This is a genomic window from Streptomyces sp. DSM 110735, from assembly GCF_016482685.1.
Taxonomy (GTDB): domain Bacteria; phylum Actinomycetota; class Actinomycetes; order Streptomycetales; family Streptomycetaceae; genus Streptomyces.
The window spans coordinates 505,807-560,920 of the sequence record NZ_JACYHF010000003.1; the positions used below are offsets into that span (position 1 = coordinate 505,807).

Annotated in this window: 56 protein-coding genes, 1 tRNA gene and 1 pseudogene (2 of these 58 running past the window's edge); 25 read left to right on the forward strand and 33 right to left on the reverse strand. The window is 72.2% G+C overall.

What is annotated here, in order from left to right:
• Both IF655_RS07735 and IF655_RS07740 read left to right on the forward strand, forming a co-directional pair.
• On the forward strand, positions 1–140 hold the 3' portion of the coding sequence (locus tag IF655_RS07735; RefSeq protein ID WP_199583240.1) for a cyclic nucleotide-binding domain-containing protein. 316 nt of this gene lie to the left of the window's left edge; only the last 140 of its 456 coding nucleotides appear in the window; its start codon lies beyond the left edge, outside the window; it ends in the stop codon at positions 138–140.
• A 74-nt stretch (positions 141–214) separates the two neighbouring features.
• Positions 215–832, forward strand: a complete 618-nt coding sequence (locus IF655_RS07740) for a CBS domain-containing protein (RefSeq protein WP_199583353.1) — start codon at positions 215–217, stop codon at positions 830–832.
• A 41-nt stretch (positions 833–873) separates the two neighbouring features.
• Here IF655_RS07740 and IF655_RS07745 read toward each other — a convergent pair whose 3' ends face one another.
• Positions 874–1,575 carry a response regulator transcription factor gene (locus IF655_RS07745; RefSeq protein ID WP_199583241.1) on the reverse strand — a complete coding sequence of 234 codons (702 nt, stop codon included), beginning with the start codon at positions 1,573–1,575 and terminating at the stop codon, positions 874–876.
• Positions 1,576–1,693: 118 nt separating this feature from the next.
• Entirely contained in the window at positions 1,694–2,362 is a 669-nt protein-coding gene (locus tag IF655_RS07750) for a CBS domain-containing protein (RefSeq protein ID WP_199583242.1), read from the reverse strand.
• A 222-nt stretch (positions 2,363–2,584) separates the two neighbouring features.
• On the opposite strand from IF655_RS07750, the gene IF655_RS07755 reads away from it, so the two are divergent.
• The 3 genes from IF655_RS07755 to IF655_RS07765 all read left to right on the forward strand — a co-directional run bounded on the left by IF655_RS07755 (position 2,585) and on the right by IF655_RS07765 (position 6,875).
• Complete coding sequence (locus tag IF655_RS07755) at positions 2,585–3,502, forward strand: universal stress protein (protein WP_199583243.1); 918 nt, start codon at positions 2,585–2,587, stop codon at positions 3,500–3,502.
• 81 nt (positions 3,503–3,583) lie between these two features.
• Positions 3,584–4,441: a universal stress protein gene (locus tag IF655_RS07760; protein WP_199583244.1), complete on the forward strand. Its 858-nt coding sequence runs from the start codon at positions 3,584–3,586 to the stop codon at positions 4,439–4,441.
• 58 nt (positions 4,442–4,499) lie between these two features.
• A complete protein-coding gene (locus IF655_RS07765; protein WP_199583245.1) occupies positions 4,500–6,875 on the forward strand; it encodes a phosphoketolase in 2,376 nt (791 codons plus the stop codon).
• A gap of 136 nt (positions 6,876–7,011) precedes the next feature.
• On the opposite strand, the gene IF655_RS07770 is transcribed toward IF655_RS07765, so the two are convergent.
• Positions 7,012–7,419, reverse strand: a complete 408-nt coding sequence (locus IF655_RS07770) for an STAS domain-containing protein (RefSeq protein WP_199583246.1) — start codon at positions 7,417–7,419, stop codon at positions 7,012–7,014.
• A 302-nt stretch (positions 7,420–7,721) separates the two neighbouring features.
• Between IF655_RS07770 and IF655_RS07775 the strand changes: the two genes are divergently transcribed.
• On the forward strand, positions 7,722–8,804 hold the full coding sequence (locus IF655_RS07775; RefSeq protein ID WP_199583247.1) for a zinc-dependent alcohol dehydrogenase family protein: 1,083 nt from the start codon (positions 7,722–7,724) through the stop codon (positions 8,802–8,804).
• Positions 8,805–8,880: 76 nt separating this feature from the next.
• A complete protein-coding gene (locus IF655_RS07780) occupies positions 8,881–9,576 on the forward strand; it encodes a pyridoxamine 5'-phosphate oxidase family protein (protein ID WP_199583248.1) in 696 nt (231 codons plus the stop codon).
• 30 nt (positions 9,577–9,606) lie between these two features.
• Here IF655_RS07780 and IF655_RS07785 read toward each other — a convergent pair whose 3' ends face one another.
• Positions 9,607–10,068: a pyridoxamine 5'-phosphate oxidase family protein gene (locus IF655_RS07785; protein WP_199583249.1), complete on the reverse strand. Its 462-nt coding sequence runs from the start codon at positions 10,066–10,068 to the stop codon at positions 9,607–9,609.
• Positions 10,069–10,413: 345 nt separating this feature from the next.
• Here IF655_RS07785 and IF655_RS07790 point away from each other — a divergent pair, with 345 nt between their 5' ends.
• Positions 10,414–12,132 carry a GAF domain-containing sensor histidine kinase gene (locus IF655_RS07790; protein WP_199583250.1) on the forward strand — a complete coding sequence of 573 codons (1,719 nt, stop codon included), beginning with the start codon at positions 10,414–10,416 and terminating at the stop codon, positions 12,130–12,132.
• Between the two features lie 39 nt (positions 12,133–12,171).
• Here IF655_RS07790 and IF655_RS07795 read toward each other — a convergent pair whose 3' ends face one another.
• Together IF655_RS07795 and IF655_RS07800 are read right to left on the reverse strand one after the other, a co-directional pair.
• On the reverse strand, positions 12,172–12,765 hold the full coding sequence (locus IF655_RS07795) for a rhodanese-like domain-containing protein (protein WP_199583251.1): 594 nt from the start codon (positions 12,763–12,765) through the stop codon (positions 12,172–12,174).
• 84 nt (positions 12,766–12,849) lie between these two features.
• The gene (locus tag IF655_RS07800; RefSeq protein ID WP_199583252.1) at positions 12,850–13,503 is read right to left on the reverse strand and encodes an NADPH-dependent F420 reductase; all 654 of its coding nucleotides are present in this window, start codon (positions 13,501–13,503) and stop codon (positions 12,850–12,852) included.
• Between the two features lie 67 nt (positions 13,504–13,570).
• Here IF655_RS07800 and IF655_RS07805 point away from each other — a divergent pair, with 67 nt between their 5' ends.
• Both IF655_RS07805 and IF655_RS07810 read left to right on the forward strand, forming a co-directional pair.
• Positions 13,571–13,930 carry a helix-turn-helix domain-containing protein gene (locus IF655_RS07805; RefSeq protein ID WP_199583253.1) on the forward strand — a complete coding sequence of 120 codons (360 nt, stop codon included), beginning with the start codon at positions 13,571–13,573 and terminating at the stop codon, positions 13,928–13,930.
• A gap of 99 nt (positions 13,931–14,029) precedes the next feature.
• Positions 14,030–15,322, forward strand: a complete 1,293-nt coding sequence (locus IF655_RS07810) for a PP2C family protein-serine/threonine phosphatase (protein WP_199583254.1) — start codon at positions 14,030–14,032, stop codon at positions 15,320–15,322.
• Positions 15,323–15,358: 36 nt separating this feature from the next.
• Here the strand turns inward: IF655_RS07810 and IF655_RS07815 are convergent, their stop codons facing one another.
• Both IF655_RS07815 and IF655_RS07820 read right to left on the reverse strand, forming a co-directional pair.
• Positions 15,359–15,847 carry a hypothetical protein gene (locus tag IF655_RS07815; protein ID WP_199583255.1) on the reverse strand — a complete coding sequence of 163 codons (489 nt, stop codon included), beginning with the start codon at positions 15,845–15,847 and terminating at the stop codon, positions 15,359–15,361.
• Positions 15,848–15,895: 48 nt separating this feature from the next.
• On the reverse strand, positions 15,896–16,480 hold the full coding sequence (locus IF655_RS07820; RefSeq protein WP_199583256.1) for a hypothetical protein: 585 nt from the start codon (positions 16,478–16,480) through the stop codon (positions 15,896–15,898).
• Positions 16,481–16,771: 291 nt separating this feature from the next.
• Between IF655_RS07820 and IF655_RS07825 the strand changes: the two genes are divergently transcribed.
• The 3 genes from IF655_RS07825 to IF655_RS07835 all read left to right on the forward strand — a co-directional run bounded on the left by IF655_RS07825 (position 16,772) and on the right by IF655_RS07835 (position 19,864).
• Positions 16,772–17,128 (forward strand): DUF6343 family protein, encoded by a 357-nt coding sequence (locus IF655_RS07825; protein WP_199583257.1) that lies wholly within the window; start codon positions 16,772–16,774, stop codon positions 17,126–17,128.
• Positions 17,129–17,144: 16 nt separating this feature from the next.
• Positions 17,145–17,831 (forward strand): UdgX family uracil-DNA binding protein, encoded by a 687-nt coding sequence (locus IF655_RS07830; protein ID WP_199583258.1) that lies wholly within the window; start codon positions 17,145–17,147, stop codon positions 17,829–17,831.
• Between the two features lie 491 nt (positions 17,832–18,322).
• Complete coding sequence (locus tag IF655_RS07835; RefSeq protein ID WP_199583259.1) at positions 18,323–19,864, forward strand: ubiquinol-cytochrome c reductase cytochrome b subunit; 1,542 nt, start codon at positions 18,323–18,325, stop codon at positions 19,862–19,864.
• Here IF655_RS07835 and IF655_RS07840 read toward each other — a convergent pair.
• The 4 genes and pseudogenes from IF655_RS07840 to IF655_RS07855 form a co-directional block, all read right to left on the reverse strand.
• The gene (locus IF655_RS07840; protein WP_199583260.1) at positions 19,797–20,183 is read right to left on the reverse strand and encodes a cytochrome c oxidase subunit 4; all 387 of its coding nucleotides are present in this window, start codon (positions 20,181–20,183) and stop codon (positions 19,797–19,799) included. The genes IF655_RS07835 and IF655_RS07840 overlap by 68 nt on opposite strands.
• The gene (ctaD, locus tag IF655_RS07845) at positions 20,180–21,856 is read right to left on the reverse strand and encodes a cytochrome c oxidase subunit I (RefSeq protein WP_199583261.1); all 1,677 of its coding nucleotides are present in this window, start codon (positions 21,854–21,856) and stop codon (positions 20,180–20,182) included. Before ctaD ends, IF655_RS07840 begins: the two co-directional genes overlap by 4 nt.
• A gap of 172 nt (positions 21,857–22,028) precedes the next feature.
• Positions 22,029–22,848 (reverse strand): annotated as a pseudogene (locus IF655_RS31445) (SAM-dependent methyltransferase).
• A gap of 108 nt (positions 22,849–22,956) precedes the next feature.
• Positions 22,957–23,397, reverse strand: a complete 441-nt coding sequence (locus IF655_RS07855) for an ATP-binding protein (protein ID WP_199583262.1) — start codon at positions 23,395–23,397, stop codon at positions 22,957–22,959.
• Between the two features lie 236 nt (positions 23,398–23,633).
• On the opposite strand from IF655_RS07855, the gene IF655_RS07860 reads away from it, so the two are divergent.
• The 3 genes from IF655_RS07860 to IF655_RS07870 are packed head-to-tail and all read left to right on the forward strand — an operon-like array spanning position 23,634 to position 25,621.
• Complete coding sequence (locus tag IF655_RS07860; protein WP_199583263.1) at positions 23,634–24,509, forward strand: helix-turn-helix transcriptional regulator; 876 nt, start codon at positions 23,634–23,636, stop codon at positions 24,507–24,509.
• On the forward strand, positions 24,506–24,757 hold the full coding sequence (locus tag IF655_RS07865; RefSeq protein WP_199583264.1) for a DUF397 domain-containing protein: 252 nt from the start codon (positions 24,506–24,508) through the stop codon (positions 24,755–24,757). The genes IF655_RS07860 and IF655_RS07865 overlap by 4 nt, the downstream gene beginning before the upstream one ends.
• A 57-nt stretch (positions 24,758–24,814) precedes the next feature.
• Positions 24,815–25,621, forward strand: coding sequence for an SAM-dependent methyltransferase (locus IF655_RS07870; protein ID WP_199583265.1), 807 nt, complete (start codon positions 24,815–24,817; stop codon positions 25,619–25,621).
• A gap of 35 nt (positions 25,622–25,656) precedes the next feature.
• Here the strand turns inward: IF655_RS07870 and IF655_RS07875 are convergent, their stop codons facing one another.
• The 4 genes from IF655_RS07875 to IF655_RS07890 all read right to left on the reverse strand — a co-directional run bounded on the left by IF655_RS07875 (position 25,657) and on the right by IF655_RS07890 (position 30,807).
• Entirely contained in the window at positions 25,657–27,057 is a 1,401-nt protein-coding gene (locus IF655_RS07875; protein WP_199583266.1) for an NAD(P)/FAD-dependent oxidoreductase, read from the reverse strand.
• Positions 27,058–27,173: 116 nt separating this feature from the next.
• Positions 27,174–28,661: a hypothetical protein gene (locus tag IF655_RS07880; protein WP_199583267.1), complete on the reverse strand. Its 1,488-nt coding sequence runs from the start codon at positions 28,659–28,661 to the stop codon at positions 27,174–27,176.
• Positions 28,662–28,704: 43 nt separating this feature from the next.
• Positions 28,705–29,994: a glycosyltransferase family 4 protein gene (locus tag IF655_RS07885; RefSeq protein WP_199583268.1), complete on the reverse strand. Its 1,290-nt coding sequence runs from the start codon at positions 29,992–29,994 to the stop codon at positions 28,705–28,707.
• Between the two features lie 207 nt (positions 29,995–30,201).
• A complete protein-coding gene (locus IF655_RS07890) occupies positions 30,202–30,807 on the reverse strand; it encodes a phosphatase PAP2 family protein (protein WP_199583269.1) in 606 nt (201 codons plus the stop codon).
• 170 nt (positions 30,808–30,977) lie between these two features.
• Here IF655_RS07890 and IF655_RS07895 point away from each other — a divergent pair, with 170 nt between their 5' ends.
• Together IF655_RS07895 and IF655_RS07900 are read left to right on the forward strand one after the other, a co-directional pair.
• Entirely contained in the window at positions 30,978–31,349 is a 372-nt protein-coding gene (locus IF655_RS07895; protein WP_199583270.1) for a BlaI/MecI/CopY family transcriptional regulator, read from the forward strand.
• A complete protein-coding gene (locus IF655_RS07900) occupies positions 31,346–32,278 on the forward strand; it encodes a M56 family metallopeptidase (protein WP_199583271.1) in 933 nt (310 codons plus the stop codon). The genes IF655_RS07895 and IF655_RS07900 overlap by 4 nt, the downstream gene beginning before the upstream one ends.
• Before the next feature lie 63 nt (positions 32,279–32,341).
• Here the strand turns inward: IF655_RS07900 and crcB (IF655_RS07905) are convergent, their stop codons facing one another.
• The 3 genes from crcB (IF655_RS07905) to IF655_RS07915 form a co-directional block, all read right to left on the reverse strand.
• The gene (gene crcB / locus IF655_RS07905; RefSeq protein WP_199583272.1) at positions 32,342–32,725 is read right to left on the reverse strand and encodes a fluoride efflux transporter CrcB; all 384 of its coding nucleotides are present in this window, start codon (positions 32,723–32,725) and stop codon (positions 32,342–32,344) included.
• A complete protein-coding gene (gene crcB, locus IF655_RS07910) occupies positions 32,722–33,234 on the reverse strand; it encodes a fluoride efflux transporter CrcB (RefSeq protein ID WP_307814882.1) in 513 nt (170 codons plus the stop codon). The genes crcB (IF655_RS07905) and crcB (IF655_RS07910) overlap by 4 nt, the downstream gene beginning before the upstream one ends.
• 155 nt (positions 33,235–33,389) lie before the next feature.
• On the reverse strand, positions 33,390–34,304 hold the full coding sequence (locus tag IF655_RS07915; RefSeq protein WP_307814883.1) for a LysR substrate-binding domain-containing protein: 915 nt from the start codon (positions 34,302–34,304) through the stop codon (positions 33,390–33,392).
• Between the two features lie 124 nt (positions 34,305–34,428).
• Between IF655_RS07915 and IF655_RS07920 the strand changes: the two genes are divergently transcribed.
• Genes IF655_RS07920 through IF655_RS07935 form a run of 4 tightly spaced genes read left to right on the forward strand, consistent with a single transcriptional unit; the run spans position 34,429 to position 39,811 of the window.
• Complete coding sequence (locus IF655_RS07920) at positions 34,429–35,913, forward strand: aldehyde dehydrogenase family protein (RefSeq protein ID WP_199583273.1); 1,485 nt, start codon at positions 34,429–34,431, stop codon at positions 35,911–35,913.
• Entirely contained in the window at positions 35,910–37,418 is a 1,509-nt protein-coding gene (locus IF655_RS07925; RefSeq protein ID WP_199583274.1) for an amino acid permease, read from the forward strand. Before IF655_RS07920 ends, IF655_RS07925 begins: the two co-directional genes overlap by 4 nt.
• Entirely contained in the window at positions 37,415–38,800 is a 1,386-nt protein-coding gene (locus IF655_RS07930; protein ID WP_199583275.1) for a D-arabinono-1,4-lactone oxidase, read from the forward strand. The genes IF655_RS07925 and IF655_RS07930 overlap by 4 nt, the downstream gene beginning before the upstream one ends.
• 3 nt (positions 38,801–38,803) lie before the next feature.
• Positions 38,804–39,811: an alanine racemase gene (locus IF655_RS07935; protein WP_199583276.1), complete on the forward strand. Its 1,008-nt coding sequence runs from the start codon at positions 38,804–38,806 to the stop codon at positions 39,809–39,811.
• A gap of 21 nt (positions 39,812–39,832) precedes the next feature.
• Here IF655_RS07935 and IF655_RS07940 read toward each other — a convergent pair whose 3' ends face one another.
• Positions 39,833–40,447, reverse strand: a complete 615-nt coding sequence (locus IF655_RS07940) for a TetR/AcrR family transcriptional regulator (protein ID WP_199583277.1) — start codon at positions 40,445–40,447, stop codon at positions 39,833–39,835.
• Between the two features lie 171 nt (positions 40,448–40,618).
• Between IF655_RS07940 and IF655_RS07945 the strand changes: the two genes are divergently transcribed.
• Positions 40,619–42,247, forward strand: a complete 1,629-nt coding sequence (locus IF655_RS07945; protein ID WP_199583278.1) for a class I adenylate-forming enzyme family protein — start codon at positions 40,619–40,621, stop codon at positions 42,245–42,247.
• A gap of 85 nt (positions 42,248–42,332) precedes the next feature.
• Here IF655_RS07945 and IF655_RS07950 read toward each other — a convergent pair.
• Positions 42,333–42,406, reverse strand: a tRNA-Pro gene (locus tag IF655_RS07950).
• 124 nt (positions 42,407–42,530) lie between these two features.
• On the opposite strand from IF655_RS07950, the gene IF655_RS07955 reads away from it, so the two are divergent.
• Both IF655_RS07955 and IF655_RS07960 read left to right on the forward strand, forming a co-directional pair.
• Complete coding sequence (locus IF655_RS07955; RefSeq protein WP_374100178.1) at positions 42,531–43,274, forward strand: transketolase; 744 nt, start codon at positions 42,531–42,533, stop codon at positions 43,272–43,274.
• Positions 43,275–43,315: 41 nt separating this feature from the next.
• Complete coding sequence (locus IF655_RS07960) at positions 43,316–44,224, forward strand: transketolase family protein (RefSeq protein WP_199583279.1); 909 nt, start codon at positions 43,316–43,318, stop codon at positions 44,222–44,224.
• A 22-nt stretch (positions 44,225–44,246) separates the two neighbouring features.
• On the opposite strand, the gene IF655_RS07965 is transcribed toward IF655_RS07960, so the two are convergent.
• The 12 genes from IF655_RS07965 to IF655_RS08020 form a co-directional block, all read right to left on the reverse strand.
• Entirely contained in the window at positions 44,247–44,606 is a 360-nt protein-coding gene (locus IF655_RS07965; RefSeq protein WP_199583280.1) for an MmcQ/YjbR family DNA-binding protein, read from the reverse strand.
• Between the two features lie 30 nt (positions 44,607–44,636).
• The gene (locus tag IF655_RS07970; protein WP_199583281.1) at positions 44,637–45,209 is read right to left on the reverse strand and encodes a GNAT family N-acetyltransferase; all 573 of its coding nucleotides are present in this window, start codon (positions 45,207–45,209) and stop codon (positions 44,637–44,639) included.
• A complete protein-coding gene (locus IF655_RS07975) occupies positions 45,206–45,775 on the reverse strand; it encodes a helix-turn-helix domain-containing protein (protein WP_199583282.1) in 570 nt (189 codons plus the stop codon). Before IF655_RS07975 ends, IF655_RS07970 begins: the two co-directional genes overlap by 4 nt.
• Before the next feature lie 76 nt (positions 45,776–45,851).
• Entirely contained in the window at positions 45,852–46,769 is a 918-nt protein-coding gene (locus IF655_RS07980; protein WP_199583283.1) for a LysR family transcriptional regulator, read from the reverse strand.
• A 211-nt stretch (positions 46,770–46,980) separates the two neighbouring features.
• On the reverse strand, positions 46,981–48,180 hold the full coding sequence (locus IF655_RS07985) for a glycine C-acetyltransferase (protein WP_199583284.1): 1,200 nt from the start codon (positions 48,178–48,180) through the stop codon (positions 46,981–46,983).
• 65 nt (positions 48,181–48,245) lie between these two features.
• A complete protein-coding gene (tdh, locus tag IF655_RS07990; RefSeq protein WP_199583285.1) occupies positions 48,246–49,274 on the reverse strand; it encodes an L-threonine 3-dehydrogenase in 1,029 nt (342 codons plus the stop codon).
• Between the two features lie 325 nt (positions 49,275–49,599).
• The gene (locus IF655_RS07995; protein ID WP_199583286.1) at positions 49,600–50,175 is read right to left on the reverse strand and encodes a GAF domain-containing protein; all 576 of its coding nucleotides are present in this window, start codon (positions 50,173–50,175) and stop codon (positions 49,600–49,602) included.
• A 128-nt stretch (positions 50,176–50,303) separates the two neighbouring features.
• Entirely contained in the window at positions 50,304–50,903 is a 600-nt protein-coding gene (locus IF655_RS08000) for an ATP/GTP-binding protein (RefSeq protein ID WP_199583287.1), read from the reverse strand.
• Entirely contained in the window at positions 50,881–51,252 is a 372-nt protein-coding gene (locus tag IF655_RS08005; RefSeq protein ID WP_199583288.1) for a DUF742 domain-containing protein, read from the reverse strand. Before IF655_RS08005 ends, IF655_RS08000 begins: the two co-directional genes overlap by 23 nt.
• A gap of 2 nt (positions 51,253–51,254) precedes the next feature.
• On the reverse strand, positions 51,255–51,689 hold the full coding sequence (locus IF655_RS08010) for a roadblock/LC7 domain-containing protein (RefSeq protein WP_199583289.1): 435 nt from the start codon (positions 51,687–51,689) through the stop codon (positions 51,255–51,257).
• Between the two features lie 95 nt (positions 51,690–51,784).
• Entirely contained in the window at positions 51,785–54,112 is a 2,328-nt protein-coding gene (locus IF655_RS08015) for a sensor histidine kinase KdpD (RefSeq protein ID WP_242488587.1), read from the reverse strand.
• Between the two features lie 336 nt (positions 54,113–54,448).
• Positions 54,449–55,114, reverse strand: the 3' portion of a protein-coding gene (locus tag IF655_RS08020; protein WP_199583290.1) for a dioxygenase. The gene runs 192 nt beyond the window's last position; only the last 666 of its 858 coding nucleotides appear in the window; its start codon lies off the right edge, out of view — the gene reads right to left on this strand; the stop codon is at positions 54,449–54,451.

Here is a 55,114-nt window from a genome sequence, read left to right on the forward strand (position 1 = left end):
GGACGCTGTGCGCGGCGGACCCCGAGTTCGGACGCGCGGTGGCCACCTGGGTCGGCCGTGTGGTGGCCCACCGGCTGCACGCGTCCCGGGTCAGACTGCTCGACCTGTACGCCCCGTACGGCAGCGGGGACCCGCTGTGACCTCGGCGGCGGCGCCCGGACCGCGCTCGGTGGAGCCGGTGCCGGGAGACGGGCCGTACCGGGTGGGCGACGTGATGACGCGGGCCGTGGTCGCGGTGGGCAGTGGCACGCTGTTCCGGGACCTGGTCGAGCGGATGGAGCAGTGGGGGGTGAGCGCGCTGCCGGTCCTTGAGGGCGACGGGCGGGTGATCGGCGTCGTGTCGGAGGCTGATCTGCTGCCCAAGGAGGAGTTCCGCGACAGTGAGCCGGACCGGCTGACCCAACTGCGCCGGATGGCCGACCTGGCGAAGGCGGGGGCGGTGACCGCCGGGGAGCTGATGAGCACCCCCGCCGTCACCGTGCACGCGGACGCGACGCTTCCCGAGGCGGCCCGGATCATGGCCGTCAAGGGGGTGAAGCGGCTGCCCGTCATCGACGCCCAGGGCGCGCTCGTGGGCGTCGTCAGCCGGGGCGACCTGCTGAAGGTGTTCCTGCGCCCGGACGCCGAACTGGCCGACGAGATACGGCGGTCCGTGGTCGACGTGCTCTTCCCCGCGCCGGTGGAGCCGGTGCACGTCATGGTCGCCGAGGGCGTCGTGACGCTCACCGGATGCGTGCGGGACGCGGAGCGGATCGAGCTGGCGTCCCGGATGACGCGGGGTGTGGAGGGCGTGGTGGACGTGGACTGCCGGCTCACGGCGGAAGCGGGCTGATCCGCCGCGTCACGCCCAACGGGGGCACACCGCACGGCGGTTCAGTGCGCCGGACGCTCCTCCGTGCCCTGGTCGAGCTGCGAGGCGATCACCGCCGCCTGGACCCGGCGCTGGACGCCGAGCTTGGCCAGCAGCCGGGAGATGTGGTTCTTGACCGTCTTCTCCGACAGAAACAGCCGCTGCCCGATCTCGCGATTGGTCAGTCCGTCCCCGATCAGCGCGAGGATGTCCCGCTCCCGGGGCGAGAGCGCCTCCAGTTCGGGAGGCAGCGCGGGCGCGGTCTCGGCGGGGTCGGCGCGCAGCGAGCGCATCAGCCGGGCGGTGGTGGCGGGGTCGAGCATGGACTGGCCCGAGGCGACGGTGCGGACCGCCGAGATCAGGTCGGAGCCCTTGATCTGCTTCAGGACGTACCCGGCGGCGCCCGCCATGATGGCGTCGAGGAGGGCGTCCTCGTCGTCGAACGAGGTCAGCATCAGGCACGCCAACTCGGGCATGCGGTCGCGCAGTTCGCGGCAGACGGTGATGCCGTCGCCGTCCGGGAGCCGTACGTCGAGCACGGCGACGTGGGGGCGCAGGGCGGGACCGCGGGCGAGTGCCTGCTGCGCGGAGTCGGCCTCGCCGACGACGGAGATGTCGGGTTCGGAGTCGAGCAGATCGGCCACGCCCCGGCGGACGACCTCGTGGTCGTCCAGCAGGAACACCCGGATCGGGTGCTGCTCGGTGAAGACGCGTGTCTCGGGCATGACGACCTCTCGTTTCCCGGGGCCGGACGGACAGGACCGGCCCACCAGCCGGATCATGACCCGCCGGTCCCGTACAGACTAGGGCCGAACGGTCCCACCTCGCCCCTCACCTGGGGAATCAGCTCCGCGCGCCCTCGGTGCGCCCTGACGCGGGGGCGAGGTCGAACTCCACGTCCACCACGCCCTCGACCGCGCGGACCAGCCGGGCGGCGACCGGCACCAGCGCCGTGTCGCGCAGCGCGCCCGTGAGGGTGACCACCCCGTCCCGCACCTCCACGTGGATCATGGAGTCGGGCGGCGGGAAGATCCAGGCGACGATGTCGCGGCGGACCTCCCGCTCGATGTCCCGGTCGTCGCGCAGGAAGACCTTCAGCAGGTCGGCGCGGCTGACGACGCCCTCCAGGGCGCCCCGTTCGTCCACGACCGGCAGCATCCGCACCCCGGAGCGCGCCATGCGCCGCGCCGCCTCCGCGAGGGGGGCGCCGGAGGGGACGGTGACGGCGGGCGCGGACATCAGCTCCGCCGCCGTGGCGCCCTCTGCCTTCGCGAGGTCGGCGGGGCTGCGACGCCCGGTGTACGCCTCGCCGGGCGCGTCGCGCAGTTCCTCCTTGGGCAGCAGGTCGGACTCGGAGACGACACCGGCCACCTTGCCGCCGACGAGCACGGGGAGGCTGCCGACCTGGCGGTCCCGCAGCAGCCGCGCGATCTCCTTGAAGGACGTCTCCGGTCCGACGACCGCCACGGTGCGGGTCATGACGTCGCCGACGCTGCGTGGGGTTGCGTACATGGTGACTCCGTAGGTTCACGGGGGTGGCGGGCGCGTGCGTCGCCTTCCTGTGCCGACGCGTGCCGTGTCTCTCCAGGGTGCGCCGCATCTCCGAGGTGCGCCGTGTCTCCAGGGTGCGCCGGGTCGGGGAGACCGCCTAGGGCCGGTCGGCCCCGCGCAGGGACCTGCGGCCCCTGATCCGGGGGGCGGGGCACCGGGAGGCTGGGGGCGGAGGTGGAGACCATGTCCCGAACCGTCACCGTGGGCTTCGACGGCTCGCCCGAGAGCCGGGCGGCCGCCGACTGGGCGGCCCGCGAGGCCGGGCTGCGCGCCCTGCCGCTGCGGGTCGTGCACGTCTGGGAGCCGGTGCCCGAACCGATGGCCCAGGCACCGCTGCTCGGCGCCGAGACCCAGCGGCACTGGACCGAGCGGATACCCCGCGAGAGCGCGGAACGCCTGCGCCTGCGCCACCCGGGCATCGAGGTGGTCGTCGAGCAGTACACCGGGAACCCGGTGGACATCCTGGGCGAGGCCGCCGCCTCCGCCGAGCCGCTGGTGCTCGGCTCGCGCGGGCTCGGCGGGATCGGCGGTTTCGTCGCCGGATCGGTCGGGCTGGCCGTGATCGCCCGCGCCGGGCGTCCCGTGGTGGTCGTCCGGGCGGACGAGCCGAGCGTGGGCAGACACGGACCCGGACCGGCGTCCGGGGACGCGCCCACCGCGCCCGTCGTGCTCGGCCTGGACACCGCCGAGCCGGACGAGACGCTGCTGCGCTTCGCCTTCGACGCGGCTGCCCGCTACGGCGTCCCGCTGCGCGTGGTGCACGCCTGGCGTCCCCCGCCCGCGTACGCCTACGAGCTGTCCGCCTATGCCTACGACCTGGCGGGACCCGGCGACGGTCCCGGTTCGGTCGGGGAGCTGGAGGCGGAGGGTCTGGCCAAGGTGCTCCAGCCCTGGCGGCAGTCGTTCCCCGGCGTCGAGGTGGTGGAGGAGAGCCGGTCGGGCAGCGCGGCGCGGGTCCTGGTCGAGGCGGCGCGGGAAGCCGGTCTGGTGGTGGTCGGCAAGCGGCTGCGCGCCGGACGGCTCGGCGCGCACCTCGGCCATGTGACGCACGCGGCGCTGCACCACGTCGCCGCTCCGGTTGCCGTCGTGCCGCACACCTGACCGGATGGTGACGAGGGACGCCCGGCCGGACGACCGGAGGGCGGCGAGGACGCCGGGTACGGAAGGGAGAGGGCGGACACCATGGACCAGCCGATCGTCGTCGGCGTGGACGGCTCGGAGCAGAGCCTGCGCGCCGTGGACTGGGGAGCCGACGAGGCCGCCCTGCGCGGGGCACCGCTCCGCCTGGTGTACGCCTCGCTGTGGGAGCGGTACGAGGGCGAGCTGATCGCGCAGGAGCTGAACCGCCCGGTCGAGGAGGTGATGGCGCGGGACGTGGTCGGCACCGCCGAGGAACGGGCGCGGCGCCGTCACCCGGACGTGCCGGTCACCACCGCCGTGCTGCCCGACGAGCCGGAGTACGGACTGGTGCGCGAGAGCCGTACGGCGCGTGCCGTGGTGCTCGGCTGCCGGGGGCGCAGCGGGCTCACCGAGGCGCTGCTCGGCTCGGTCAGCCTGACGGTCGCCGGGCACGCGCACTGTCCGGTGATCGTGCTGCGCGGCGGCCACGACGACCCCGAGCGCGCCGGGACCGGGCGGATCGTGCTGGCCGTCGGCGAGAAGGCGGCGGGCACGGCGGCCGTACGGTTCGCGGCCGAGGAGGCTGTCCTGCGCGGGCTGCCCCTGGAGGCGGTACGCGCCTGGCGGCACCCCTCGGGCCCGCTGCCGGGCCATGTCCCGCACGACGGCGATCCCGAGCGGGCCGCGCTGGAGACGGTGGAGGAGGCGCTGCGGGACCTGCCCTCCGGTGTCGCAGCGGTACGGCACGTCGTGGAGGGTCCCACCCGTGACGCGCTGCTGGACGCCTCCCGGGGCGCGGTCCTGCTCGTCGTGGGCGCCCGGCGCCGGCACGGCCGCTTCGGTCTCCAGCTCGGCCGGGTCGCGCACGGGGTGCTGCACCGGGCGGACTGCGCGGTGGCCGTCGTACCGGAACCGGACTGACCTGCGCGGAGCCACGCCGCCCCGAGACCCACGACCCCGTCGATCCCGCGGAGCTTCCATGACCGACATCACCGACCGACACACGCTCACCGACGAGGAGTTGAACACGCTCCTGACCCACTGGCGCGCCGCCAACTACCTCTCGGCGGGCCAGATCTACCTCATGGCCAACCCCCTGCTGACCGAGCCGCTGCGCGCGGAGCACATCAAGCCCCGGCTGCTCGGGCACTGGGGCACCACGCCCGGGCTGAACCTCGTGTACACGCATCTGAACCGGGTGATCCGCGAGCGCGGGCTCGACGCGCTGTGCGTGTGGGGGCCGGGACACGGCGGGCCTGCCGTCCTCGCCAACTCCTGGCTGGAGGGGAGTTACGCGGAGGTCTACCCGGACGTGAGCCGTGACGGGGAGGGCATGGAGCGGCTGTTCCGGCAGTTCTCCTTCCCCGGCGGGGTGCCCAGCCATGTGGCGCCGGAGACGCCGGGCTCGATCCACGAGGGCGGCGAGCTGGGGTACTCGCTCGCGCACGCCTACGGCGCCGCCTTCGACAACCCGGACCTGCTGGTCGCCTGTGTGATCGGGGACGGCGAGGCGGAGACCGGACCGCTCGCCACCTCCTGGCACTCCAACAAGTTCCTCGACCCGGTGCACGACGGCGCGGTCCTGCCGATCCTGCACCTCAACGGCTACAAGATCGCCAACCCGACGGTCCTCTCCCGCCTCCCGCAGTCCGAACTCGACGCACTCCTGCGGGGATACGGCCACGAGCCGCTGTACGTCTCGGGCGACGACCCCGCCGAGGTGCACCGCGCGATGGCGGCGGCCTTCGACGAGGCGCTGGACCGGATCAAGCTGATGCGGGACAGCGCGCGGGAGGACGGCGTCACCGAGCGGGCGCACTGGCCGATGATCGTGCTGCGCACGCCGAAGGGCTGGACGGGACCGGCCGAGGTGGACGGACTGCCCGTGGAGGGCACCTGGCGCGCGCACCAGGTGCCGCTGGCCGGGGTACGCGAAAACCCGGAGCATCTGGCGCAGTTGGAGGGCTGGCTGCGCTCGTACCGACCCGAGGAGCTGTTCGACGCGGACGGGCGTCCGGTCGCCGACGTGCTCGCCTGCGTCCCGGAGGGCACCCGGCGGCTCGGGGCGAACCCGCACGCCAACGGCGGTCTGCTCGCCCGCGAACTCCCGCTTCCGTCACTGGAGTTGTTCGGGGTGCCGGTGGACAAGCCGGGCGCCGCGCTGCACGAACCCACGCGTGTGCTGGGCGACTTGCTGGAGCAGGTCATGAAGGACACGCGTACCCGGCGGGACTTCCGGCTCGTCGGACCGGACGAGACCGCCTCCAACCGGCTCCAGGCGGTGTTCGACGCGAGCGGCAAGGCGTGGCAGGCGGAAGTCCTGCCCGTGGACGAGCACTTGGACCGGCACGGGCGGGTCCTGGAGGTGCTGTCCGAACACCTCTGCCAGGGCTGGCTGGAGGGGTATCTGCTCACCGGACGGCACGGGCTGTTCTCCTGCTACGAGGCGTTCGTGCACATCGTGGACTCGATGGTCAACCAGCACATCAAGTGGCTCAGGATCTCGCGGGAGTTGCCCTGGCGGGCGCCGATCCCCTCCCTCAACTACCTGCTCACCTCGCATGTGTGGCGCCAGGACCACAACGGCTTCTCCCACCAGGACCCCGGGTTCGTGGACCACGTCCTCAACAAGAGCCCCGAGGTGGTCCGCGTCTATCTGCCGCCGGACGCCAACACCCTGCTGTGCGTGGCCGATCACGTGCTGCGCAGCCGGGACTACGTGAACGTGGTCGTCGCGGGCAAGCAGCCCTGTTTCGACTGGCTCTCCCTTGAGGAGGCGCGGGTGCACTGCGCGCGCGGTGCCGGGATCTGGGAGTGGGCGGGGACGGAGAACGGGGGCGAACCCGATGTCGTCCTCGCCTGCGCCGGTGACGTACCGACCCAGGAGGTGCTGGCCGCCGCCCAGTTGCTGCGCCGCCATCTGCCGGAGCTGGCGGTGCGCGTGGTCAACGTGGTCGACATGACCCGGCTGCTGCCGCACGAGGAACACCCGCACGGGATGAGCGACTTCACCTACGACGGGCTCTTCACCACCGACAAGCCGGTGATCTTCGCCTACCACGGCTACCCCTGGCTGGTGCACCGGCTCGCCTACCGCCGGGCCGGGCACGCCAACCTGCATGTGCGCGGCTACAAGGAGTCCGGGACCACGACCACGCCGTTCGACATGGTCGTCCGCAACGACCTGGACCGCTACCGGCTCGTCATGGACGTCATCGACCGGGTGCCGGGGCTCGCGGTGCGCGCGGCCGACGTACGCCAGAGGATGGCGGACGCCCGCACCCGCCACCACGACTGGATCCGCGTCCACGGGACGGACCTGCCGGAGGTCGCGGAGTGGAGCTGGGAGAGCTGAGCAGAGCGTGAAAAGGGGGGCCGGACTCACCCGGCCCCCCTCGGAGGAACTGTTCAGTCGACGTCGGCCCGCCGCAGCAGCCGGTAACCCCGTCCCCGCCACCGGCACAGCCAGTGCCGCAGCCGTCGTCCGGCGCTCATCGGGCGACTCCCTCGCGCGACGCACCCCCGGTGACCAGCGCCTCCGCGTCGGGCGCGGGCAGCCCCGGCTGCACCTCGAAGGCGCCGCCGAGCCCGGTGGTGCGCAGCAGCCGCAGGAACTCCTCGCTGTCCGCGACCAGCCGCAGCCTGCCCCGGCGGTCCCGGGTCCGGTTGCGGGTCCGGCACAGCACGCCGAGCCCGGTGCAGTCGATGAACTCCACGGGCCGCAGATCCAGCACCAGATCCGGATGCTCGCGCGCGGTGAGCGTGTCGAGCCGTGCCGCCCACTCCGGCGCCGTGAGCAGGTCGATCTCCCCGCGCAGGGCCACGACGGTCGCCGCGTCGGTCGCCGTCCCCGGTCCGCCGGACCGGGTCTCGTCACGCATCGTGTGGTTCTCGGACATACGACGAGCGAACCGGAAACCCCCACCGGTCCGGAAGGGCTGTTCGGCCCCACCTGCCCACCCACCCGGCACAGCGTGAAACCGCTCCCGAGCGCCGCACGCCCCGCCGCGGGCGCGGGCGGTTCCCGGGCGCCCGCCTCCCGCGCCGCCGTACAGCCCGCGCCTCTACCCGGCTCCGCCCCACCCAGCCACCCCCGTGGGCCACCCGGCCCAAGCGCGTCGGCCCATCTCGCGCGAAGGTGGAAGTGCGGAGCCGTATCCGGCACCCGCGCACCGGGCGACGACGGTGAGGAGCGAGTGGCATGAAGGGCTATGTCTTCGAGGGGCCGGGCCAGGCGTCCTGGCAGGACGTGCCGGACCCCGCGATCAAGGAGCCGACCGACGCGATCGTGAAGGTCGGCGTGGTCACCATCTGCGGCACCGACCTGCACATCCTCAAGGGCGACGTGCCCGAGGTGCGCCCCGGGACGGTGCTGGGGCACGAGGCGGTCGGGGAGGTCGTCGACATCGGCGGCGACGTGCGCAGCGTACGGCCGGGCGACCGCGTGCTGATGTCCTGCATCACCTCCTGCGGTCGCTGCCGGTTCTGCCGCGAGAGCCGCTACGGCCAGTGCCAGGGCGGGGGCGGCTGGATCCTCGGGCACCTCGTCGACGGCACGCAGGCCGAGTACGTCCGCGTCCCGTACGCCGACCTCTCCGTCCACCCGCTGCCCGCGACCGTGCGCGGCGAGGACGCCGTGCTGCTCGCGGACATCTTCCCCACCTCCTACGAGGTCGGCGTCCTCAACGGGCAGGTGCGCCCCGGCGACACCGTGGTGATCGTCGGCGCCGGTCCCATCGGGCTCACGGCGATCATCACCGCGAAGCTCTTCAGCCCCGAGCGGATCATCGTGGTGGACCTGGCCCAGTCCCGCCTGGACGCTGCCCGGCGGCTCGGCGCTGACGCGGTCGTCCTGGCCGACGAGGACCCCGGCCAGCTCGTGGACGACCTCACCGGCGGGCTCGGCGCGGACGTGGTCCTGGAGGCGGTCGGCGTGCCGGAGACCTTCGAGCTGTGCACCCGGCTGGTACGGCCCGGCGGCCGTGTCGCCAACATCGGCGTCCACGGCGCCCCCGCCACCTTGCACCTGGAGGACCTGTGGAGCAGGGACGTCACGATCACGACCGGTCTGGTGGACACCTACTCCACCCCGACCCTGCTGCGGATGACGGCGTCCGGCGCTCTGCCGACCGGCGAGCTGGTCACCCACACCTTCCCGCTGGACGACATGGAGGAGGCGTACGACGTCTTCGCGCACGCCGCCGAGACGGCCGCGCTGAAGGTGGTACTCGGCGCGGAGCGCTACGAGGTGGTCCCCACGGACTCCACGGACTCCACGGGCTGAACCGGGGACCGGGCGGACCGAGCGGACCGGGAACGGCCACCGCACACACGACCAGGCGAGAGCAGAGGTGACGGACGTGACCGAGCCGACCGGACGGACGACCACACCCCCGGACGCGGCGGACGCGTCCGGGACGCCCCGGGGCGATCTGGGCCGCCGCCTCGCGGCCCGGCGCGCGCAGCTCGGGCTGACGCGGGAGGAGGCGGCGGAGCGCGCGGGCATGGCGCCCGGCTATCTCCGCTATCTGGAGGGCCATCCCGAGGCGGCGCCGGGCGCCGAGGTGCTGCTCAGGCTGGCCGACGCGCTGGAGACGACGGTGCCCGACCTGACCGGCGGCACCGTCGACCAGCCGCCGGGACCCGGGCAGGCGGCGCGCGGCGCCCGGTTCGAGTCGATCGGCACCGAGGAGTGCCGGGCGCTGCTCGGCGACCACGGGGTGGGGCGCCTCGCGGTCGTCCCGGAGGACGGTCCGGTGGTCGTGCCGGTGAACTACACCGTGGTGGACAACACGATCGTCTTCCGGACCGCCGCGAATGCCACGCCCGCCCTCGCGGACGGCGAGCGGGTGGCGTTCGAGGTGGACCGGATCGACGACGCCTTCAGCCGGGGCTGGAGCGTGCTGGTGCGCGGCGACGCCCACATCGTGACCGACCCCGGCGAACGCGAGGAGCTGGCCGAGCGCGCCTACTCCGGTCCCTGGGCGGGCGGCACCCGGGACGTGTGGGTACGGCTCGCCCCGGACGCGGTGACGGGCCGGCGCATCACCGCGTGACCACGGCGTGCACGGTCCCGCCCGCCTTTCTCAGGGCTCCAGGTCCAGGTCGTCCAGCAGTACGCCGGTGACGAGCCCCGGTCTGATCCGTACCGCGTAGTCCATCCCGTGCTGGGGCGCCCAGGGCACCAACAGGGCGCGGATGCGCGCGAGTTCGTCCGGGTCGGTGACCAGCCGGGCGTACCCGGTGACCACCACGCTCCAGCCGAGGTGGGTCTCCGGGTCGATGGCGTCCGCCTCGTAGGCGACGACCACCCCGCCCCCGCCGTCCCGCAGCGCCTGCGAGGTGAGCGCCGCGCCCTCGTGGGTGCGGATGACGATGTCGCCGCCGTCCAGCACATGGTTGACGGGGCGGACGGTGGGCAGCGCGTCCTGTGTAAAAACGATTCTGCCGAGGGACACACTGCCCAGCAGCCGCAGTGCCTCGGCCCGGTCGAGGTCGACACGTTGGCGCGCCGGGCGCGGGTCGCAGGGCACGGGTTGCTTCTTCATGGGCACGGCTCTCCGGTCGGCCGTCGGCGCCCGGGCAAGGGTGGGGCGGCGCCTCGTGGGCGGAGCGGCACCGCGGGGGACCGGTGCCGCTCCTCGGTCCACTGTGGTCCACCGCCCGCCGCCCTTCCAGTGCCGTTCGGCCCTAGGTTGACGGGCCGGACGATCCTCCCCCTCCCCCACCTGGCGGAGGCCGGACGCCCTGTCGCACGCGTGCGACCGCGCGGGACCGGCGGGCGGTCACCGGGTGGCCCGTTCCGCGTACCGGGGCACACCGGGGACCGATACGGTGGAGACGACGACCTGGACGGTGCCGGGTTCGCGCGCCGAGGGACGTGGAGGAACGTGGTGGCAAGCTCCAAGGAGCCCCGCGTGCTGCTGCCGCAACTGAAGCTCGACGAGCTGCTGGAGGAGTTGCAGGCCCGGATCGACGCGGCCAGGGGCACCCGGGACCGCGTGCACAGCCTGCTGGAGGCGGTGCTCAGCGTCGGGCGCGAACTCGACCTGGAGCAGGCGCTGCACTCCATCGTGGAGGCGGCGGCGGTGCTGGTCGACGCCGAGTACGCGGCGCTGGGCGTCATCGGACCCGACGGCCGGACGCTCTCCGCCTTCCACACCGTCGGCGTCTCGGACGAGAAGATCACCGAGATCGGTCCCTACCCGCAGGGCCACGGCATCCTCGGCGAGCTGATCCGCCACCCCGAGCCGCTGCGCCTGTCGAAGATCTCCGAGCACGCGGCGTCGTACGGCTTCCCGCCCAACCACCCGCCGATGCAGAGCTTCCTCGGGGTGCCGATCCGGGTCCGCGACCAGGTGTTCGGCAATCTGTACCTCACCGAGAAGCGCGGCGGCGTGGAGTTCGACGAGGAGGACGAGTCGGTGCTGTCCACGCTGGCCGTCGCGGCCGGGGTGGCCATCGACAACGCCCGGCTCTACGAGGACTCGCGGCTGCGCGAGCGCTGGCTGCTGGCGAACGCGGAGATCACCCACCGGCTGATGCTCGGCAGCGAGCGCGCCGAGGCTCTCGACCTGATCGCGGAGCGCGCCCGGGACATCACCGGCTCCGCGCTGGCCGCCGTCGCGATGCCGGTGGAGGACACCGTCTCGCTGACCGTGGAGATCGCCGTGGGCGCGGGCGCGGAGGCACACCGGGGGCTCGTCCAGCCGCTCGACGAGGGGCTGATGGGGCTCGCGTACTCCTCCGCCGAGCCGGTGACCAGCGACGACATCACGCGGGACGACCGGATAGACGCCGACCCGACGCTCTTCAAGGGGCTCGGTCCCGCCGTGGCGGTGCCCATCGGCACCGGTGAGGGCGGGATGCGCGGTGTGGTGCTGCTTGCGCGCGAGGCGGGGGCGTCGCCGTTCTCGGAGAAGGAGACCGAGCTGCTCCAGGGCTTCGCCGGGCAGGCCGCGCTCGCGATGGAGCTGGCCGAACGCCGTCAGGACGCGCAGCAGCTCGCCGTCCTCGAGGACCGCGACCGGATCGCGCGCGACCTGCACGACCTGGCCATCCAGCGGCTGTTCGCCACCGGGATGACCCTGCAGAGCGCGGGCCGCTTCATCGAGCACCCCAAGGCGGCCGAGCGGGTGCTGCGCGCGGTGGACGACCTGGACGAGACCATCAAGATCATCCGGTCGACCATCTTCGGTCTGCGCACCCGCGACGGCGCGAGTGGCAGCGGGCTGCGGTCGCGGGTCGTGCGGGTGGCCGGGGAGGCGGCGCCGGTGCTCGGTCTCGCGCCCGGGGTGCGCATGGAGGGGCTGATCGACACCGAGGTGCCGCCGGGGATCGCCGACGACGTGATCGCCGTCCTCTCCGAGGCACTCACCAACATCGCCCGGCACGCCCACGCCGACCGCGCCGACGTGCTGCTCACCACCGACGGCCGCGAGGTCCGGCTGCGGGTCTCGGACAACGGCGTCGGCATCCCCTCCGGCGGTCGTCGCAGCGGGCTGCGCAACATGGCCGAGCGGGCGGAGCAGTCGGGCGGACGGCTGGAGACGACGACGCCGGAGGGCGGCGGGACCGTGGTGGACTGGCGGGTACCGCTCCCCGCCAACTGAGCCCCGGGGAACCGCGCCTCACGCCCGGGAAACCGCCGCTCACGCGTGGGCGCGCAGCGCCGCCAGAGCGGTGTCGAGGTGGTCGGCGGTGCGGGGGCGGTTGTACGGCAGCTTGCCCAGGACGACGGCCATGCCGCAGGTGTTGGTGAGCGCGGAGAAGACGAGCCCGCCCGCGATCGCGGCCGACAGCACCTGGAAGGCGGGGTGCACGAGCCACCCGAGCACCAGTCCGAGCAGCACCAGCGTGCCCGCCGTGAAGCGGACCTGGCGCTCCATCGCCCACACCGCCCTCGCCTCGGTGGCGGGCGGCACGGTCAGCTCGTACCCCCGCGCCGCCCAGGCGCCGGTGCCGCCCTCCAGGGTCGCGGTCACGATCCCCTGCTCCGCCAGCAAGCGGCTCGCGCTCTCCGCCCGCGCCCCCGAGGCGCACACCACGAGCACCTCCCCGTGCCGCGCCGCCTGCTCGATCTCGGGCAGCGCCCGCCGCACCTGGTCCAGCGGGACGTTGAGGGCTCCGGGCAGATGCCCCGAGCCGTACTCGCCCGCCGTACGCACGTCGATCACGATGAACTCGTCCAGCCGCGCGCGAACCTGCTCGGTGCCGAGGACGACCGGGGTGGGGAAATTGGCCATGGCCGGAATGTACGGTACCGGCGGCGGGAAAGCCCCCTGTGGCGGGTACGGCTTCATGGAGCGTTCATGGTCCGGACCCCGCCCTCACCCCGCCGCCCCCGCCGCGTACGCCAGCGGCGGCGCGATCGCCTGGACGTCCGCCCCCTCCCCCACCCACAGCCCGATGAACAGCGCGGCGGTCGCCTCCAGCAAACCCGCCCGGTCGAGACCCCCGGCGGCCACCGGCGTACACCCGGCATCCCGGACGAGCGTGCCGACGAGGGCGAGCGCCGCCGGATCGTCCCCGCAGACCGGGACGGCGAGCGGACGCCCGTCGAAGACCGGCGGCGCCATGCGCCACACGCCCTCGTGGCAGAGGTTGAACGCCTTGACCACCCGGGCACCGGGCGCCGCGAGCACCAGCCGCCGCGCGGCCGACGGACCGTCCCCCGTCAGCAGCCGGAACCCGGGCGCCCCGACGGGGTTGGAGCAGTCGAGCAGCACCTTGCCGTCGAGGGCGGCGCTCAACTCCCGCACCACCACCTCCCCCACGCCGTAGGGCAGCGCGACCAGCACCACCTCCCCCGCCCCGGCCGCCGCCGCCAGGTCTCCGTGCCGTACGCCGTCCCCCAGCCGCTCCGCGAGCCGCCGCGCGCGGTCCGTGTCCCGTCCGCCGACGGTCACCTCGTGCCCCGCCCGCACCCAGTGCGCGGCGAGCGCGTCCGCCATGTTCCCCGTGCCCAGCACACCGATCCGCATCGAACTGCCCCTTCCCTCAAGCGATTTCACGGCCACGCTAGAGGTCCCGCCGGGCACCATTCGGTACGTGACGACCGACGCCTTCCTCGCGGACTGCCGCGCCCGCCTCGCCTTCGACCTGCTGTCCCACACCTGGAACGCCGTGGTCCTCTGGGCCCTGCGCGAGGGTCCCGTACGCCCCCGGGAACTGCGCGGCAGGATCGGCGGGATCAGCCCCAAGGTGCTCACCGAGACGCTGCGGCGGCTGCAGTTCAACGGCCTGGTGGAACGGCACGCGTACGCCGAGGCGCCGCCCCGGGTGGAGTACCGGCTCACCGACCTGGGCCGTACGCTCCTCGCACCCGTCGACGCCATCGGCGCGTGGGCGTTCGCGCACGGGGACGAGGTGATGGAGGCACAGGCACGGGCTGTCGGTGACACCCCCTAGGCGTGAGCGGCACGAGCGACTCCGCCGCGTCACCCCCGATGAGGCGTTTCCTCCCGGTTCGGGCGGAGCGAACCCACCCGAACCGGGTAGGGGAAGCCCATGGACAGCTTCGAGGTGGACGCAGCACTGCAGGAGGCGCTCGACCGCCTCACCCTGTTGAACCAGACCGGCGCCGTCCTGGCGAGCACCCTGGACGCGGTCAAGGGGCTGCGCCGGGTGTGCCGGGTCCTCGTGCCCGCGCTGGCCGACTGGAGCGTCGCCGACGTCATGGACGAGGCGGGGCGGCTGGAGCGCGTCTGCGTCACCCATCACGACCCGCACACCCCGGTCACGGGGCTCACCGGCGTCCTGCCCGCCGTGCGCGAGGACTCCGGCGGTCCCTGGGCGCGGGTGCTGCGCGGCTCGGGCGCGCTGCTGCTGAGCCCCGAGGAGTTCGCCCCGGAGAGCACGCCGAGCGATCCGCTGCACGCGCTCAACTCCGCCCTGTTCCGGCGCATGGGCGGCGCGTCAGGGGTCGTGGCGCCGCTGCGCGCCCGGCGCCGTATCCTCGGCGCGCTGGCGCTCGGCCGCGGACCGGACCGTCCGCCCCTGACGGAGGACGACCTGGACCTCGTGGAGGGGCTCGCCCACCGCGCCGCGCTGTACGTCGACAACGCGCGTCTGCACGCCGAGGTGCAGACCATCGCGGAACGGCTGCAGCGCTCGCTGCTGCCCGCCCTGCCCGAGGTGGGCGGTCTGCGGATCGCCGCGCGCTACTCTCCCGCCACCGCCACCGCGCAGATCGGCGGCGACTGGTACGACAGTTTCGTGCTGCCCGGCGGCGACACCGCGCTGATCATCGGCGATGTGACGGGTCATGACCTGCAGGCCGCGGTGACGATGAGCCAGATCCGCAACATGCTCCGGGGCATCGCCTGCGACCGCCAGGAACCGCCCGGACACATCCTGCGCCGCCTGGACCTCGCCATCGCCGCCCTCAACCCGCACCAGACGGCCACCTGTGTGTACGCCCTGCTCAAGGGTCCCGGCGACGACGGGCGCTACACCCTGCACTGGAGCCGGGCCGGGCATCTGCCGCCGCTGCTGGTGAGCGCGGGCGGCGACACGAGGTATCTGGAGGACGCGCACGGCATGGTGCTCGGGGTCGACCCGGCTGCCATCCGGTCGAGCGCGTCGACCCCGCTGCCGCCCGGCGGCACCCTCCTGCTCTACACCGACGGACTGGTGGAGCGGCGCAGCGAGCCCCTCGACCACAGCCTCACCCGGCTGCGCCAGCACGCGGCTGCCCTGGTCGACCAGAGCCTGGACACGATGTGCGACGAGCTGATGGCGGGGATGCTGCCCAACGGCAGCGACGACGTCGCGCTGATCGCCCTCCGCCTGCCGATGTGAGGCGGAGGGCGACCGGCGGACCGCGTGGACGGGTCGTCAGGCGTGGAGCAGCTTGTTGAAGAAGGTGCGGTACTGCTGGAGCGCCACGCGCAGCCCCTCCGTCTCCACCTCCTGGCCCCGGCTCCACTGGGACTCGAGTTCCTTCTTGTGGTCGGCGAAGGTCTCGGCGAGGGACTGGATGACCTCGGCCACCAGCGCGTCGGCCGAGTGGACCGCGTCCTTCGGGTCGTCCACGAAGGTGCCCTGGATGCGCGTCCAGCGCTCGCGGTAGTCCTCCGCCTCCTTCGGCTCGATCAGCGGCTCGGCGTCCGGCTCGGGCGTCCGCTCGCCCCGCCCGCCGGACTGCTGACCCCCGGCGCCCTCGGCGCCCTCCGCGCCCTCCGCCGTAGCCCGCTCGTTCGGCAGGGCGGTGCCCTCGCCCGGATAGGCGGGCGGCGTCTCGGGCGCGGCGCGGCGCTCGGGGTGCGCCAGGTCCTCGGTGGTCAGTCCGGTGTCGGTGGCGTCGGAGTGGGTGTGGTGCGACATGGCGAGTTCCCTTCCTTGTCCTCGGGCGTACGGTCCTGGGGCGTACGGTCAGGCCGCGTGCGGCGAGTCCCCGCGCCGGTGCGTGCCGCCGGTGCCACCGGTGCCGCCCAGCAGTTCCTGGAACAGGGCGCGGTAGTGCACCATGGCGCCGCGCAGCTCCTCGGTGGTCGCCTCGCCCTGCTCGTTGCGTCGGCTGATGTCGTGGGCGGCGCGGTACTGCTCCAGGGTGTTCGCGTGCTCCACGGAGAGGTCCTTGAGCCGCTGCTCGAAGCCTTCCGTCGGGTAGCCGCGGTCCCGCATGAGCTGGGTGACCAGCCGGTCGGCGTCCGTGACGCTGCGGTCCGGGTGGTCCACGAACTCCTGCTGCGCCTTGTTCCAGTCCTCGGCGTACCGCTCACGGGCGCCCGGGGGCAGTTCGCGGATGTCGAGATCGCGGTGCCGCTTCTCCCGGGAGTGCAGCTCGCGCTCGGCAGCCAGCCTGCCGTCGCCGGACTGTACGGCCCTGTCGTACTCGGGTCCGAAGCGCTCGCGCAGCCTGCGGCGCCGTACCACGAAGAAGACGACCAAGGTGATCAGCGCCAGGATGACCACGATGGGGACGATGATGGCGATCAGCGTTTCGGTGGTGGACATGGGACCTCCCCATGGGTCCGTCGACGAGTGCGGTCCGGTGACGAGTGCGGTCCGGTGACGGGGTTCCGTCGCTTTACGGGGTTTCGTCGTTCCCCCTCCGACTGCCCCCGGCCCCCTCGGACACACCTGCGCGTGTGCCGGTGGACAGCGAGGGCGGCGGGGCGGCGGGGGCGTGATTGCGCCGGGCCCGTCCGGGTACGCGGGGCGCGGCGGGACCCTCGCGGACCGTTCACGGGCCCTGTCCGCGGACCGGTCGCGGGCACCGTCCCTCGGCGACAGCGGGAGGCTCTCATGCGGCAACGGCGTTCCCCGGCGGACCCGGCAGGCGTTCCGCGCTCGCGTTCCGGCCTGGTCGGGCGCCGCTGGGAGCGCACCGGCACCGAGCCGGTCCGGGCGCGCAGCGCGCTGAAGCTTCGCCTGGTGCTCAGCGCGATCGGCGTGCTGGCGTTCCTGTTCGGCACGGTCGTCTTCGGGGTGTGGGCGAGCAAGTCCACGCCGGTCAGCAATCCGAGCGCGATGGAGCTGAGCGTGCTTGCCGCCATCTGCGCCTTCTTCGCGCTGCTCGGAATCGTGGACCTCGTGGTCGTCCTCAGGCGCCGCGCGCGGGAGCGGGACGACTGGCCCCCGGAGGAGGAAGAGACGCTGTGACCGGGACGGACCCGCCGTGAGCGGCGCCGACGGCACGTCGTACGACGCGACGCCCTACCTTCCGGGACCGCGCGCCGGACTGCCCGGGCTGCGCCGGGCGGCGGCCGAGTGCCAGGGCTGTCCGCTGTACCGGGACGCCACGCGGACCGTCTTCGGGGAGGGCGACGCGGGCGCGCGGGTGATGCTCGTCGGTGAGCAGCCCGGGGACCAGGAGGACCGGCAGGGCCGGCCGTTCGTCGGACCGGCGGGCGGGGTCCTGGAGCGGGCGCTCGCGGACGCGGGCATCGACCCCGGGGGCGCCTATGTCACCAACGCGGTCAAGCACTTCAAGTTCACCGTCCAGCCGGGTCGCAAGCGCCGTATCCACAAGGCGCCGAGCCTGCGCGAGATGACCGCCTGCCGTCCGTGGCTGGTTGCCGAACTCCGGGTGGTCGCACCGGAGATCGTGGTCGCGCTCGGCGCGACGGCGGGCAAGGCGCTGCTCGGACCCGACTTCCGGGTCACCCGGGACCGCGGCACGCTGCTGCCCTGGCCCGGTCCCGACGGGGACGACGCGTCCGGCGCGAAGGCGTCCGAGGCGGGCGTCCGCGGTCTGGTCGCGACGATCCACCCCTCGGCGGTGCTGCGCGCGGACGACCGGGAGGCGGTGTACGGCGGACTGGTCTCGGACCTCGAACTGGTCGCGAGGCTCATCGGATCCTGAGGGTGGTGGTGAGAGCCGCGGCGAAGGTGACCAGGGACGCGAAGGGCACCATCACCAGCCGCGCCAGGTCCGTGGCGCGCGTCAGACGGCACCGGGGGCAGTCGGGGCGAGGGACGGGCGACGACGGTTCGTCGTCGCCCGTGTGCTCCGGGAGCAGAAGCACACGGCACCACGGGCAGTCGTCGTCGCGACAGTCGAGCCGGAACCAGTGCACCTCACCGGGTGCTCGGCGGTCGCTTCCCTGTCCGTGCGCGCCGTCCCTCATACCTCACGTAACGGCAACGCCCTGGGGAGAGGTTGCGGTCGATGTCGGCCGCACGGTCGTTCTGCATATGCCTGAGCGACGCCCGAACGACCCTGCGGCGGTCCCGGGGAGTCTCCGCCGATCGGGTGCGGTGCGTGTGCCGCCCGGGGTGCACCGCGCCGTCCGGGCGCTGGACCCGCGTACGCCGGGCTAGGTATGGCCAGAAGCGGCGAGGGAGCGGTGCGCGATGGGCTCGAACGGCTCGGCAGGCTCGGCGGGCGTGAGGCAGGGCGAGAGGCAGGGCGTGAAGCGGGGCGAGCGGATCGCCGACGCGCTGGACACCCGGCTGCCGGTGTACGAGGGCGCGGGCGGGCTGCTGCGCAAGGCGTTCCCCGACCACTGGTCCTTCCTCCTTGGCGAGCTGGCGCTGTACAGCCTGATCGTGCTGCTGCTGACCGGCACCTGGCTGACCTTCTTCTTCGAGCCGGACATGGGCGAGGTGGTCTACGCGGGCTCGTACGCGCCGCTGCGCGGCACCCTGGTGTCCGCCGCCTTCGACTCCACCCTGCGGATCAGCTTCGACGTGCGCGGCGGACTGCTGGTCCGGCAGGCGCACCACTGGGCCGCGCTGGTCTTCGTCGCCGCGATCGGGGCGCACATGCTGCGGGTGTTCCTGACCGGCGCCTTCCGCAGACCCCGGGAGGCGAACTGGATGGTCGGCGTGACGCTGCTCGTGCTCGCGCTGGCCGAGGGCTTCGCCGGTTACTCGCTCCCCGACGACCTGCTCTCCGGCACCGGGCTGCGCATCGCGCAGGGCATCATGCAGTCGATTCCGGTGGTGGGCACCTATGTGGCGATGTTCGCCTTCGGCGGCCAGTTCCCGGGGCACGACATCATCTCCCGGCTGTATCCGGTGCACATCCTGCTGGTGCCGGGCGTGCTGATCGCGCTGGTGACGGTCCATCTGATCCTGGTCTTCCACCTCAAGCACACCCAGTGGCGCGGCCCGGGGCGCAACAACCGCAACGCCGTCGGCAAACCGCTCTTCCCGCAGTTCGCCGCCTCCTCGATCGGGCTGTCCCTGATCACGGCGGGGGTGCTGTTCACGCTGGCGGGCGTGGCGCAGATCAACCCGGTGTGGCTGTTCGGACCGTACCGCCCGGACCAGGTGTCGACCGGCTCGCAGCCGGACTGGTACGTCGGTTTCCTGGAGGGCGCGCTGCGGCTGATGCCGCCGTGGGAGACGAACGTCGCCGGGCACACCTTCATGGGCAACGTGCTGATCCCGGCCGTCGTACTGCCCGGTCTGATCTTCATGCTGCTGTACGCCTACCCGTTCGTGGAGCAGCGGCTGACCGGCGAGGGGCGGCGGGAGCGGCATCTGGCCGACCGCCCGCGCGAGCGCCCGGTGCGCACCGGCATCGGCGTGGCCGCCGTGGTCTTCTACGGCGTCCTGCTGCTCGCGGGTGCCAACGACATCATCGCGCAGAGCTTCCGGGTCTCGGTGAACGCGCTGACCTGGATCCTGCGCGTCGCCCTGGTGGTGGGACCGGTGCTCGCGTTCCTGGTGACCCGCAGCGTGTGCCGCGCGCTGCTGGACGCGGAGCGCGAGGAGCTGGCGCAGGGCATGGAGAGCGGGGAGGTGCGGCAGGGGCTGACCGGCGGCTACGAGAGCGACCACCGGCCGGTGGAGCGGTTCCGCCCGGGAGCGCCGCGGCGGCTCAGCGGTCCGCCGCGTACTGGAACACCAGACCAAGGACCCCGCGAGCCAGAACACCACAGCCGATGAGGAACAGCCACAGCCCGAAGACGACACCGGTCGCGGTCAGCGCGAATCCGAACCCGGTGACAATGGGCCAGAGGCTCGCGGGTGGGAAGAACGCCACCGGTCCGACGGTGTCGGCCACCTCCGCCTTCGTACGGTCCTGGGCGCGCGGTCCCCGGCGGTGGTACTGCACCGCGCAGAAGAACCCGATCAGCCCGGCCATGAGGCAGGCGACGACCAGTGCGGCCGTGCCGGTGGGGTCGGCGGACCAGACGCCGTAGAGCGCGGCGGCGCCCGCGAAGAACAGCGCGACCCCGCCGAACAGCACGGCTTCGGCCTTCATCGCCGGACCTCCTCTCCGGCGCGCCGGGGGACCTCCGGGTGGTGCAGGTCGAAGGCGGGCGACTCCGAGCGCACCCGGGGCAGCGCCACGAAGTTGTGCCGGGGCGGCGGACAGGAGGTCGTCCACTCCAGACCCCGGCCGTATCCCCAGGGGTCGTCCAGGGGGACGGTGGTGCCCCTGGTGGTGGTGCGCCACACGTTGTAGAGGAAGGGGAGGGTGGAGACGCCGAGCAGGAAGGCGCCTGCCGTGGAGAGGGTGTTGAGCAGGGTGAAGCCGTCGGAGGGCAGATAGTCCGCGTACCGGCGGGGCATCCCCTCCTCGCCCAGCCAGTGCTGGACGAGGAAGGTGAGTTGGAAGCCGGGGAACAGCAGCCAGAAGTGGATCTTCCCGAGCCGTTCGTCGAGCATCTTGCCGGTGAACTTCGGCCACCAGAAGTAGAAGCCCGCGAACATCGCGAACACCACGGTGCCGAAGAGCACGTAGTGCAGGTGCGCCACGATGAAGTACGAGTCGGTGAGGTGGAAGTCCAGCGGCGGCGAGGCGATGAGCACTCCGCTGAGACCGCCGAGGAGGAAGGACACCAGGAAGCCCAGCGACCACAGCATGGGCGTCTCGAACGAAATGGAGCCGTGCCACATGGTGCCGATCCACGCGAAGAACTTGATACCTGTGGGGACCGCGATGAGGAACGACATGATCGAGAAGAACGGCAGCAACACCGCTCCGGTCGCGAACATATGGTGCGCCCACACCACCGCGGACAACATGGTGATGCCGGTGGTGGCGCCGATCATCGGGAGGTACCCGAAGAGCGGCTTGCGGGAGAAGACCGGCAGGATCTCGGAGACGATCCCGAAGAACGGCAGCGCCACGATGTAGACCTCGGGGTGCCCGAAGAACCAGAACAGGTGCTGCCACAGCAGGGCGCCGCCGTTCGCCGCGTCGAAGACGTGCGAGCCGAACTTGCGGTCCGACTCCAGCGCGAGCAGCGCGGCCGTGAGCACCGGGAACGAGGGCAGCACCAGGATCGAGGTGAACAGCACGTTCCAGGTGAAGATGGGCATCCGGAACATGGTCATCCCGGGGGCGCGCAGACACATGACGGTGGCGATGAAGTTGACCGCCCCGAGCGTGGTCGACACGCCGGTCACCACCAGCCCCATCACCCACAGATCACCGCCCGCGCCGGGCGAGTAGTACGCGCTGTTCAGCGGCGCGTAGGCGAACCACCCGAACGCGGCGGCGCCGCCGGGCACCAGGAACCCCGACACCACCATCAGTCCGCCGAACAGATACATCCAGTACGACAGCGCGTTGAGCCGGGGAAAGGCCACGTCGGGCGCGCCGATCTGGAGCGGCATCACGGCGTTCGCGAAACCGGCGAACATCGGCGTCGCGAACAGCAGCATCATGATCGTGCCGTGGATGGTGACGAACTCGTTGTACGACTGCTCGGACAGGAACTGCAGCCCCGGGCGGGCGAGTTCGGACCGCATCCCGAGCGCGAGGAGCCCGGCGAGCAGGAAGAAGCAGAACGACGTGACCATGTAGAGCCGCCCGATCACCTTGTGGTCGGTGGTCGAGACCCATCGCAGCAGCGCGGCCCCCACCCGCGGCGGCGAGCCGCTCTCCGCCGGGCGACGCGTACCGAGCTGCGGCGACACTCCGGTCATGACCCTCCTCGTCCGCTGCGACGCTACGACGCACCGGAACGAATCGGTCATACGCCACGCCGTGGGCGGACAGGTTCCCTGGGTTCAGGCGCAAGTGGCGCTGGGCGGCGCGGACTTGAAGAAGCTCTCGTACGCTCCGAAGGAAGCGCGTACGAGACCGGAAGCGCTGCCCCTACGCGCCCTTGCGCCCCACCCCCGCGTACACCCAGTACTCCTCCGGCTTCTCCGGCAGGCTCTCCCCCGCATCCGGGCGCCAGAGCGGGACGTGGACCAGGCCCGGTTCGACGAGGTCGAAGCCCGTGAAGAGGGTGCGGATCTCGTCGTGGGAGCGGGGGGTCACCGGGGAGGTGGCGCGGGAGCGGTAGAGGCGGCCCACGGCGGCGGCGGGTGTCGGGGCGGTCCTGGTCGGTCGCGTGGGAGAGGGCGAGCCAGCTTCCGGCGGGCAGGGCGTCGCGGTAGGCGGCGACGATACCGGCCGGGTCGTCCTCGGCGGGGACGAAGTGCAGGATGGTGATCATCAGTACGGCGACGGGCTGCTCGAAGTCGATCAGCTTGCGTACCTGGGGAGAGTCCAGGACCTCGGCCGGGCGCCGGATGTCGGCGTCCACGATGTCCGCGTCCGGGTTGTCGGCCAGCAGGTCCGCGCTCTGCGCCACCGCCGCGGGGTCGTGGTCGACGTACACCACCCGCGCCCCCGGGCTCACCGCCTGCGCGACCTCGTGCACGTTGCCCTGCGTGGGGATCCCGGAGCCGAGGTCGACGAACTGCCGTACCCCCTGACCCGCGAGGAACCGCACCGCCCGCCCCAGGAAGTCCCGGTTGGCCCGTGCCAGCGTCCGCACCTGGGGGTCGATCGCGGTGAACGCGGCCACCGCCTCCCGGTCCACGGCGAAGTGGTGCCGTCCGCCCAGCATCGCGTCGTACATCCGCGCGACACTGGCTCTCTCGGGCTCCGGGCCGCCACCCGGTGCCGGTCCCGCGGTGTCGGTCATGGCGACTCCCCTTGTCTCCCCTTGTCGGTGTGGTTCCTGGACGCGCTTGCCGGACCCGCGGACCGACGCCCGTGACATCCCCCGTCACGCGGTCACGGACCGTCCCCGTCAGGCCCGCAGCGTCGCCCACACCGCGTTCCCCCCGGTCAGCCGGGAGCGGTCCACCCCCCAGGCGTCCGCCAGTTCGCCGACCAGCAGCAGCCCCCGCCCGCTCTCGTCGTCAAGTCCCGGCTCGCAGCGCTTCAGACCCTGGCCGGAGTAGTCGTGGTCGTGCACCTCGACGCGGAGACAGCCCGCGGAGACCAGTCCCAGACCACACAGGATGCGCACGCTCGGTGTGTGCCGCACCGCGTTGGTCGTCAGTTCGGAGACGAGCAGCACGGCGTCCGCGCACAGCTCGTCGGACAGCCCCCAGTCGTCGATCCGCGTCCGCACACAGCGACGGGCGACCCGGACGCTGGAGCGGTGCGAGGGTAACTCGATCCAGTGCGCCTGGTCCGGGTCGGCGACGTCCAACAGGTCGGGAGAGGAAGTCGTGTGGGGGGACACGGTGGTTGCCTTCCGTCGGACGGACTCGGTCGGCAGAGGGCAAGGTGATCAACTTGCCTTCGGGGACGCGACGTTGACCGTGATCGAGACTGCGATTCACTCAAATAACTATGCTCGCATCGGAGTTCACCCTGCAACCGGCTCCCTGATAATTTCAGAAAGCCGGGTATCCCTCTGGTTGCTTCATCAAGTGCCTGTCACACTCGTGTCGGTGACAGAGCGTCAGGAGGTTGGGCGTGAGTGAAGGGCGTGCGAACGCGGGCGGCAGCAGTGCGCCCACCGTCCTGCGCATGATCCTGGGCCGGCAGCTCCAGGAGCGGCGCCAGGAGGCGGGCGTGTCCCTGGAGGACGCCGCGCGGGCGCTCAGGGTCACGCCCCTGACCATCCGCCGCTTGGAGAAGGCGGACGTGGCGCTCAAGCCGCTCTACGTCGAGAAACTGCTGGAGACCTACGGCGCCGACGCGACCGAGATCGCCGAGTTCGTCGCCTTCGCCGACCGCGCCAACGAGCCCGGCTGGTGGCACACCTACCGCGACGTGCTGCCGAGCTGGTTCAGCGCGTACGTGAGCCTGGAGACCGGTGCGAGAACCCTGCGCACCTACGAACCCCACTACGTCACGGGCCTGTTGCAGACCCACCGCTACGCACGCGCCGTACTCGCAGGCGGCTTCCCCAACGACAACGACGAGGACCTGGAGCGCCGCGTAGGACTGCGGCTGCGCCGCCAGGCCCTGCTGGAGAAGGCCGACGCGCCCACTCTCTGGGTCGTGATGGAGGAGGCGGTACTGCACCGGGTGGTCGGCGGCGCCGAGGTGATGCGCGAGCAGATAGACCGGCTCCTGGAGGTCTCGGAGCTGGAGCACGTCAGCGTCGACATCGTGCCGTTCACCGCCGGAGCCCATGTGGGCGCGTGCGCCCCCTTCACCTACTTCCGCTTCGAGGAACCCGAGCTTCCGGACGTCGTCTACAGCGAGATCCTCTCCGGCGCGATGTACCTCGACCAGCGTGCCGAGGTCGTCGCCCATCTGGAGGCGCACAACCGCATGTCCCTGCTGACCTCCGACACGCAGAGCAGGGCGCTCCTGAACCGCATGCGCAAGGAGTACTCATGACCACCATCGACGGCAGTTTCTACAACGGAATGCCCGCGTCGGACCTCGGTGAGCAGGGCTGGGAGTCTCCCTGGAGCGGCCCCAACGGAGGTCAGTGCGTGCAGACGAAGCAGCTCGCGGACGGCAGGGTCGCGCTGCGGCAGTCCACCGACCCGGCGGGACCCGCCCTCATCTACACCCCCGAGGAGATCACCGCGTTCGTCGCGGGGGTCAAGCGGGGTTTGGCCGACCACCTGACCAGCGGCTGACTTCTCCCCCCACGCACACGCACGCACGCAACCGGCGACTCAGCGAAAAGGAAGAGGATGACCAACTCACACGCGGCGCGGGACATCGACACCAGCAGGCCCCACTCTGCCCGAATGTACGACTACTACCTCGGCGGCAAGGACCACTTCGAGGTCGACAAGCAGGCCGCCGAGAACGTGGCGTCCGCCTACCCGGGCATCTTCACCTGCGCCCGCGAGAACCGCGCCTTCATGCACCGCGCCACCCGTGTCCTCGCCCGCGAGCACGGCATCCGGCAGTGGCTCGACATCGGCACCGGCATCCCCACCGAGCCCAACCTGCACCAGGTGGCCCAGTCCGTGGTCCCGGACGCGCGGGTGGCGTACGCCGACAACGACCCGCTCGTCCTGAAGTACGCCGAGCGGCTGATGCGCAGCACGGCGGAGGGGCGTACCACCTACGTCGAGGCGGACGTCAACGACCCGCAGTCGCTCCTGGACGCCCCCGAACTGGCCGAGGTCCTGGACTTCGGCCAGCCGATCGCGCTGTCCCTCAACGCCCTGATGCACTTCGTCCCGGACGCCCAGGACCCGTACGGCATCGTCAGCCGCCTCCTGGACGTCCTGCCCGTGGGCAGCGCGCTCGCCCTGAGCCACTGCACCCCCGACTTCGACCCCGAGACCTGGCAGAAGGTCACGGACATCTACAACAACGCCGGAACCCCGGTCCAGTTCCGCTCCCGCGAAGCCGTCGCCCGCTTCTTCGACGGCCTCGACCTCCTCGACCCCGGCATCGCGGTCGGCCACCGCTGGCGCCCCGACACGGAGCCGACGGACACCGACGCGGAGGTCAGCCTGTGGACCGGGGTGGGGATCAAGCGGTAGCGCGGGGTACGGGCCGTACGGCGGAGCGGAAGGGGTCAGGGCGCCCCGGGTCCCTTCCCCTCGACCTTCCCGGCCGACTCCGCCTGCCCCACCTCGGCGCGCACCTGGTCCGGGGTGAGATAGGTGTGGTCGTGCGCGAAGTCCCGCAGCCGGGGCGGGCGTCCGCGCTGGAAGCCGGTGCGGACGAAATCGTCGCCCGCGAGGGCGTTGAGGAGCCAGTTGACCAGGACGCGGACCTTGGCGACGTTGGTGCGCAGCGCGGACCAGTGGTAGCCACGGGCGACGATCTGGGCGAGGATGCCGCGCAGTTCGATGCCGAGGGGGCGGGAGACGGCGTCCTTGCCGCCGAGGTCGACCACGAGCCCGAGGTCGTGGTGGACGTACGGTTTGAGCGGCTCGCCGCGCAGTGAGGCGATGACGTTCTCCGCGACCACCTTGCCCTGCCGCATGGCGTGCTGGGCGGTGGGCGGGCAGATCGCGTCGTCGCCCTTCGCGAGGTCGGGGACGGCGGCGGCGTCACCGAGGGCGAACATGCCGTCGACGCCGGGCACGGTCATCTCGGCGGTGGTCCTGAGCCGCCCCCGGATCTTCTCCGCGTCGAAGGTGTCGATCAGCGGGCTGCCGACCACACCGGCCGTCCAGATCAGCGTGTAGGTCGGGATGACCCGCCCGTCGGTGAAGGTGACCTCGTCCTCCGTGACCTTCGCGACCGACACGCCCAGCGAGACGTCGACGCCCCGGCGGCGCAGGATCTTCATCGCCTGTTTCCCGAGCCGGTCGCCGAGTTCGGGCATGAGCTTGGGGGCGATGTCGATCAGATGCCAGCGGATCAGGCTCGGATCGAGGCGGGGGTAGCGCTCCACGGCGGCGTGGGTGAGGCGTTGCAGACAGGCTGCCGTCTCGGTTCCGGCGTAGCCGCCGCCCACGACCACGAACTGGAGCCGCGCGGCGCGTTCCTCGGGGTCGTCGCTGGCGTCCGCGAGGTCGAGCTGGGAGATGACGTGGTCGCGGATGTACGCGGCTTCGGCGAGGGTCTTCATCCCGACGGCGTACTCGGTGAGGCCGGGGATGTCGAAGGTGCGGGTCACACTGCCGGGTGTGAGCACGATGTAGTCGTAGGACTCGTTGAGGATCCGACCGGTGAGGGTCCGCACCACGCACACCTTCGCCTCGGGGTCCACGCCGATGGCCCGGCCCGGCACGATCCGGGTGCGGTACTTCCTGCTCCGCCGCAGCGAGATCGCGATCGACTGCGGGGTGAGGACACCGGAGGCGACCTGGGGCAGCAGCGGGAGGTAGAGCTGGTACGAGTACGGCGTCACCAGGGTGAGGTCCGCCTCCCCGCGCTCCAGTTCGCGCTCCAGATGGCGGACACAGCCGACTCCGGCGAAACCCGCCCCCACCACCAGGATTCTCGGTCGCGACACGGAGATCACCCCTTTCCACGGATCAGGCGGCCCACGCCGTACGCGGCGGGAAGAGCGCAGCCGACCCCTTGATCCCAGCACGTGGGGCAGGGGTGCGCGACCGGTGAAGGAGCCCTCGGCGGGGCTCACGGGGTCGTACGGGGTGCCAAGAAGGCGGTGAGTCCGGTGCCGGGCAGGGTGAGGGGGCGCCAGTGGCGGGCGTAGGACGGGGCGGGGCTGCCCTCCGTGACCAGGACCGCGACGGGCTCGCGCCGTGTCCGTTCCCTGAGGGCGGTCAGGGTGATGGAGCGGTTGTTGCCGCCGAGGTTCGCGGAGGCGCAGCGGGCGGCGTAGCCGATGGGGGGCGCCTGGGTTCCGGTGACGAGACACGGCTCGTGGAGACCGCCCTTCCTGAGCTGGGCGGCGGCCAGGAGGTAACGGCGCGTGGTGCGCTCGGACCCGCGCAGGTTGTGCGCGAAGACCGCGAACTGCTGCCCCACGTGCGCGCCGAGCAGCAGGCAGAGCACGGTGAGCGTGAGGCAGCGCCGCCCGCGCCCGGGGCGCCCGCGGGCGCGGACCGCGATGTCGGTCAGCAGTCCGGCGACGGGCAGCGCGGCGAGCGCGTACGCGGGGAGCAGGAAGCGGGGTGCCGCGTAGGGCAGCGTGAAGAGGTAGGGCACGCTCAGACCCACGGCGCAGAGCACCGGGAGCCAGGTGGCGGTGCGCCGGTACGCCGGAGCGGTGAGGCACGCCGCGATCAGGAGCGGGGGCAGCGCGAGCCACCACAGGGTCGCCGCGAGAGGGGGCGGAGTGACCGTGCAGGGACGGCACAGCAGCGGTCCGTCGAGGCTGCGCCAGAGGGCATCCCCTGCCCAGCGCAGTCCCATCCCGCCCTCGGTGGCGCTGGACACGTCGAGCCGGTGGAGCACCCCGCCCCACCGTACGTACGCCTCGACGACCCACTGGAGGGCACCGGCGGCGAGTCCGCCGACGACCGCGGCGACGAGCGGCGGACGACGGAAGGGGCGGTGCCACAAGCACGCGGCGAGCAGGGGCAGGGCGAGCCAGACGCCGTCGGACAGTCTCATCAGCGTGGCGACGGCCACCGCCAGGAAGACCCCGGCGGGCGCGCGCCGTTCCCCGAGCGCCGCGCGCTGGAGGCAGGCGACCGCCGCCACGGCGGCGATGCCCACCCAGAGGTTGGGCATCGCCTGGGAGCCGTAGAGCTGGGTCGTCCACAGCCCGGCGAACAGCGCGGCGGCGAGGGCACACCGCACGGGTCCGATCAGCGGACGCCAGAGGGCGAAGGCGCCGTACAGGGCAGCCGCCGACAGCAGCGCGAGCCAGGCGCGCAGGACGGGTACGGAGCCGGTGGCGGCGAGGACGGGCGCGGTCAGGAATCCGATGCCCCGGGAGCGCGGGGCGCTGAAGTAGGCGGCCGGGATGCGCGGGTCCACCTGCGAAACGTAGACCGACTCGTCCCAGCCGAGGTGCAACCGGGGCAGCACCAGGGCGAGTTGGACGAGCAGATAAGCCGCGGCGACCAGCAGGAGCCAGGGGAACCCGCGGGGCTCGCGCCCGGGTGCGGCGCGCACGCCGTGGACGGTCCCGGCAGTCCGGACGCGCACGGTCATCCGGACCTCCATTCCTGACGGGTCGTCGGCACGCACGGTCGCCTCAGGACGACCGGACCGGTCCGCTGCGCGCACCGGTGCCATCGTCTGCCGGAACGGGCTTCGCCGCGCGTCGGCGTACTCCCAGTCGGCGCAGCACTCCGGCGGCACGAGCGCGCCACAGCGCCCGTCGGCGCTCGCGGGCGCGGGCGCGGCGTGTGGCGTCCAGTTCGTCGAAGAGGGCTTCGTAGGCATCGGCGACGACCGCGGGCTCGTACTGTTCGGCGGAGCGCACGGCGGCGTCACCCATACGGCGCCGGAGACCGGGGTTCTCCACCAGTTCGAGGAGTGCGGCGGCCAGGGCGTCGCGGTCGCCGACGGGGACGAGACGGCCGTCGACGCCGTCCGTGATGATCTCGCCGGGTCCCAGGGGGCAGTCCGTGCTGACGACCGGGACGCCGCAGCGCATGGCCTCGACGATCGTCATGCCGAACGACTCCGCCTCGGAGGCGACCGCGACGACGGAGGCTGCCGCGAACTCGTTCTCGATGGGGGCGCGGAATCCCATCAGCCGGGCCCGTCCGCCGAGGTCGCGCTCCTCGATGAGCTGCCGAAGGTGCTCCTCCTCCGCGCCGTGGCCGTAGATGCGCAGACTCCAGTCGGGGTGCTTCGCGGCGACGACGGCGAACGCCTCGACCAGCAGGTCGAATCGTTTCGCCCGGACCAGGCGCCCGGCCGTGGCGATGACCTTCCCCTGGCCGTCCGACGGTTCCACGGACGGTCGCGGGACGCTGTTGGGGACGGCGGCGACGCGGACGCCGGGAAGGCGCATCCGCTGCTCGTAGACGCGCGCGTCGGCCTGCGTGGTGGTGACCACGGCGTCGAGCGCGCGGTAGTCGCGCCCCAGAACGGCCCGCAGTTTCCTGCTGTGGGCGTCGTGGGTGAGGTGTTCCTGGGCGATGCGCAGCGCCTTTGGTGAGCCGAATTCCCGCAGATAGACATTGATGCCGGGACGCGTCCCGATGATCACGTCCGCGTCGCAGTCCCGCAGAAACCGCTCCACGCGCAGATCGGTCAGTCGGCTGTATTGCCCGTAGCGCTTCTCCTCCTTCGGGAACACCTCCGCCGCCTGGTCGATCAGCGGGTCGCCCAGGTCGCCGGAGCCCGTCCGCCGGTCCACCAGCGGGGTCACCGTGATGCGGCGATCGATGGCGAAGCGCGGCTTCGTGCGGTGGCGCAGCATGGAGACGATCTCCACGTCGTGGCGGTCGGCCAGTGCGGTGGCGAGGTTCAGGGTGGTGCGGATGGTGCCGCCCACGCCGTAGATGTTGTGTATGAGAAAGGTGATCTTCACGGTACGTCCTGCGTTTCGGTGCCGGCATGTTTGTCTACACGTCGGTAGACGGAGCTGTGTCGCACCGCGTTGCCCGTCGTAGTGAATTCTCAACTTCTCTTTACGTGGCACCCCGGAACCGAATATCCCGGAGACCCGCAATTGCTTAACTCGCCTTTACGGCTCTCTCGTCCCGCAATTCACCGTGGCGCCCGACGGAACGGCGATTCACGGCGTCAGCAGGAAAGCGCCCAGGCGGCTCGTCGTGAGCCGTCCCGCCACCGCGGCGGAGCGGCGCCGCAGCGCGCGCATCGCGAGCGCCGCGACCAGGGCGCCGACGAGCAGCCCGGCCAGGACGTCGTGCGGGTAGTGCACGCCGACCCAGACCCGCGAGGCGCCCATCGCGAGCGCGGCGACGACCGCGACCACCCCCAGCCGCCGGGAGACGAACAGCAGGGCGACGGCCGCCGAAGCCGCGATCACCGCGTGGTTGCTGGGGAACGACCAGTCGCCCGGCGCGGGACACGCCTCCAGCGTCCGCACGTGCAGGGTCCGGCAGGGGCGGTCCTCCCGTACGACCGACTTCAGGACCAGGTCGAGGCAGTACGCCACCACCGTGACGACCGGCACCGCCAGCGCCAGACCCGCGGCACCGGCGTCGGCGCGCCGGGCCCGCCACCAGGCGACGGTCATGAGCAGGGCGAACACCGCGAGCCCGTAGGAGGACCAGACCGAGATGATGTCGTCGAGGCGTCCGGGCGCGTGCCGCGCCAGGCGCACGACGTGTTCGTATGCGGCGCCGTCGAGGGGCGAGCCGTCGTAGGTCGGGGTCACGGGTTCCTTCTCGGTGCCGGGCGATTCCTGTCTACAATGTTGTAGACATTACGGCACTGTAGACGACCGATCGCCGGGGAAGGTTCCGCGACGGCCGGGACCCGTGGAATGTCGCCCTAACCTTGTCCCCAGCGGGTACGGCGGGTGGTCTAGCGGAAGAGGTCGACACCATGGCCGACATGGAGGGCGAGCGCAGAGCCGCCGGTGAGCTGGAGGCGAGCGTGCTGGGGGCGCTGTGGGCGGCGGGCCGGCCCCTCTCGGCGGCGGAAGTGCGCGCCGCGATGCCCCAGGAGCTGGCGCGCACCACGGTGGCGACCCTGCTGGCGCGGCTGCACGAGAAGGGCGCCGTGGGTCGCAGCCCGGGCAAGCGCGGGTTCGTCTACTTCGCCACCGAGGACGCGCACGGTCTCACCGCCCGCCGTATGCACCACGAGCTGGACCAGGGCGCCGACCGCAGCGTGGTGCTGGCCCGCTTCGTCGAGGGACTCAGCCCCGACGACGAGGCGGAACTGCGACGCCTGCTGGAGGGCGGCGCCCCGTGATCGTCCTGCTCCTTCTCCCGCTGGCGGTGCCCTGGTGCCTGCCGTTCCTGGCGCGGCGCACGGTCCAGCGGGTACGGCCCGAGCGGGCGCTGTGGACGATCACCGCCGCGACCGTCGCGCTGGCGGTCGGCAGCGTGGCGTGCCTGGGCGTCCTGCTGCTGCCCCTCGCGCTCACACTGGCGCCGCTCGCCTCGCTCGCCCACCTCGTCCACCCGCTCCAGGCGGGTCCCAGGGCGCTGGTGCTCGGCGTCTCCGCCCTGTCCGCCGGTGCGCTGACCTGGTCCGCGTGCACGATCTTGCGGCGTACGGTCGCGGAGGCGGCGCGGCTGCGCACCGTACGGCGCAGTGTCGCGGGACTTCCGGACGCCGGGGGTCTGTGCGTGCTGGACGATCCTCGGCCGGACGCGTTCGCGCTGCCCGGCGGCGCCCGGCGAACGGACCGGATCGTGGTGACCACCGGGATGCTGCGGGCCCTCGGTCCGCTCGAACGCGAGGCGCTGCTCGCGCACGAACGCGCCCACCTCGCCGCTCGGCACCATCGCTTCCTGGCCGTCGCCCATCTCGCGGGCTGGTGCCACCCCGCGCTGGCCGCGGTCACGCCGTACGTCACCCTCGCCGCCGAGCGGGCAGCCGACGAGACCGCCGCGCGCCACTGCGGCAACCGCAGGCTGACCGCGCAGGCCGTGGGTCGCGCGGCACTGGCCACGAGCCGCGCCCGCACGCACACCGGTCTGACCGCGGGTGCCACGGACGGTCCCGTCCCCCTGCGCGTCAAGGCGCTCCTCACCCGCGCCCCCGCCCGCACCATGGTCCCCGCCGTCCTGGCGATGGCCCTCCTGTGCTCCACCGCCGGGCTCTCCTCGCTGGCGGGGGCGGTGTGGCTGCATCACGGGGTGGAGGTGGCCCAGGGCGAGGAACCGCGGGGCTGAGGGGGGCGCCGCACTCGGCAGAACGACTCGCCCGCCACGAGACTCCGTCCGCTCACCGGCACGCTACGACCCCGGGCTCCACAGGGACTGGGCGACCGTGATCCCCACGAACACGGCGCCGAGGGCGGCAAGCGCGGTGGCACAGGCGTTGCCCACGGCCCGTACCGTCTCGCCGGTGGACGCCAGATGTGTGGTGCCCCAGGCGAACGTCGAGAACGTGGTGAGCGCCCCGCACACGCCCGTACCGAGGAACAGGGCGGCGGACGCACCGGCGGCGCCCGCCGTGACGGCACCGGTGAGGAAGCCGATGACCAGGCAGCCCAGCGCGTTGACGGCGAAGGTCCCCCAGGGGAACCGGGTGGTCTGATGCCGCTGCACGGCCCGGTCCAGCAGGAAACGCGCCGAGGCGCCGACCGCTCCGCCGAGGAGGACCAGGACGATGTTCACGCGGGCGTCCGCCGGTGCCGGGCCATGGCGGTCCGCCAGGTCAGCCGGGAGGCGAGCGCGGTACCGGCGATCCCGGCGAGCAGGGTGCCCGCGTAGTAGGCGAGGGCGGCACCCGGAGCGCCGAGCCGGGCGAGCCGCTCGGTGTCGGCGGCGTACGTCGACAGGGTGGTGAACCCGCCGAGGAACCCGGTCGCGAGGAAGGGACGCACCAGGGGCGGCGCGGGACGGATCTCCATGAAGAACATGACCACGACGCCCATCACCACGCACCCGGCGACGTTGACACCGAACGTCGCCCACGGAAACCCGTCCGGCCGGGACGGCCAGGCCCGCTGCACGCCGTACCGTGCTGCCGCGCCGAGCGCGCCGCCGACCGCCACCGCCGCCACGGACGGGAGCAGCTTCCGCAAGGACGCGAGCCGGTCCGGCTCCGCGACGTCCATGTCCATCGGCAGGCGGTGGTAGGGGACCTGTGCGGCATCCCGGGGGGTCCGGGGAGTCTGGGACACGCCGCCCCTCTCCACTCGGCACGTGCGGCGTCGGGTCGGCACGTGCGGCGTCCGGTCGGCCGAGCGCTCCGTCGTCGGCCCGGAGGGAGCCTTACCACCGAGCCGCCGAGGTCAACCGGCACGTACCCGGGTGGCGGAGACCTCCCCCACCGCCGCTACACCGCCCCGGCAGCGCCCTCGATCGTGCGCAGGATCCCCGGCTCACGGTCGCGCACCGCTCTCGCGGCGTCCACGAAGGAGGCGACGAGCGGGTTCGACCGGGGCGAGCGATGGGCCACGGCGACGGTCGAGCCCCGGTGGTCCTCGATCGTGATGAACCGGACTCCGGGGTGGGGCGAGTAGCGCCGTGCCGCCGCCGGGGTGACGCAGCAGGCCATCCCGGCGGCGACGACCTCCGCCTCCTCGCTCTGGGAGTGCGTCTCGACGAGGCGGGGCGGGCGCGTGCCGCCGCGATGACCGGCCAGGGTCCAGAAGTCGCGCCAGACGCCGTCGTCGGTGCGGCCGACGGCGATCGATTCGTCGAGGAGGTCCGCCACACGCACGCGGTGCGCCGCGCTCACCCCGACGACGCAGGGCTCGGTGAACAGCGGTGTGACCACGAGTCCGTGGGTGGAACTCGGCAGCCGGATGAACGCGACGTCGGTGGTGGCACCGGCCAGACCCGCCAAGGGGTCGGCGAAGCCGAACTCGTGCAGCTCGACCCGGGCTTCGGGACGGCGGCGGGCGAACTCGCTCAGGATGTGCGTGGTCAGCTCCAGCGCCGCGCCGACGACGAAGCCCACGCGCAGCGTGACCTGCTCTCCCCGCCCGACCCCTCGCGCCTCGGTCACACCCCGGTCGAAGCGGTCGAGCACCTCGTGAGCGGCGGCCAGGAACACCTCACCGGCCGGGGTGAGTTCCACCCTGCGGGAGGTGCGCCGCAGCAGCGGTGTCCCGAGTTCGCCCTCCAGCTCGGCGATCTGCCTGCTCAGCGACTGCTGAGCCACGAAGAGCTTCGCGGCGGCCCGGGTGAAGTGCAACTCCTCGGCCAGCGCGACGAAGAGACGCAGTCGGCGCAGGTTCACATCCACAATCCCGGGATTGTAGATCGTGCCGAGATTGGTGTTTCACCTCGTGCCCCGCTCGCCCCCACCATGAGCCATCCGCGATGACCTGTCCGCGTTGACCCGTCCGCGTTGAGCCAAGGGGAGAGCGATGACCCGTACCACGACCGTCGGCCTCGGTGACGATCCAGGCCACAGCACCGGTGACGCCGATACCGATGCCATCGCCGCGCTGCGCACCGCCTTCGCCACCCAGACAGCGGGCGTCCGGCGGAACCCGGCACCGGGGATCGAGGAGCGCCGCCGGAGTCTGCAGGCGCTGGCCCAGGTGATCACCGGGTACCGGCACCGCATCCGGGAGGCGCTGTCGGCCGACTTCGCCGTGCACCCCGAGGGGTTCGCGGATCTCGTCGAGATTCTCGGCGTGGCCGGGCGGGCCGCCCACGCCGCCGAACACCTCGAAGCCTGGATGGCGCCGGAGACCCGCCCGGCCGGTCCCGGACTCCTCGGCACGGCGCACGTCTCGATCACCCATCAGCCCAAGGGAGTCATCGGGCTGATCTCGCCCTGGAACTTCCCCTTCGACCTCTCGCTCGGTCCCCTCGCCGACATGCTGGCGGCCGGGAACCGGGTGATCGTCAAACCGTCGGAGTACACCCCCGCGTGCTCGGCTCTGCTGCGCGAGATGCTGGCCGAAGCCTTCGACCCGGAGCAGGTCACCGTCGTCACCGGCGGACTGGAACTCGCGCGGGAGTTCCCGACCCTGCCGTGGGACCACCTGCTGTACACCGGGAACCCCGAGGTCGGACGCCTGGTCGCCCGCGCGGCAGCCGAGAACCTGGTGCCGACCACGCTCGAACTCGGCGGAAAGTGCCCGGCGATCGTCCACGAGGACAGCGTCACCGCGGACACCGTCGCCCAGATCGTCGGAACGAAACTGGTCAAGAGCGGGCAGATGTGTGTCACCGTCGACTACTGCCTGGTGCCCCGGAAGGACCTGGACCGGTTCACCGAGCTGGTGACCGCGCACATGCGCGAGCGGGTACCGGGTTTCGCCTCCTCGCCGGACTGTACGGGCATCATCACCGAACGCCATCTGACCCGCCTCGTCGGCCTGGTCGAGGAGGCCAGGAGCCGGGGCGTCACGGTGGTGCGGACCGACGACACCGGTCCGGACACGGCCACGCGGCGGATGCCGCTGACGCTGGTGATCGACCCGCCCGACGACCTCGCTCTCATGCGCGAGGAGATCTTCGGACCGATCCTGCCGGTCAAGCCCTACGACGCGATCGAGGACGCCGTCACCTACGTCAACCAGGGTGAACGGCCCCTGGGTCTCTACGTCTTCGCACAGGACCCCGGCACCGCCGAACAGCTCCTGGCCACCACCGTTTCCGGGGGCGCGTGCGTCAACACCTGTGCGGTGCAGGCCGCCGTGCCCTCTCTCGGATTCGGCGGCATCGGACGCAGCGGGCACGGGCGGCACCACGGGGTGGACGGCTTCCGGGAGTTCTCCAACCCGCGCGGCGTCGTCAGGCGTGGCCGGGACGATCTGATCGAGCTGATGTTCCCGCCCTATGGGGACGCGCTCGACACGGTCGTCGACTCCGCGCTCGGCGCCGCGGGTGCCGAATGACCGCGCCCGAGCCGCGGGAGCGGCCCGCGGGAGACGAGGGCACGGTCGACGCGTTCGGCTACCGGCAGGAGCTGCGCCGGTCGTTGAGCTGGTTCTCGCTGTTCTCGGTGTCGTTCTCCGTGATGTCGATCGCCACCGGCGTCTTCCTCAACTTCACTTTCGGAATGACCCACTTGGGCCCGGTCAGCATCTGGATCTGGCCCGCGGTGGGCGTCGGGCAGGTGCTGGTCGCCCTGGTCCTCGGCGAGCTGGGCACCCGGATACCGCTGGCGGGCGCCGGCTACCAGTGGGGAGCGCGGCTGGTCGGACCCGGCTACGGCTGGTTCATCGGCGCCCTGGGCATCCTGTACGCCGCCGTGGGCGTACCCGGCATCGTCTACCTCGCGGTCGCGCCGCTCACCGAGTACGTCCTCGGCATCGACGACGCCTCGCCGCGCATGACGCTGTTCATCGCGCTGCTGGTCCTCACGGTCGCCTACCTCGTCAACATCATCAGCGTGCAACTGGCCGCCCGGATCAACAACGTGGCGGTTCTCGCGGAGATCGTCGGCACGGTCGTCCTGGCCCTGCTGCTGTTCTTCCTGTGGGTCGCGGGGACCAAAGAGACCGATCACGGGATCGGCTACCTCACCGAACACCACCACCTGCCGGGCCAGTCCTACGGTTACGCGATCGCGCTGGCGTCCCTGGTGGGCGTCTACACCCTGGCCGGGTTCGAAGCCGCCGCCGACGTGGCCGAGGAGGCGGTGGACGCCAGGCGCTCGATACCCCGCGCCATCCTCGGCAGTGTCGTGGTCTCGGTGGTCCTCGGCATGGTGGTGCTGATCGGCTTCACCGTGGCCGTCCCGAGCGACGAGGTGCTCGCGTCCGGCGGACTGCCCGCCGTGTTCCAGTACTGGCTCGGCGCGGGGCTCGCGCGCGCCTTCGTGGGCGTGGTCGTCTTCGCGATGTTCGCGCTGATGGTGGTCTCCGCCGCCGTCATCGCGCGCCTGCTCTTCGCCATGGCACGCGACAACATGCTGCCCGGCTCCGCCCTCCTGAGGCGGGTCAACCCCACGACGAGGACGCCCGTTCCCGCCCTCCTGACGGGGTACGTGCTCAACGTCGCGGTCGTGGTCTTCGGCTACAACAGCTCCAACGCCTTCGGCACGCTCGTCGGCGCCACGGCGGTACTGCCGTATCTCGTCTACCTCCTGGTCGTGCTCGCCTACGGCTACCGGCGGCGCAGGCTGGCGGCGATCGACGGGGCGTTCGACCTGGGTCGCTTCGCCGTACCCGTGTTCGGAGCCGCCCTCGTCCACCTGGTCGCCGTCGTCCTGACGCTGACGCTGCCGGACGAGTTCCGCAGCGCGAACGACTACGTGCTCGGCGGGCTCGCCCTCGCCGCGGTGTGGTGGCTCACCGGTCTGCGACCCCGGCTGGCGCGGGGCCGGGCCGGGGCGCCGACTCTCGGCGGGAACAGCCCGCACTCCGACGACCTGGAGACTCAGGAGGACAAGCGATGACGAAGAGCACGTCCACGACGGGCGCCTGGGCCAACTGGACCGGTGACCAGTCCTGCACCCCGCTGAGGATTCTGCGCCCGGGCTCGGTGGACGAGATCGCCGCCGTGACCGCACAGGCGGCCGCCGACGGCCGGACCGTCCGCGTCGTCGGCGCCGGCCACTCCTTCGACGACCAGGTCTGTACGGACGGTCTGCTGCTGAATCTGGACCGGATCAGCGGCCTGCGGCACGTCGATCCCGAGGCGGGGCTCGTCACGGTCGGTGCCGGGACCCGCCTGGCCGATCTGAACCTCCAGCTCGCGCGGCACGGACTCGCCCTGCCCAACCTCGGGGACATCGACAGGCAGAGCGTCGCCGGTGCCCTGTCCACCGGCACCCACGGAACGGGCCGCGCGCTCGGCAACCTCGCCACCCAGATCGAGGCTCTCGACCTTGTGCTCGCCGACGGCACCACGCTGACCTGCACCGAGGACGATCCCGAGGTCCTGCGGGCAGCCCGGCTGAGCCTCGGCGCCCTGGGAGTGATCACCGGCTACACCCTGCGTGTCGTACCGGCCTTCGCCTTGCGCGCCGAGACCCGGCGGATGCCGCTCGCCGAGACGCTGGGGCGCCTGGACGAACTCGTCGACGCCAACGACCACTTCGAGTTCTTCCTGTTCCCGCACGCCCGATCCGCCCTGGTGAAGCTGAACAACCGCACCGAGGACCCCGTCCGTCCGCCGCGTGAGACGGCGAGAAGGATCGCCGAGTTCGCCGAGAACGGTCTCTTCGAGGCGGCGTGCCGGGCGGGGCGCCGCTTCCCGTCGCGGATCCCGTCGCTGAACCGGGCCGTCACCCGGCTCATGACCCCCTCCGAGCATGTCGACCGGAGCGACCGGGTCTTCGCCAGCAGGCGTTCGGTCAGGTTCACGGAGATGGAGTGGGCCGTGCCGCGCGCTGCCTGCGCCGAGGTGCTCCGGGAGATCCTGCGGGTGATCGACCACGACCGTCTCGACGTGGGATTCCCGGTCGAGGTGCGGTTCGTGGCTCCCGACGAGCTGTCCCACCTCAGCCCCGCCTACGGCCGCGAGAGCGCGTACCTCGCCGTCCACATGTACCGGGGCATGGCGTGGGAGCCGTACTTCCGCCGCGTCCAGGACGTCGCCCTGGCGTTCGGGGGACGGCCGCACTGGGGCAAACGGCACTTCATGGAGGCCGAGGGACTCGCCGCCCGCTACCCGGCGTGGGACCGGTTCCAGGCGGTCCGCTCGCGACTCGACCCGCGGGGCACCTTCACCAACGCCCATCTGCGCAGAGTGCTCGGCCCGGTCGGAAGCCCCGGCGCCGCGCCGTCGCCCGACGGCTCCCACGGCGTCGGCGACCGGACCACGAAAGGCAGGTAGAACGTGCTCATCAGCGAACTGCAGACCCCCGCGCTCCTGGTCGACCGGACGGCACTGCGCCACAACCTCGACACGATGACCGCCGAGCTGCCCGGCGCCCGCCTCCGGCCGCACGTCAAGGCACACAAGTGCACGAGCCTGGCCCGGCTTCAGTACGCCAACGGGCACCGGGGCTTCACCTGCGCGACGGTCCGCGAGGTCGAGGTCATGGCGGCGGCCGGTCTCGGTGAGGATCTGCTGCTGGCCAACGAGGTGCTGGAGACCCGCCGCCTGGGGCAACTGGTCGAGCAGGGGCACCGGGTGACGGTCGCCGTGGACTCGCCCGAGACGGTCCGGGCCGCCGCTTCCGGCGGGGTGCGCGAGGTCCTCGTCGACGTCAACGTCGGACTGCCCCGCTGCGGCTGCCCGCCCGGCGAAGCCGGTCGGCTCGCCGACCTCGCCCGAGGCGCCGGGCTGGTCGTGCGCGGCGTCATGGGCTACGAGGGCCACCTCATGCTCGTGGCGAAGGAGGAGGAGCGCCGGGAACGGACCGAGCAGGCGATGCGGGAGCTGCTCGCCGCGAGCGCCGCCGTCGGAGGCGACGTCATCAGCGCCGGAGGAACCGGCACCTGCACGGTCAACACCTGGGCCAACGAGATCCAGGCGGGCTCGTACGCCCTCATGGACACCGCCTACGAACAGCTCGGCCAGCCCTTCCGGCAGGCGCTCTTCGTCCTGGGCACGGTCATCTCGGTCTCGTCCGGCTGGGCGGTCGTCGACGTCGGTCTCAAATCGCTCGGACTCGACCACGGGCTCCCGGCCATCGACGGCGCGGAGGTCTGGTTCTGCTCCGACGAACACACGACGTTCAGCATCCCGGACGGACCGCTGCCCGCCGTCGGAGAGCTGGTCCGGGTGCGCCCCTCCCACGTCGACCCCACCGTGGCCCTCCACGACACCCTCCACCTGGTCGACGGCGACCGCGTGCTGGAGCGGTGGCCGGTCGACATGCGGGGCTGGCGCCGGTCCTGAGCCCCGCCCGTCACCGCCCCGTCATGGCCGCGCGCCCGCCGTCATCCGTGTCATGGCGCGGTACCGCTCCGCGAGTTCCGGCGGGGAGTGCTCGCCACCGGCGCGATACCACTGCGAGACGCCCGTGCACATGGTGACGATCGCCCTGCCCGCCTCGCGCGGGTAGGGCGTCGTGAAGACCCCCTGTGCGACGCCGCTCTCGACGACGTGGTCCATCAGCCGCTGCTGGCGGTCGCGGGCGGCGATGTAGGTGGCGCGGGCGTCCCCGGTGAGGCTGCGGATCTCGCTGTAGGCGATGAACGCCAGGTCGCGCCGGTGGGCGTGGAACAGCACGAGGCACTCCACGAGCAGGTCGAACCGGCGCCGGACGTCGTCGCCCGCCTCCCTTAGTGCCGCGGTGCTGCGTCGCCACAGGTCGTCCATGGCGTGGGAGACGAGCGCGACGAGCAGCGCCTGCTTGGAGGCGTAGTGGTAGTACAGCCCCGGCACGGAGAGCCCCGCCCGGGACGCCACGGTCCGGATCGTCGTCCCGTGGTAGCCGTGCTCCACGAAGCAGGCGAGGGCGGTCTCGAGGATGGGCGGCAGGTCCCGGTCCGCGTACGTCCGCCACGCCGTCCCGGCATCCGTCTCGGTCACAGCACTCCCCTCGCCCCGGACCCTCGTCCCCTCGGCAGGTCAGTATGCGGCCTCGTCCGGTACGGGACTGCCGCACCCCTTGACACCGCGCTCCCGCCACTCCGATCCTTCACCGAGCGACCGCTCGGTATGCAGCGACTGGCCCGCGTCGGCGGGCGGGAGGGACGACACATGACGGCTCCCGAAAACCCCGCGGCGGGTCTCCCGCGACACGACTCCCTCCTGTCCGCGTGGAAGGCTCGCGTGGCGGGGAACCCGGACGGCGTGGCGCTGCGCTACTTCGACGGGGCGCTGTCCGCAAGGGAGTTGGACTCCGCGACGGACGCCCTGGCCGCCGCGTTCGAAGCCCGTGGAACCAAGCGGGGCGACCGTGTCGGCGTGTATCTCCAGAACGTGCCGGGTTACGTCCTGGCGCTGCTGGCCCTGTGGAAGCTGGGTGCCACGGCGCTGGGGCTCAACCCCATGTACCGGCGGCAGGAGTTGCGCCGGATCGTGGACGACGCCGGGGCGGTGGGGATCGTCTGCGCGGACACCGACGCCGAGGAGACCGTCGGCACCCTGGCGGGCGGCACGGTGCGGTGGACGGTCAGCACCTCGGCGCTGGACTTCCAGTCCCGCGACGACGCCCGGGTCTTCGCGACGGCGGAACGCCCCTCCCCCGCCCCGGACGGCGACCTGAAGGCGCTGATCGAGGAGTTCACCGGCCGCCGCCCCTCCCCGGTGCACCCGGTCCGGGACGACGTCGCGTTCCTGACGTACACCTCCGGTACGACCGGACCGCCCAAGGGCGCCATGAACACCCACGGCAACGTCCTCGGCGTGGTGGCGACCTGCGCGCCGTGGACCGGGGTGAGCGAGGGGGACGTGGTGTTCGCCATGGCCCCGCTGTTCCACATCACCGGCGCGGTGGTCAACGCGGCGCTCTCCCTGCTCACCGACACCACGCTCGTCCTCGCGGGACGGTTCCACCCCGAGATCGCCCTGGAGGCGTTCGCCGAGCACAAGGTGACGTACACGATCGGCTCCATCACGGCGTACAACGCGATCTACGAGCTGCCGCACGCCGGTCCGGAGCACTTCGCGTCGGTGAAGAGCCTGTATTCGGGCGGCGCGCCGATCCCGCCCGCGACCGTCGAGCGGTTCGAGAAGCGGTTCGGCGCCTACATCCACAACGGCTACGGGATGACCGAGACGACGTCCGCCGTCATCGCGGTGCCCGCGGGGCTCAGGGCGCCGGTCCACCTGCCGAGCGGCACCCTGTCCATCGGGATGCCGCTGCCGGGGCTCACCGCCCGGGTGGTGGACCCCGAGGGGCGGCCGGTGCCGCACGGGGAGCAGGGCGAGCTGGAGCTGAGCGGACCGCAGGTGGTGCCCGGTTACTGGGGAAAGCCCGAGGTCACCGAGCTGACGATGCCGGAGGGACGACTGCGCACCGGTGACGTCGCCGTCATCGACGAGCAGGGCTGGGTCTACCTGGTGGACCGGCTCAAGGACCAGATCAACGTGTCCGGCTACAAGGTCTGGCCGCGCGAGGTCGAGGACGCGCTGTACGAGCACCCCTCGGTGCTGGAGGCAGCCGTCGTCGGCCGCCCTGACGAGTACCGCGGCGAGACGGTGGTCGCCTACGTCTCCCTCAAGTCGGGCCTGAGCGCCACCGAGGAGGAGCTGATCGCCTTCTCCCGCGAGCGGCTGGCCGCCTACAAGTGTCCCCGCCGGGCCCACTTCATCGCCGACCTGCCCAAGACCCAGACCGGCAAGATCCGCCGCGCCGAACTCCGCGACACCACTCCGCAGGGCTGACCCGCCGAACCGGAACAGCACCACAACGGCTCAGGGCCGGTCTCGGATCTCTCCGAAACCGGCCCTGAACTGCGACTCTCACGAGTCGGGACGACAGGATTTGAACCTGCGACCCCTTGACCCCCAGTCAAGTGCGCTACCAAGCTGCGCCACGTCCCGATGCCGTTTGACCTGGGGTTTCCCCGGTCGCAACGTGCAGGGAAACAATACCGCACTCGGGTCGGTGGTCGCGCATCCGTAAACGGTTGACCTCAAGTCTGGTCGAGGTTGCACGATCGACGGTATGACGATCACCGCGAACGACCACCGTCCCGGCCGCCGGTCCGACGGCACCCCCGCCGAGACCCCCGGCACCTACGCCGACCTGGACGGACTCATGGGGCTCATGACGGGCGACGAGAAGCACGGTCCGGCCGCCACCTCCACGCTGGACGTGCTGTGGGTGCTCTACGACCGGGTGCTGCGCGTCACGCCGGAGCGGCAGGACGACCCCCGGCGGGACCGGTTCCTGCTGAGCAAGGGGCACGGGCCGATGGCGTACTACGCCGTGCTCGCCGCCAAGGGCTTCGTCCCCGTGGAGTGGCTGCCCGGTTTCGGCGGCTACGACTCGCCGCTCGGCCATCACCCCGACCGGGTGCTGGTGCCGGGCGCCGAGATCGGCAGCGGCTCGCTCGGGCACGGGCTGCCGATCGGCGTCGGGACCGCGCTCGGGCTGCGCGCGCAGGGGCTGCACGACCCGGCCGTGTGGGTGCTGATCGGGGACGCCGAGCTGGACGAGGGCAGCAATCACGAGGCGATCGCCTTCGCCGGGCCCGCCGGTCTCGACCGCCTGCACACGGTCGTCGTGGACAACTCCTCCGCCAGTCACGCGCGGCCCGGCGGGATCGCCGCCCGCTTCGAGGCGGCCGGCTGGTCCGCCGTGACCGTGGACGGGCGGGACCACGACGCCCTGTACGCCGCCTTCACCACCCCGCACCCCGGCCGCCCCCATGTGGTCGTGGCCCATGTCGAGCCGAAGAACGCCTGATCTCCCTGATCTTGTGCTCACCAGTGGAAAGGCCCATCCCCATGGAAACCATGCGTGACCGGTTCGCCCCCGTCGCCTCCCGGTTGCTGGAGGAGGACCCGCGTGTCGCGGTCCTGCTCGCGGAGATCGGCAAGGACGGCTTCTCCGAGGCGCTGCGCGCCCACCCCGACCGGGTGATCAACGTCGGCATCCGCGAACAGCTCCTGATCGGCGCCGCCGCCGGACTCGCGCTCACCGGACTCCGCCCGATCGTGCACACCTTCGCCAGCTTCCTCGTGGAGCGGCCCTTCGAACAGGTCAAGCTGGACCTGGGCCACCAGGACACCGGGGCGGTGCTGGTCAGCGCGGCCGCCTCCTTCGACTGGCCGACGGGAGGCGTCACCCACATGGCGCCCGGCGACATCGCCCTCCTCGACACCCTGGACGGCTGGACCCTGCATGTGCCCGGTCACCCCGACGAGGCGGAGACCCTGCTGCGGCACGCCGTCGCCGCCGGGGACGACAAGGTCTACGTCCGCCTCTCCCTCCAGGCCAACCGTGACCCGCTGACCGTCGACGGGGAGCACTTCCTCACGGTGCGCGAGGGGCGCGCCGGGGTCGTCCTCGCGGTGGGCCCGGTGCTGGACGCCGTTCTCGCCGCGACGAAGGGGCTGGACGTGACCGTGCTCTACGCCACGACGGTACGACCCTTCGACGCGGCCGGACTGCGCCGCGCCACCGAGGCTGCCCGTCCCGACGTGGTCCTCGTGGAGCCGTACCTCGCCGGGACCTCGACGGCGGCTGTCAGCGAGGCACTGTCCGACGTACCGCACCGGGTGCTCGGTCTCGGTGTGGCCCGCCGCGAGCTGCGCCGGTACGGCACGATCGAGGAGCACGTGGCCGCGCACGGGCTGGACGCGGGGAGCCTGCGGGAGCGGATCGGAGCCTTCCTGGCGCCCGCCCGGGTGTGAGGAGCGGCGCCGAGCGGTGTGGTCAGCCCGCTTCGGGCGTTCCCAGTTCCGGGTGAGCCTCCAGCAGCCGGGGCGGAGCCGCCTGGCGCCAGGAGTCGGTGAGGATGGCGCGCAGCTCCGCCTCGTCGTCCAGCGCGGCTATGCGCGCCCGCACCCAGGCGAACTGGGCTTCGTGACCGGCGATCCAGAACTTCTCCGGCTCGGCCAGGACCAGTTCGTCGCGCTCCTCCTTGGGGCAGCGCACGGCGAGGGAGGTCTCCTCCTCGGGCAGCGTGGCGAACATCTTCCCGGCCACCCGGAAGGTCGGCATGCTCCAGGCGGTCTTCTCCGTCACCTCCGGCAGGGACAGGGCGATCCGGCGTACGTCTTCTGCGTCCGTCATGCCACGCACGGTAACCCCTGCCACTGACAGTCATCCCGGGAGCGGATCGAGCCGCTTGTAGTACAGGGTCGTGGGGCGCGGGGTGCCGACCGTGTTCGTGGCGTAGTCCGGGATGGTGCCGACCCGGGTCCAGCCCGCCGTGTCGTACAGCCGCTCGGCGGGGCTGCCGGTCTCGGTGTCGAGGTGGAGGAGGGTGATCCCGCTGGTCGCGGCGGCGTGTTCGGCGGTGGTGAGGAGGCTGCGGGCCAGTCCCTGGCCGCGTGCGGAGGGGTGCACCATGAGCTTGACGACCTCGGCGCGGTGGCGGCCGTTGGGGAGGGTGGAGAAGGCGAGACCGATGGTGCCGACCACGCGGCCGAAACCCGCATCCTCCGCGCGGGCGTCGGCGTCCGTACGGCCGCCGCCATCCACCGCCACCCACACCGCCAGCTCTCCTCGCGCCACCCCGTCCGCCCGCTCGCGCCACCAGGCCGTCGCCCGGGACCGGTCCAGCGGCGCGAGGAAGCCGACCGAGGCACCGGCGGCGACCGTGTCCGTGAGGAGGTGCGCCAACTCGGCGGCGCCGTCCCGCACTTGGGATGCGTCCCAGCGCAGCACGTTCATGGCCGTACCACCGCCAGTACATAGCGAACCTCGTCGGATCCGGCGCAGCGGAACCTCGTCGGGCCGAAGACGCGCATCCGCAGGCAGTCGCCGGTGCCGAGGTGGTGCTCGGTGCCGTCGTCCGTCACGTCGAGCGCGCCGGACAGGACCCACAGGTGTTGTTCAAGACCCGGCACGGGCGGGCGGTCGTAGGCGATGTCGGCGCCGGGCGAGAGCCTGCCCTCGACCAGTTCGCCGCGCAGGGCCGGGTGCGGCGGGGACACGGCACGCCGGACGAAGCCCGAAGTGTGGTCGGCCCACACCTGCTGCCCCTCGGCGCGGACCACCGCGTCCGGTGCGGTCTCGACCTCGCTGAGCAGTTGGGACATCGTGCGGCCGTAGACGTGGCAGAGGCGGTTGAGGACGGCGGCGGTGGCGCTGGTCTCGGCGCGCTCGGTCCGCGAGAGCGTGGAGCGGCTGACCCCGCTGCGCTCGGCCAACTCGTCCAGGGACCAGCCGTGTTGGGTGCGCAGCGCGGACAGCCGGGCGCCGAGGCGGGCGTCGACGGGGTCGGGGTCGTGCCTCATGCCCGGTTGTCCCCTGTCCGGTTGTCTCATATCCGGGACGCTATCCCTGATGTGAGACAGGGGTGTTAAGGGCGCGTCACGCGGTCGAGTCCGCGGCTCGTGCCGCGCAGCCCAGGGCGTCGAGGACCGGGCGGATCAGGGGGTGGTCCTCGGCGCCGCGTCGTACGGCGGCGAAGACGCGGCGGGTGGGGGCGACGCCGTCCACGGGGCGTACGACCACACCAGTGAGGTCCATGCCGCGCAGCGCCGAGCGGGGTACGAGCGCGACGCCCGCGTCCGCCGAGGCCAGGGCGACGACGGCGCGGAAGTCGTCGGAGGAGTGCTCCAGACGGGGCTGGAATCCGGCGCTCTCGCAGGCGAGGACGACCACGTCGTGGCAGGGGTTGCCGGGGTACGGGCCGATCCAGGGGTCCTTGGCGAGGTCCGCGAGGGGGATGACGGGGGCGTCCGCGAGGCGGTGCGCGACGGGTACGACCGCGTCGAACGGCTCGGCGTACAGCGGGACATGGGTGAGGCGCGGGTCGTCGGCGGGCGGCGCGCCCCGGTACTCGACCGTCACCGCGACGTCCACCTGCCGGTCGAGGAGCATCCGCAGGCTCTCGTCACCCTCGGCGTCCTGGACGCGGATGCCGATACCGGGTGCGGAGCGGGCGAGCCGGGTCACGGCGGGCGCCACGACCCCGGCGATGCCGGTCGCGAACGCCGCCAGGGTGACGGTGCCCGCCTCCCCCTTGCCGTAGGCGGCCAGCTCGGCCTCGGCGCGTTCCAACTGGGCGAGGACGAGATTGGTGTGGCCGAGCAGGATCTCCCCTGCCGGGGTGAGCCGTACGCCCTTCGCGGACCGGTCCACCAAGCGGTGACCGGTCTCCTGCTCCAGCGCGGTGAGCTGCTGGGAGACGGCGGAGGGGGTCAGATAGAGCGCGGCGGCGGCCGCCGTGACCGTCCGGTGGTCGGCGACCGCACGGAGGATGTGGAGCCGCCGAGCCTCGATCATGAGGACCATTATCGCAAGGGACCGCATGTTTTCGGCCGCGCCTCGGGATGGGACCGGGGTGGACCCGGGGCGGGACCACAGGGCGGGACCACATGTGCCCGGCCAACAGGTCCGCACGACATCCCCTGTGCGGACAAGACATGTGGCCGCCCCCTACAGCTCGGGGCGGCCACCTGTCTTCAGGCGTGTGCTTCGGCCTTCGGCCGTCGGATCAGCCCTGCAGCGCGGCGCGGGCCGCGACGAAGGCGTCCACCGCGCGGTTGACGTCCTCCGTGGAGTGCGCGGCCGAGAGCTGGACGCGGATGCGGGCCTGGCCCTGCGGGACGACCGGGTAGGAGAAGCCGATCACGTAAACGCCGCGCTCCAGGAGCAGCTCGGCCATGCGGCCCGCCTCTGAGGCGTCACCGATCATGACGGGCGCGATGGCGTGGTCGCCGGGGAGGATGTCGAAGCCCTCCTCGGTCATGCGGCTGCGGAACAGGGCGGTGTTCTCGGCCAGGCGGACGCGCAGGTCGTCGGCGGACTCCAGCAGGTCGAGGACCTTCAGGGAGGCGGCGGCGATGACCGGGGCGAGGGTGTTGGAGAACAGGTAGGGGCGCGAGCGCTGGCGCAGCAGGGCGACGATCTCGGCGCGGGCGGCGACGTAGCCGCCGGAGGCGCCGCCGAGGGCCTTGCCGAGGGTGCCGGTGATGATGTCGACGCGGTCCATGACGCCGTGCAGCTCGGGGGTGCCGCGGCCGGTGGGGCCGACGAAGCCGACGGCGTGCGAGTCGTCGACCATGACCATCGCGTCGTAGCGGTCGGCGAGGTCGCAGATCTCGGCGAGCGGGGCGACGTAGCCGTCCATGGAGAAGACGCCGTCGGTGACGATGAGCTTGCGCCGCGCGCCGCCCGCCGTCGCCTCCTTGAGCTGGGTCTCCAGGTCCGCGAGGTCGCGGTTGGCGTAACGGAAGCGGCGGGCCTTGGACAGGCGGATGCCGTCGATGATGGAGGCGTGGTTGAGGGCGTCGGAGATCACCGCGTCCTCGGCGCCGAGCAGGGTCTCGAAGACACCGCCGTTGGCGTCGAAGCAGGAGGAGTAGAGGATCGTGTCCTCCTGGCCGAGGAACGCCGACAGGCGCGCCTCCAGCTCCTTGTGGACCTCCTGGGTGCCGCAGATGAAGCGGACGGAGGCCATGCCGTAGCCCCAGCGGTCCAGCGCCTCGTGGGCGGCGGCGACCACGTCGGGGTGGTCGGCGAGGCCGAGGTAGTTGTTGGCGCAGAAGTTGAGGACCTCGCCGGGGCGGCCGCCGGCGGTGACGGCGACGGTCGCGGACTGCGGGGTGCCGATGACGCGCTCGGGCTTGTGCAGACCGGCGGCGCGGATCTCGTCGAGGGTGGCGCGCAGGTCGTCGCGCACGGAGTCGAACATGGGGTGGGCTCCTCTGAAGGTGCTGACGGGTGTAGGGGGTGTCGCGGTCCCCGCCGGGTGCGGGGTTACGCGGTCCAGTCGAGGATGACCTTGCCGCCGGTGCCGCTCGCCGCGTCCTCGAAGGCGGCGTCGAAGTCACGGTAGTCGTACCGGCCGGTGATCACGGGCGTGAGGTCGAGACCGCCTTCGAGCAGCACCGACATCGCGTACCAGGTCTCGAACATCTCCCGGCCGTAGATGCCCTTGAGGGTGATCATCGAGGTGACGATCCTGGCCCAGTCCACCGGGAACTCCTGCGACGGCAGGCCGAGCATGGCGATCCGGCCGCCGTTGGTCATGTTGGCGATCATGTCCTGCAGTGCCTCGGCGCGGCCGGACATCTCCAGGCCGATGTCGAAGCCCTCGCGCAGACCCAGCTCGCGCTGTCCGTCCGCGATGGTGGAGTGCGAGACGTTGAGGGCGAGGCTCGCGCCGATCTTGCGGGCCAGCGCGAGGCGCTCCTCGCTGACGTCGGTGACGACGACGTTGCGGGCACCGGCGTGCCGGGCGACGGCGGCGGCCATCAGACCGATCGGGCCCGCGCCGGTGATCAGCACGTCCTCGCCGACCAGCGGGAAGGAAAGCGCCGTGTGCACGGCGTTGCCGAACGGGTCGAAGATGGCGGCCACATCGAGATCGACCGGAACACGGTGCACCCACACATTGGTGGCGGGCAGCACCACATATTCCGCGAACGCGCCGTCGCGCCCCACACCAAGGCCGATGGTGGCCCGGCACAGGTGGCGGCGCCCTGCCAGACAGTTGCGGCACTTGCCGCACACCAGGTGACCCTCGCCGCTGACCCGGTCACCGACGCTGATCTCGGTGACGTCGCGGCCGAGTTCCGCGACCTCGCCGACGAACTCGTGGCCGAGCACGAGCGGGGTGCGCACAGCCTGCTGCGCCCAGCCGTCCCAGTTCCGGATGTGCAGGTCGGTGCCGCAGATACCGGTCCGCATGACCTTGATCAGTACGTCACCGGGGCCCACGGTGGGCTCGGGCACGTCCGTGAGCCAGAGCCCGGGCTCCGCCTTGTCCTTGACCAGCGCCTTCAACGCTACGGCTCCTGAGGGTGAGGCCCGGCCACGCGGGCACACCGAAAGGGGCCGCACCGGGTCGGAGAGGTGGAATCACCCTGCAATCTGCCGTATGCGCGGGTCCGGGTCCATCGAGCTTTTCTTAACCGGAGCCTCAGCTCCGCTTCACGCCTTGCGGGGACTGGGCTCCGGGGCGGACGAGGGGTTTCTATGACCGGTTTGGGCGCGACTCGTTCGGAGCAGCGGTGGGCTTGCCGGGGCGGGGTGCCGCCGGTTCGGGCGGGGTGCCGGTGCCGTTGCCGGTGTGCTGTCGGGGCGGGGCGGGGCGTGCCGTGCCGTTCGTTCAGAGGGGCAGGCCGTCGGTGGCGGACCGTTCGATGCGGCCGGTGAGTTCGACGGCGAGGGCCTTGATGGTGTCCAGGCCCGACTGGCCCCAGGAGCGGGGGGATGTGTCCGCCGCGCACACGGTGCCCAGCACCATGCCGGAGCTGTCGATGAGGGGGGCGCCGAGGTAGGAGCGGATGCCGAGGTCGTCCACGACGGGGTTCCCGGCGAAGCGCGGATAGTCGCGCACGTCCTCCAGCACGAGCGCCTTGCGGCGGACCACCACATGGGGGCAGAAGCCGTGTTCGCGGGGGAGCACCCGGCCGACCTCGGGCCTGGTGCCGTCCTCTCGGACGAGGGGCGCCACGGCGGGACTGCTCAGCCCGGCGAAGAACTGATGCTCCTCGCCGACGAAGTTGACCATGGCGTACGGCGCGCCGGTGAGCAGGGCGAGGTGGTCCGCGTAGACGTCGAGCGCGGGTTCGGGGCGTTCCCCGAGACCCATGCGGCGCAGCTTGGCCGTCCGGGCGGGCGCCTCCTTGTCCTCCGGGGTGAGCAGCAGGCCACGGACACGGCGGGCCGGCTCGTACATCATGACCGGGCTCCGTGGCGGTGGGCGTACCTCATGGGGCGACTCCAGGGCTGTGTGCGGTGGTCACATGTGGGCGAGTCATATGTGGGCGGCGGGGCGGCGCATATGTGGGCTGGATACATGTGTGGCGGTCACATGTGGGCGCTGTGGCGTGGCGCGGGCGCGGGGGTGTGGGCGATGAGATGGCGTACGAGGGTGAGCAGGGTCTGTACGCCGGAGCTGGAGATACGGGCGTCGCACGGCACCACCGGTGTCCCGGGACCGAGGTCGAGAGCCGCGCGCACCTCGTCGGGGTCGTAGCGGAAGGCTCCGTCGAACTCGTTGACGGCGATGATGAAGCCCAGTCCGCGTTCCTCGAAGAAGTCCACGGCGGCGAAGCACTCCTCCAGGCGGCGGGTGTCGGCGAGGACGACCGCGCCGAGCGCGCCCTCACAGAGCTCGTCCCACATGAACCAGAACCGCTCCTGCCCGGGCGTGCCGAACAGGTACAGCACGTGCTCCGGATCGAGGGTGATCCGCCCGAAGTCCATGGCGACGGTCGTCTCGACCTTGTTCTCGACGCCGTCGAGGTTGTCGGTGGCCGCGCCGACCGTGGTCAGCAGCTCCTCCGTGCTGAGCGGCGCGATCTCGCTGACCGCTCCCACGAAGGTGGTCTTGCCGACCCCGAACCCGCCCGCCACCAGGATCTTGAGCGCGGTGGGGAAAGGGTCAGAGCTGTCGTCGTAGTCCATCGAGCACTGCCTCCAGCAGAGACCGGTCAGTGGGGTTGTGGTGGAAGGCGGGGGGCTTGGTGGTGAGCGCCCCGCAGTCGACGAGGTCCGAGAGCAGCACCTTGGTGACGGCGGCGGGGAGTCTCAGGTGCGCGGCGACCTCGGCGACCGTGAGGGGTCCGCGGCACAGGTCGATCGCCTGGGCGTACTCGGGACCGAGGTAGCCGAGCGGGGCGACGCCGGTGGCCCTCACCTGGGAGATGAGGTCCAGGGCGACGGTCGGTTCGGTGCGGCCGTTGCTGACGGTGAACGGTCTGACCAGTCGCCCGGCCGCGTCGTCCAGCCAGGGCCCGTCGCCGGCCGTCGTCACGCTCAATGCCTCGTCGCCGGGGTGTCGGCGGCCTGCTGCCGGGGGGCGGTCACGAGGTACGGGCGGACGCTCTTGACCAGCATCGCCATCTCGTACCCGAGCACGGCGGCGTCGGCCTCGCGGCCCGCGAGCACGGCGAGACAGGTGCCGGAGCCCGCGGTGGTGACGAACAGCAGGGTCGAGTCGAGTTCCACCACGACCTGGCGCACGTCCCCGCCGTCGCCGAACCGGACGCCCGCGCTGCGGCCCAGCGAGTACAGACCGGAGGCGAGCGCGGCCATGTGGTCCGCGCTGTCGGGGTCGAGTCCGTGCACGGACTTCACCAGGCCGTCGCAGGACAGGAGCACCGCGCTGCCGGTGTGGGGAACGCGCTGCACGAGGCCGCTCAGCAGCCAGTCGAGGTCGGTTGCGTGGGCGGTCGGCGCATCGCTCGCCATGGTGGATCGACTCCTTGGGGTACGAAGGTCTGCGGGAGCGCGGAGGTCGCGAAGGTCGCGGATCGGGGTGGTCGCGGGGCTGGGGTGGGGCGGCGTCATGCGGACGGGGGGCTCGCGTCGTGGTGGTCGGGGGTGTGGGGCGGGGTGGTGGGGATGGGGGGTGCCTCCATGGGGGCGGGGGGCTGGTCGGTGGGGGCGAGGAGGGGGAGCGGGCCCGTGTGGGTGGCGGCGGTTGTGTGGTCGGGGGACATGTGCGCCGACTCCGTGTGCGTCGGCTCGACAGCCCCCGGGTCCGCCGCCGCAGGCTCCATGTGCAGTGCCACCATGTGGTCAGCGCCCATGTGGCTGGTGCCCGCTCCCAGGGAGCCAAGCTCCGTGTGCTCCGGCGCCATGTAGTCAGCCGACATATGGCCCGCCCCCATGTGCGGAGCCGCCACATACCCCGGCCCCATGTGCCCCGTAGCCATCCCCACGGCCCCCTCCTCCGAGGGCGCCTCCGGATAGCCGGACCCCGTCGCCTCCATGTGCTGCTGGGTCTCCGCCAGTCCGATCCCGCGCTGGAACGCGGCCATCAGTCCGGGATCGTGGCCCGCGACGGTGTCGCCGTCCTGGCGCGGGGCGGGTCCGCCGCGGAGCTGGGGAACGATGTGTTCCTGGGCGCGCCGTCGGGGCAGCCGGGGCCGCTCCATGGTGCCGCGCACCGCACCGCCGACGCGCGGGGTGGGGAGCGCGCCCATGTTGGCCTCCACCATGGACCGGTCCTCGGCGCTGACGCCGGGCACTGCCTCGGCGGGGTTGGGGCGCCGCTCCTGGGCACCGCGCGTGGGCAACGGAGGCGGTGTGCCTCCACCCCCGCTCGCTCCCTGGGCGTGCCGACCCCGTCCGGAACCCGGCGCCTGCCCGGCGGTGCCTCCACCGGAAGGCGCCGGTCCAGCAGCCCACGTACGACCGCCGGAGCCCCCGCTCTCCCCCGTACCCGAGTCACGCCCCGCGTCACCGCCGACCGCTCCCCCGGGAGCCGTACCCGCACCACGCTCCACACGCGTCGTGTCACCGGGCGCGCTCTCCGCCCCGGACGCGTCATCGGCCGTCGCCCCGGAGACCAGCGAAGGTCGACCGACCGCAGCCGTCAACTCCCCTGGACCAGAAGGAATCTGAGCCTGCCCGACCCCCTCCCCCGCCCCAACAGCACCCGGAACCCCGGACATCACCCCGGGCGCCGGTCCCAGCAGCGCCTGCGGAATCACCAGCACCGCCTGGACTCCGCCGTAGATGTTGGTCTGGAGCCGGACGCCGATGCCGTGGCGGCGGGCGAGTTGGGAGACGACGTAGAGGCCGATGCGGCCGTCGGCGAGGAGGCTGGCGACGTTGACCTGGTCGGGGTCGGCTAGCAGGGCGTTCATCCGGTGCTGTTCGTCCACCGGCATGCCGAGACCCCGGTCCTCGACCTCCACGGCGAGCCCGGAGGTCACGAGGTTGGCGCGCAGCAGTACTTGGGTCTGCGGGGCGGAGAACACCGTGGCGTTCTCGACCAGTTCGGCCAGGAGGTGGATGACGTCGGCGACGGCGTGTCCGCGCAGTTCGCCGTCGATGGGCGGGACGAGTTTGACCCGGGAGTACTGCTCGACCTCGGCGATGGCGGAGCGCAGTACCTCGGTCATGTCGACCGGGTTGCTCCACTGCCGCCGGGAGACGGCGCCGCCGAGCACGGCGAGGTTCTCGGCGTGGCGGCGGATGCGGGTGGCGAGGTGGTCGACGTGGAAGAGCCCCTTGAGCAGGTCGGGGTCCTCGATCTCGTTCTCCAGCTCGTCCAGGATGGAGATCTCCCGGTGCACCAGGGACTGCAGGCGCCGGGCGAGGTTGACGAAGACCTCCAGTTTCTGTTCGCTGCCCGCCTGGCTGGAGAGCTGGGCGGCGCGCACGACGGCGGTGACGGCGCCGTCGTGCGCGCGGGCGAGGTCGGCGGCGAGGAGCTCGAAGTCGTCGGCGTCCTCGGGCGGCCTGCGGCGCGGCTTGCGCTGCGGGGGCGCCTCGCCCTTGCGCAGGGCGTCGACGAGCGTGCGCAGGTCGGCCTCGCCGCGCGCGGCGCCGCGGCGCAGGGCGCCGACGCGTTCTCCGACGGAGCGCGCGGCGCGGTCGGCGGCCACGGCCGCGATGGCGATGCCCGCGGCGGCCACGATCAGGGCTCCCGCGAGAACCGCCCACAGACCGAGGCTCGTCGGCACACGGCTGGAGCGGATGCAGAAGACGACGGCCGCGACCGCGCCGAGCGCGACCGCGATGGGCGGGAGCACGGCGAGTCGCATGAGCTGGGGTCGTATGTGCGTCTCGGGCAGCGCGGGAGCGGGTCGGGCGACCGGTCGCCCGTGCCTGCCGCCCTCCCGGCGGTCGGCACGGTTGGCCGGTGCTCGGAGGTGAGACATCTGCGTCCTCGTACTGGTCCGTCGGGCCTGTCCTCGCGTGGTGCGCCCCGGGAGGGGCACCACGCCTGGCGGTGTCGGCGGCACGGGCCGGGAAATGCCCCGCGTCGTCCGACGGACATTCACGGTAGTTGCCTGCGCATCCGGTCCGATGGGCAGTTGACAAACTCACCCGGCCGACATCCCGCTCTGGTATGAGGCTTCGTACGGCAGACCGATAATCGCGCCGAATTCCCGTACGAAAGACCGGACACAGAGAAAAGAAAACAGTCCGACTCGATCAGAAATTGCCGTCATCGAACAGTGCGGTCGTGACGGGGTTCCGAGGCGGGAGGACGCTCACTCGGGTTGCAGGACGAAGTCGTATGTGGCGTGCAGATACGGCTCGTCGATGGGGTCGCCGTCCGGCGCGGTCCCGGCCGGGTGCTCGGTGAACCGCACGATCAGCGGGTCCTTGACACCGAAGACGACGTCGCTGTCGAGATACTCGCCGCCCTCCTGGAAAAGGTGGGTGATCAGCTTGCGGTGACCGGGCTCGTCGATCAGGAAATGGATGTGCGCGGGCCGGAACCAACTGATGTCCGTGCGGTGGATCAGGTCGCCCACCGGGCCGTCCATGGGAATGGCGTAACCGCGCGGCGCGATGGTGCGGATGCAGTACGAACCGTCTTCGCGCGTAAGGTATTTGGCGCGCAGTCGCGCCTCGTCGATTTCCGGGATCTGTGCCTCGTACGCACCGTCGGCGTCTGCCTGCCAGACGTCGAGCACGGCGCCCGCGAGGGGTTTGCCTCCGGTGTCGGTGACCTTTCCGGTGATGTAGAGCGGGGTTCCGGCCAGACCCTCGGACAGGTCGAACCCGTCGGGCACCGTGGGCGATCCGTCGATGTGGAACGGGCCGAGGACGGTGGCGGGGGTGGCTTCGGGGGCGAAGCGGTTGTTCAACTGGACCACGAGCATGCTCAGTCCGAGCACGTCGGAGGCGAGGATCAGTTCCTGCCGTTTGTC

What these genes read in the sequence shown, in the direction of transcription:
- IF655_RS07745 (WP_199583241.1), bottom strand. Translation starts at nt 1,575, where the DNA reads ATGCCCGAGACACGCGTCTTCACCGAGCAGCACCCGATCCGGGTGTTC.
- IF655_RS07870 (WP_199583265.1), top strand. Translation starts at nt 24,815, where the DNA reads ATGACCAACTCACACGCGGCGCGGGACATCGACACCAGCAGGCCCCAC.
- IF655_RS08015 (WP_242488587.1), bottom strand. Translation starts at nt 54,112, where the DNA reads ATGTCTCACCTCCGAGCACCGGCCAACCGTGCCGACCGCCGGGAGGGC.
- IF655_RS07760 (WP_199583244.1), top strand. Translation starts at nt 3,584, where the DNA reads ATGGACCAGCCGATCGTCGTCGGCGTGGACGGCTCGGAGCAGAGCCTG.
- IF655_RS07960 (WP_199583279.1), top strand. Translation starts at nt 43,316, where the DNA reads ATGGAAACCATGCGTGACCGGTTCGCCCCCGTCGCCTCCCGGTTGCTG.
- IF655_RS07770 (WP_199583246.1), bottom strand. Translation starts at nt 7,419, where the DNA reads ATGTCCGAGAACCACACGATGCGTGACGAGACCCGGTCCGGCGGACCG.
- IF655_RS08000 (WP_199583287.1), bottom strand. Translation starts at nt 50,903, where the DNA reads ATGGACTACGACGACAGCTCTGACCCTTTCCCCACCGCGCTCAAGATC.
- IF655_RS07820 (WP_199583256.1), bottom strand. Translation starts at nt 16,480, where the DNA reads ATGTCCACCACCGAAACGCTGATCGCCATCATCGTCCCCATCGTGGTC.
- ctaD (WP_199583261.1), bottom strand. Translation starts at nt 21,856, where the DNA reads ATGACCGGAGTGTCGCCGCAGCTCGGTACGCGTCGCCCGGCGGAGAGC.
- IF655_RS07765 (WP_199583245.1), top strand. Translation starts at nt 4,500, where the DNA reads ATGACCGACATCACCGACCGACACACGCTCACCGACGAGGAGTTGAAC.
- IF655_RS08010 (WP_199583289.1), bottom strand. Translation starts at nt 51,689, where the DNA reads ATGGCGAGCGATGCGCCGACCGCCCACGCAACCGACCTCGACTGGCTG.
- IF655_RS07840 (WP_199583260.1), bottom strand. Translation starts at nt 20,183, where the DNA reads ATGAAGGCCGAAGCCGTGCTGTTCGGCGGGGTCGCGCTGTTCTTCGCG.
- IF655_RS07835 (WP_199583259.1), top strand. Translation starts at nt 18,323, where the DNA reads ATGGGCTCGAACGGCTCGGCAGGCTCGGCGGGCGTGAGGCAGGGCGAG.
- IF655_RS07970 (WP_199583281.1), bottom strand. Translation starts at nt 45,209, where the DNA reads ATGAACGTGCTGCGCTGGGACGCATCCCAAGTGCGGGACGGCGCCGCC.
- IF655_RS07755 (WP_199583243.1), top strand. Translation starts at nt 2,585, where the DNA reads ATGTCCCGAACCGTCACCGTGGGCTTCGACGGCTCGCCCGAGAGCCGG.
- IF655_RS07815 (WP_199583255.1), bottom strand. Translation starts at nt 15,847, where the DNA reads ATGTCGCACCACACCCACTCCGACGCCACCGACACCGGACTGACCACC.
- IF655_RS07895 (WP_199583270.1), top strand. Translation starts at nt 30,978, where the DNA reads ATGGCCGACATGGAGGGCGAGCGCAGAGCCGCCGGTGAGCTGGAGGCG.
- IF655_RS07925 (WP_199583274.1), top strand. Translation starts at nt 35,910, where the DNA reads ATGACCGCGCCCGAGCCGCGGGAGCGGCCCGCGGGAGACGAGGGCACG.
- IF655_RS07980 (WP_199583283.1), bottom strand. Translation starts at nt 46,769, where the DNA reads ATGATCGAGGCTCGGCGGCTCCACATCCTCCGTGCGGTCGCCGACCAC.
- IF655_RS07775 (WP_199583247.1), top strand. Translation starts at nt 7,722, where the DNA reads ATGAAGGGCTATGTCTTCGAGGGGCCGGGCCAGGCGTCCTGGCAGGAC.
- IF655_RS07865 (WP_199583264.1), top strand. Translation starts at nt 24,506, where the DNA reads ATGACCACCATCGACGGCAGTTTCTACAACGGAATGCCCGCGTCGGAC.
- IF655_RS07740 (WP_199583353.1), top strand. Translation starts at nt 215, where the DNA reads ATGACGCGGGCCGTGGTCGCGGTGGGCAGTGGCACGCTGTTCCGGGAC.
- IF655_RS07810 (WP_199583254.1), top strand. Translation starts at nt 14,030, where the DNA reads ATGGACAGCTTCGAGGTGGACGCAGCACTGCAGGAGGCGCTCGACCGC.
- IF655_RS07945 (WP_199583278.1), top strand. Translation starts at nt 40,619, where the DNA reads ATGACGGCTCCCGAAAACCCCGCGGCGGGTCTCCCGCGACACGACTCC.
- IF655_RS07985 (WP_199583284.1), bottom strand. Translation starts at nt 48,180, where the DNA reads ATGTTCGACTCCGTGCGCGACGACCTGCGCGCCACCCTCGACGAGATC.
- IF655_RS07965 (WP_199583280.1), bottom strand. Translation starts at nt 44,606, where the DNA reads ATGACGGACGCAGAAGACGTACGCCGGATCGCCCTGTCCCTGCCGGAG.
- IF655_RS07750 (WP_199583242.1), bottom strand. Translation starts at nt 2,362, where the DNA reads ATGTACGCAACCCCACGCAGCGTCGGCGACGTCATGACCCGCACCGTG.
- IF655_RS07785 (WP_199583249.1), bottom strand. Translation starts at nt 10,068, where the DNA reads ATGAAGAAGCAACCCGTGCCCTGCGACCCGCGCCCGGCGCGCCAACGT.
- IF655_RS07920 (WP_199583273.1), top strand. Translation starts at nt 34,429, where the DNA reads ATGACCCGTACCACGACCGTCGGCCTCGGTGACGATCCAGGCCACAGC.
- IF655_RS07795 (WP_199583251.1), bottom strand. Translation starts at nt 12,765, where the DNA reads ATGGCCAATTTCCCCACCCCGGTCGTCCTCGGCACCGAGCAGGTTCGC.
- IF655_RS07825 (WP_199583257.1), top strand. Translation starts at nt 16,772, where the DNA reads ATGCGGCAACGGCGTTCCCCGGCGGACCCGGCAGGCGTTCCGCGCTCG.
- IF655_RS07880 (WP_199583267.1), bottom strand. Translation starts at nt 28,661, where the DNA reads ATGACCGTGCGCGTCCGGACTGCCGGGACCGTCCACGGCGTGCGCGCC.
- IF655_RS07995 (WP_199583286.1), bottom strand. Translation starts at nt 50,175, where the DNA reads ATGATGTACGAGCCGGCCCGCCGTGTCCGTGGCCTGCTGCTCACCCCG.
- IF655_RS07930 (WP_199583275.1), top strand. Translation starts at nt 37,415, where the DNA reads ATGACGAAGAGCACGTCCACGACGGGCGCCTGGGCCAACTGGACCGGT.
- IF655_RS07800 (WP_199583252.1), bottom strand. Translation starts at nt 13,503, where the DNA reads ATGCGGATCGGTGTGCTGGGCACGGGGAACATGGCGGACGCGCTCGCC.
- IF655_RS07955 (WP_374100178.1), top strand. Translation starts at nt 42,531, where the DNA reads ATGACGATCACCGCGAACGACCACCGTCCCGGCCGCCGGTCCGACGGC.
- IF655_RS07975 (WP_199583282.1), bottom strand. Translation starts at nt 45,775, where the DNA reads ATGAGGCACGACCCCGACCCCGTCGACGCCCGCCTCGGCGCCCGGCTG.